General features: G+C 69.0%; 55 protein-coding genes (2 of these 55 running past the window's edge). 25 read left to right on the top strand and 30 right to left on the bottom strand.

The window, feature by feature from the left end; all coding sequences use genetic code 11:
* The 10 genes from ACQ5SP_RS07185 to ACQ5SP_RS07140 form a co-directional block, all read right to left on the bottom strand.
* Window positions 1–463: the 5' portion of a c-type cytochrome gene (locus ACQ5SP_RS07185; protein ID WP_430937670.1), read on the bottom strand. It extends 242 nt beyond the left edge of the window; 463 of the gene's 705 nt are visible here — the first part of the coding sequence; it begins with the start codon at window positions 461–463; the stop codon falls past the left edge of the window.
* 172 nt (window positions 464–635) lie between these two features.
* Window positions 636–1,703 (bottom strand): c-type cytochrome, encoded by a 1,068-nt coding sequence (locus ACQ5SP_RS07180; RefSeq protein WP_430937669.1) that lies wholly within the window; start codon window positions 1,701–1,703, stop codon window positions 636–638.
* A complete protein-coding gene (soxC, locus tag ACQ5SP_RS07175; RefSeq protein WP_430937668.1) occupies window positions 1,687–2,952 on the bottom strand; it encodes a sulfite dehydrogenase in 1,266 nt (421 codons plus the stop codon). Before soxC ends, ACQ5SP_RS07180 begins: the two co-directional genes overlap by 17 nt.
* 75 nt (window positions 2,953–3,027) lie before the next feature.
* Entirely contained in the window at window positions 3,028–4,722 is a 1,695-nt protein-coding gene (gene soxB / locus ACQ5SP_RS07170; RefSeq protein WP_430937667.1) for a thiosulfohydrolase SoxB, read from the bottom strand.
* Window positions 4,723–4,862: 140 nt separating this feature from the next.
* Window positions 4,863–5,723 (bottom strand): sulfur oxidation c-type cytochrome SoxA, encoded by an 861-nt coding sequence (gene soxA, locus ACQ5SP_RS07165; RefSeq protein ID WP_430937666.1) that lies wholly within the window; start codon window positions 5,721–5,723, stop codon window positions 4,863–4,865.
* Between the two features lie 48 nt (window positions 5,724–5,771).
* The gene (soxZ, locus tag ACQ5SP_RS07160; protein ID WP_430937665.1) at window positions 5,772–6,101 is read right to left on the bottom strand and encodes a thiosulfate oxidation carrier complex protein SoxZ; all 330 of its coding nucleotides are present in this window, start codon (window positions 6,099–6,101) and stop codon (window positions 5,772–5,774) included.
* A 19-nt stretch (window positions 6,102–6,120) separates the two neighbouring features.
* Entirely contained in the window at window positions 6,121–6,537 is a 417-nt protein-coding gene (gene soxY / locus ACQ5SP_RS07155) for a thiosulfate oxidation carrier protein SoxY (RefSeq protein WP_430937664.1), read from the bottom strand.
* 35 nt (window positions 6,538–6,572) lie between these two features.
* The gene (gene soxX, locus ACQ5SP_RS07150; protein ID WP_430937663.1) at window positions 6,573–7,055 is read right to left on the bottom strand and encodes a sulfur oxidation c-type cytochrome SoxX; all 483 of its coding nucleotides are present in this window, start codon (window positions 7,053–7,055) and stop codon (window positions 6,573–6,575) included.
* 109 nt (window positions 7,056–7,164) lie between these two features.
* A complete protein-coding gene (locus ACQ5SP_RS07145) occupies window positions 7,165–7,734 on the bottom strand; it encodes a SoxW family protein (protein ID WP_430937662.1) in 570 nt (189 codons plus the stop codon).
* Window positions 7,735–7,745: 11 nt separating this feature from the next.
* A complete protein-coding gene (locus ACQ5SP_RS07140) occupies window positions 7,746–8,483 on the bottom strand; it encodes a cytochrome c biogenesis CcdA family protein (RefSeq protein ID WP_430937661.1) in 738 nt (245 codons plus the stop codon).
* 79 nt (window positions 8,484–8,562) lie between these two features.
* Here ACQ5SP_RS07140 and ACQ5SP_RS07135 point away from each other — a divergent pair, with 79 nt between their 5' ends.
* From ACQ5SP_RS07135 to ACQ5SP_RS07120, 4 genes are read left to right on the top strand one after another with little or no spacing between them, the layout of a single operon-like run.
* Window positions 8,563–8,949, top strand: a complete 387-nt coding sequence (locus tag ACQ5SP_RS07135; RefSeq protein ID WP_430937660.1) for a hypothetical protein — start codon at window positions 8,563–8,565, stop codon at window positions 8,947–8,949.
* Window positions 8,946–9,452 (top strand): GlcG/HbpS family heme-binding protein, encoded by a 507-nt coding sequence (locus ACQ5SP_RS07130; protein ID WP_430937659.1) that lies wholly within the window; start codon window positions 8,946–8,948, stop codon window positions 9,450–9,452. The genes ACQ5SP_RS07135 and ACQ5SP_RS07130 overlap by 4 nt, the downstream gene beginning before the upstream one ends.
* Before the next feature lie 22 nt (window positions 9,453–9,474).
* Window positions 9,475–9,852 carry an ArsR/SmtB family transcription factor gene (locus ACQ5SP_RS07125; RefSeq protein WP_430937658.1) on the top strand — a complete coding sequence of 126 codons (378 nt, stop codon included), beginning with the start codon at window positions 9,475–9,477 and terminating at the stop codon, window positions 9,850–9,852.
* A gap of 34 nt (window positions 9,853–9,886) precedes the next feature.
* The gene (locus ACQ5SP_RS07120; protein WP_430937657.1) at window positions 9,887–10,933 is read left to right on the top strand and encodes a YeeE/YedE family protein; all 1,047 of its coding nucleotides are present in this window, start codon (window positions 9,887–9,889) and stop codon (window positions 10,931–10,933) included.
* Window positions 10,934–10,953: 20 nt separating this feature from the next.
* On the opposite strand, the gene ACQ5SP_RS07115 is transcribed toward ACQ5SP_RS07120, so the two are convergent.
* On the bottom strand, window positions 10,954–11,598 hold the full coding sequence (locus tag ACQ5SP_RS07115) for a phosphoribosyltransferase (protein WP_430937656.1): 645 nt from the start codon (window positions 11,596–11,598) through the stop codon (window positions 10,954–10,956).
* A gap of 146 nt (window positions 11,599–11,744) precedes the next feature.
* On the opposite strand from ACQ5SP_RS07115, the gene ACQ5SP_RS07110 reads away from it, so the two are divergent.
* The 4 genes from ACQ5SP_RS07110 to ACQ5SP_RS07095 all read left to right on the top strand — a co-directional run bounded on the left by ACQ5SP_RS07110 (window position 11,745) and on the right by ACQ5SP_RS07095 (window position 17,069).
* On the top strand, window positions 11,745–12,923 hold the full coding sequence (locus ACQ5SP_RS07110; RefSeq protein ID WP_430937655.1) for an aminotransferase: 1,179 nt from the start codon (window positions 11,745–11,747) through the stop codon (window positions 12,921–12,923).
* A gap of 79 nt (window positions 12,924–13,002) precedes the next feature.
* On the top strand, window positions 13,003–14,856 hold the full coding sequence (locus tag ACQ5SP_RS07105) for a SurA N-terminal domain-containing protein (protein WP_430937654.1): 1,854 nt from the start codon (window positions 13,003–13,005) through the stop codon (window positions 14,854–14,856).
* A 10-nt stretch (window positions 14,857–14,866) separates the two neighbouring features.
* On the top strand, window positions 14,867–16,381 hold the full coding sequence (trpE, locus tag ACQ5SP_RS07100) for an anthranilate synthase component I (RefSeq protein WP_430937777.1): 1,515 nt from the start codon (window positions 14,867–14,869) through the stop codon (window positions 16,379–16,381).
* A gap of 55 nt (window positions 16,382–16,436) precedes the next feature.
* Window positions 16,437–17,069, top strand: a complete 633-nt coding sequence (locus ACQ5SP_RS07095) for a class I SAM-dependent methyltransferase (RefSeq protein WP_430937653.1) — start codon at window positions 16,437–16,439, stop codon at window positions 17,067–17,069.
* Here the strand turns inward: ACQ5SP_RS07095 and ACQ5SP_RS07090 are convergent.
* The gene (locus ACQ5SP_RS07090; RefSeq protein ID WP_430937652.1) at window positions 17,066–18,571 is read right to left on the bottom strand and encodes a divergent polysaccharide deacetylase family protein; all 1,506 of its coding nucleotides are present in this window, start codon (window positions 18,569–18,571) and stop codon (window positions 17,066–17,068) included. The two genes, ACQ5SP_RS07095 and ACQ5SP_RS07090, sit on opposite strands and share 4 nt — an antisense overlap.
* Before the next feature lie 110 nt (window positions 18,572–18,681).
* On the opposite strand from ACQ5SP_RS07090, the gene ACQ5SP_RS07085 reads away from it, so the two are divergent.
* From ACQ5SP_RS07085 to lexA, 6 genes are all read left to right on the top strand, one after another.
* Window positions 18,682–19,263 carry an anthranilate synthase component II gene (locus tag ACQ5SP_RS07085; protein WP_430937651.1) on the top strand — a complete coding sequence of 194 codons (582 nt, stop codon included), beginning with the start codon at window positions 18,682–18,684 and terminating at the stop codon, window positions 19,261–19,263.
* The gene (gene trpD / locus ACQ5SP_RS07080; RefSeq protein WP_430937650.1) at window positions 19,260–20,279 is read left to right on the top strand and encodes an anthranilate phosphoribosyltransferase; all 1,020 of its coding nucleotides are present in this window, start codon (window positions 19,260–19,262) and stop codon (window positions 20,277–20,279) included. The genes ACQ5SP_RS07085 and trpD overlap by 4 nt, the downstream gene beginning before the upstream one ends.
* Entirely contained in the window at window positions 20,276–21,085 is an 810-nt protein-coding gene (trpC, locus tag ACQ5SP_RS07075; protein WP_430937649.1) for an indole-3-glycerol phosphate synthase TrpC, read from the top strand. The genes trpD and trpC overlap by 4 nt, the downstream gene beginning before the upstream one ends.
* Window positions 21,086–21,087: 2 nt before the next feature.
* Complete coding sequence (gene moaC, locus ACQ5SP_RS07070; RefSeq protein ID WP_430937648.1) at window positions 21,088–21,567, top strand: cyclic pyranopterin monophosphate synthase MoaC; 480 nt, start codon at window positions 21,088–21,090, stop codon at window positions 21,565–21,567.
* On the top strand, window positions 21,564–22,748 hold the full coding sequence (locus ACQ5SP_RS07065) for a molybdopterin molybdotransferase MoeA (RefSeq protein ID WP_430937647.1): 1,185 nt from the start codon (window positions 21,564–21,566) through the stop codon (window positions 22,746–22,748). Before moaC ends, ACQ5SP_RS07065 begins: the two co-directional genes overlap by 4 nt.
* A 96-nt stretch (window positions 22,749–22,844) precedes the next feature.
* The gene (gene lexA / locus ACQ5SP_RS07060; protein WP_430937646.1) at window positions 22,845–23,537 is read left to right on the top strand and encodes a transcriptional repressor LexA; all 693 of its coding nucleotides are present in this window, start codon (window positions 22,845–22,847) and stop codon (window positions 23,535–23,537) included.
* Window positions 23,538–23,540: 3 nt separating this feature from the next.
* On the opposite strand, the gene ACQ5SP_RS07055 is transcribed toward lexA, so the two are convergent.
* Window positions 23,541–25,580 (bottom strand): ComEC/Rec2 family competence protein, encoded by a 2,040-nt coding sequence (locus tag ACQ5SP_RS07055; protein WP_430937645.1) that lies wholly within the window; start codon window positions 25,578–25,580, stop codon window positions 23,541–23,543.
* 66 nt (window positions 25,581–25,646) lie between these two features.
* Between ACQ5SP_RS07055 and gltX the strand changes: the two genes are divergently transcribed.
* Window positions 25,647–27,053: a glutamate--tRNA ligase gene (gltX, locus tag ACQ5SP_RS07050; protein ID WP_430937644.1), complete on the top strand. Its 1,407-nt coding sequence runs from the start codon at window positions 25,647–25,649 to the stop codon at window positions 27,051–27,053.
* Between the two features lie 113 nt (window positions 27,054–27,166).
* The gene (gene gltA, locus ACQ5SP_RS07045; protein ID WP_430937643.1) at window positions 27,167–28,462 is read left to right on the top strand and encodes a citrate synthase; all 1,296 of its coding nucleotides are present in this window, start codon (window positions 27,167–27,169) and stop codon (window positions 28,460–28,462) included.
* 51 nt (window positions 28,463–28,513) lie between these two features.
* On the opposite strand, the gene ACQ5SP_RS07040 is transcribed toward gltA, so the two are convergent.
* Window positions 28,514–28,792, bottom strand: coding sequence for a hypothetical protein (locus ACQ5SP_RS07040; RefSeq protein WP_430937642.1), 279 nt, complete (start codon window positions 28,790–28,792; stop codon window positions 28,514–28,516).
* The gene (locus ACQ5SP_RS07035) at window positions 28,789–31,611 is read right to left on the bottom strand and encodes a glutamine-synthetase adenylyltransferase (protein WP_430937641.1); all 2,823 of its coding nucleotides are present in this window, start codon (window positions 31,609–31,611) and stop codon (window positions 28,789–28,791) included. The genes ACQ5SP_RS07040 and ACQ5SP_RS07035 overlap by 4 nt, the downstream gene beginning before the upstream one ends.
* A gap of 100 nt (window positions 31,612–31,711) precedes the next feature.
* Here ACQ5SP_RS07035 and ACQ5SP_RS07030 point away from each other — a divergent pair, with 100 nt between their 5' ends.
* Complete coding sequence (locus ACQ5SP_RS07030; RefSeq protein WP_430937640.1) at window positions 31,712–32,182, top strand: YbaK/EbsC family protein; 471 nt, start codon at window positions 31,712–31,714, stop codon at window positions 32,180–32,182.
* Here ACQ5SP_RS07030 and lpxB read toward each other — a convergent pair.
* From lpxB to pyrH, 13 genes are all read right to left on the bottom strand, one after another.
* The gene (gene lpxB, locus ACQ5SP_RS07025; protein ID WP_430937639.1) at window positions 32,172–33,347 is read right to left on the bottom strand and encodes a lipid-A-disaccharide synthase; all 1,176 of its coding nucleotides are present in this window, start codon (window positions 33,345–33,347) and stop codon (window positions 32,172–32,174) included. The genes ACQ5SP_RS07030 and lpxB overlap by 11 nt on opposite strands.
* Window positions 33,347–34,186: an LpxI family protein gene (locus ACQ5SP_RS07020; protein ID WP_430937638.1), complete on the bottom strand. Its 840-nt coding sequence runs from the start codon at window positions 34,184–34,186 to the stop codon at window positions 33,347–33,349. Before ACQ5SP_RS07020 ends, lpxB begins: the two co-directional genes overlap by 1 nt.
* Before the next feature lie 3 nt (window positions 34,187–34,189).
* Window positions 34,190–34,990 carry an acyl-ACP--UDP-N-acetylglucosamine O-acyltransferase gene (lpxA, locus tag ACQ5SP_RS07015; protein ID WP_430937637.1) on the bottom strand — a complete coding sequence of 267 codons (801 nt, stop codon included), beginning with the start codon at window positions 34,988–34,990 and terminating at the stop codon, window positions 34,190–34,192.
* 8 nt (window positions 34,991–34,998) lie between these two features.
* A complete protein-coding gene (gene fabZ, locus ACQ5SP_RS07010) occupies window positions 34,999–35,475 on the bottom strand; it encodes a 3-hydroxyacyl-ACP dehydratase FabZ (RefSeq protein ID WP_430937636.1) in 477 nt (158 codons plus the stop codon).
* Between the two features lie 75 nt (window positions 35,476–35,550).
* Window positions 35,551–36,117 carry an OmpH family outer membrane protein gene (locus ACQ5SP_RS07005; protein ID WP_430937635.1) on the bottom strand — a complete coding sequence of 189 codons (567 nt, stop codon included), beginning with the start codon at window positions 36,115–36,117 and terminating at the stop codon, window positions 35,551–35,553.
* 4 nt (window positions 36,118–36,121) lie between these two features.
* Entirely contained in the window at window positions 36,122–38,467 is a 2,346-nt protein-coding gene (gene bamA, locus ACQ5SP_RS07000; RefSeq protein ID WP_430937634.1) for an outer membrane protein assembly factor BamA, read from the bottom strand.
* Between the two features lie 146 nt (window positions 38,468–38,613).
* Window positions 38,614–38,739, bottom strand: a complete 126-nt coding sequence (locus ACQ5SP_RS06995; protein WP_430937633.1) for a hypothetical protein — start codon at window positions 38,737–38,739, stop codon at window positions 38,614–38,616.
* Between the two features lie 68 nt (window positions 38,740–38,807).
* Window positions 38,808–40,148, bottom strand: coding sequence for an RIP metalloprotease RseP (gene rseP, locus ACQ5SP_RS06990; RefSeq protein WP_430937632.1), 1,341 nt, complete (start codon window positions 40,146–40,148; stop codon window positions 38,808–38,810).
* Window positions 40,149–40,156: 8 nt separating this feature from the next.
* A complete protein-coding gene (gene dxr / locus ACQ5SP_RS06985) occupies window positions 40,157–41,338 on the bottom strand; it encodes a 1-deoxy-D-xylulose-5-phosphate reductoisomerase (RefSeq protein ID WP_430937631.1) in 1,182 nt (393 codons plus the stop codon).
* A 3-nt stretch (window positions 41,339–41,341) separates the two neighbouring features.
* Window positions 41,342–42,142 (bottom strand): phosphatidate cytidylyltransferase, encoded by an 801-nt coding sequence (locus ACQ5SP_RS06980; protein ID WP_430937630.1) that lies wholly within the window; start codon window positions 42,140–42,142, stop codon window positions 41,342–41,344.
* On the bottom strand, window positions 42,139–42,867 hold the full coding sequence (gene uppS, locus ACQ5SP_RS06975) for a polyprenyl diphosphate synthase (protein ID WP_430937629.1): 729 nt from the start codon (window positions 42,865–42,867) through the stop codon (window positions 42,139–42,141). The genes ACQ5SP_RS06980 and uppS overlap by 4 nt, the downstream gene beginning before the upstream one ends.
* Before the next feature lie 48 nt (window positions 42,868–42,915).
* Window positions 42,916–43,482, bottom strand: a complete 567-nt coding sequence (gene frr, locus ACQ5SP_RS06970; protein ID WP_430937628.1) for a ribosome recycling factor — start codon at window positions 43,480–43,482, stop codon at window positions 42,916–42,918.
* Between the two features lie 41 nt (window positions 43,483–43,523).
* Window positions 43,524–44,258 (bottom strand): UMP kinase, encoded by a 735-nt coding sequence (gene pyrH, locus ACQ5SP_RS06965; RefSeq protein ID WP_430937627.1) that lies wholly within the window; start codon window positions 44,256–44,258, stop codon window positions 43,524–43,526.
* A 97-nt stretch (window positions 44,259–44,355) separates the two neighbouring features.
* On the opposite strand from pyrH, the gene miaA reads away from it, so the two are divergent.
* The 6 genes from miaA to ACQ5SP_RS06935 all read left to right on the top strand — a co-directional run bounded on the left by miaA (window position 44,356) and on the right by ACQ5SP_RS06935 (window position 52,802).
* Window positions 44,356–45,264 carry a tRNA (adenosine(37)-N6)-dimethylallyltransferase MiaA gene (miaA, locus tag ACQ5SP_RS06960; RefSeq protein ID WP_430937626.1) on the top strand — a complete coding sequence of 303 codons (909 nt, stop codon included), beginning with the start codon at window positions 44,356–44,358 and terminating at the stop codon, window positions 45,262–45,264.
* Entirely contained in the window at window positions 45,228–46,220 is a 993-nt protein-coding gene (locus ACQ5SP_RS06955) for a helix-turn-helix domain-containing protein (protein ID WP_430937625.1), read from the top strand. The genes miaA and ACQ5SP_RS06955 overlap by 37 nt, the downstream gene beginning before the upstream one ends.
* A gap of 226 nt (window positions 46,221–46,446) precedes the next feature.
* Window positions 46,447–48,093, top strand: coding sequence for an ABC transporter substrate-binding protein (locus tag ACQ5SP_RS06950; protein WP_430937624.1), 1,647 nt, complete (start codon window positions 46,447–46,449; stop codon window positions 48,091–48,093).
* Between the two features lie 124 nt (window positions 48,094–48,217).
* Window positions 48,218–49,273: an ABC transporter permease gene (locus ACQ5SP_RS06945; RefSeq protein WP_430937623.1), complete on the top strand. Its 1,056-nt coding sequence runs from the start codon at window positions 48,218–48,220 to the stop codon at window positions 49,271–49,273.
* Window positions 49,274–49,286: 13 nt separating this feature from the next.
* Window positions 49,287–50,708, top strand: a complete 1,422-nt coding sequence (locus tag ACQ5SP_RS06940) for an ABC transporter permease (RefSeq protein ID WP_430937622.1) — start codon at window positions 49,287–49,289, stop codon at window positions 50,706–50,708.
* A 12-nt stretch (window positions 50,709–50,720) separates the two neighbouring features.
* Window positions 50,721–52,802, top strand: coding sequence for a dipeptide ABC transporter ATP-binding protein (locus tag ACQ5SP_RS06935; protein WP_430937621.1), 2,082 nt, complete (start codon window positions 50,721–50,723; stop codon window positions 52,800–52,802).
* Between the two features lie 36 nt (window positions 52,803–52,838).
* On the opposite strand, the gene ACQ5SP_RS06930 is transcribed toward ACQ5SP_RS06935, so the two are convergent.
* The gene (locus ACQ5SP_RS06930) at window positions 52,839–53,414 is read right to left on the bottom strand and encodes a lytic transglycosylase domain-containing protein (protein WP_430937620.1); all 576 of its coding nucleotides are present in this window, start codon (window positions 53,412–53,414) and stop codon (window positions 52,839–52,841) included.
* Window positions 53,415–53,622: 208 nt separating this feature from the next.
* Between ACQ5SP_RS06930 and ssb the strand changes: the two genes are divergently transcribed.
* Window positions 53,623–54,108, top strand: coding sequence for a single-stranded DNA-binding protein (ssb, locus tag ACQ5SP_RS06925; protein ID WP_430937619.1), 486 nt, complete (start codon window positions 53,623–53,625; stop codon window positions 54,106–54,108).
* A gap of 66 nt (window positions 54,109–54,174) precedes the next feature.
* On the opposite strand, the gene ACQ5SP_RS06920 is transcribed toward ssb, so the two are convergent.
* Window positions 54,175–54,444, bottom strand: coding sequence for an usg protein (locus tag ACQ5SP_RS06920; RefSeq protein WP_430937618.1), 270 nt, complete (start codon window positions 54,442–54,444; stop codon window positions 54,175–54,177).
* Window positions 54,445–54,659: 215 nt separating this feature from the next.
* Here ACQ5SP_RS06920 and gyrA point away from each other — a divergent pair, with 215 nt between their 5' ends.
* On the top strand, window positions 54,660–54,951 hold the start of the coding sequence (gene gyrA / locus ACQ5SP_RS06915; protein WP_430937617.1) for a DNA gyrase subunit A. 2,450 nt of this gene lie beyond the right edge of the window; 292 of the gene's 2,742 nt are visible here — the first part of the coding sequence; the start codon lies at window positions 54,660–54,662; its stop codon lies off the right edge, out of view.

Genomic DNA, 54,951 nt, shown 5'->3' with positions numbered 1-54,951 from the left:
TCGCCAGGATCTCCGGGTCGACGTCATGGTCGGTGGGCATCGCCGTGGGAGCCGCCTCGGGGATGTTGGCCGGATCGTCGGAAAACGCCCGCAGATAGGCCAGCACGTCGGCCCGCTCGCCGGCATCCTCGATTCCGGGGAAGCTCATCCGGGTGCCCGACACCAGGGCGCGCGGCATCTCGATATAGGCGTCGAGCGTCTCGAGCGTCCAGGTCAGCCCGTCGGCCCCCATGCGCTGCATCGGCTGCGAATAGCGGAAGTCGTCCAATGCGCCGGCGCGGCGTCCGAAAATCCCGTTCAGATGCGGGCCGATCCCGTTCTCGGCGCCCTCTCCGATCTCGTGGCAGCCACTGCACTGTCCCCAGAGGTCCGCACCCCGCTCCGGGTCGCCGAGATCCTGCGCCAAGACGGCCGGCGGCAGGCTGAAAAGGCAGAAACAGGCAAGGAGCGACCGGATACGCATGACGAAACATTGCATCAAAATCCGGAGCTCATCAACAATATTCGAATACGTTCTTGCGGATGTATCGTGCAGCCCGGCACACCCGCCGGCGCAGGCGGCATCGCGGTCCCCGACAGCAGAACGGGCGGCCCCGAGGGACCGCCCGTTTCCAAATGCTTTCAAGGCGATAGCCTTACTCGGACGCGGCCTGCAGGTAGGCGGTGATCGCCGCGAGTTCCTCGTCCTTGCGCAGGCCGGCAAACGACATGCGGTTGCCCTTGATGTAGCCGCGCGGATCCTCGAGATAGGCTTGGACGGTCTCGTCGTTCCAGACCAGCCCGCCCTCGCCGGCCTCCACCATCGCAGGGGAGTAGCGGAAGCCATCGAGCGTGCCCGCGGTGCGGCCCATGATGCCGTTCAGATGCGGCCCGACGCGGTTCTTCGCGCCCTCGCCGATCATGTGGCAGGCCTGGCACTTGCGGAAGACCTTCTCGCCGGCGGCGACCAGCTCGGGATCCGGCGCAGCCGTCTCTTCTGCGGCGGGAGCCTCGGCTTCGGCCGTCTCGGTGGTCGCGGCCTCCGTCGTCTCGGCCTCGGCCAGTTCCTCGGCGGCCGACTCGACGCGTTCACGCGCGGCGGCGTCCTCGGGGGTCACGTCGATGACGGCGGCCCGCTTGGTGATCTCGACCGTGTCCTTGCAGTCCTCCATGCAGGGTTCGCGGACGAAGGCCGCGAACTCGGTCTCTTCACGGTCATCCATGAAGAAGCCGTCCTCGTTCGGCAGCGAGACCTCTGCGAAGTTGTCCCGGGACAGCTCGAAGTCGAGATCCTCGAGGAAATTGAGATAGAGGATATAGGCCGTCAGCGCGTAGGTCTCGTCGGCGGTCAGCGACTGCGCCTCGCCGAAGGGCATGGCGCGGTGCACGTAGTCGTAGACCGTCGAGAGGTACGGCCAGTAGGAGCCCACCGTCTTGACCGGATCCTCGCTGTCGAGCGAGTCCTCGCCGCCGGCCAGCACCGGCCAGCGGCCGCGCGCCTCGCCGAAATCGCCGTGACACACGGCGCAGCGTTCCACGTAGATGACCTCGCCTTCCTCGGCGGTGCCGCTGCCCTCGGGCAGGCCCTGACCGTCGGGACGCACATCGATGTCCCAGGCCGCGATTTCCTCGGGCAGGGCCTCGCGGCCGAGCCCGAATTCCTCTGCCGCGACCGGACCGGCCAGCAGCGTGGTTGCCAGGAGCGCCTTAAGAAACTTCGACATTTTCAGCGATCCCTTTCTCGTTGACATACCAGGTCTGGATGCCGTTGTTGTGGTAGATCGAGTTCTCGCCGCGGAACTTGCGCAGCTCGTCCTTGGTCGGCTGCACGTAGCCGGTGGAATCATGCGCGCGGCTCTGCAGCAGCAGCGGCGAGCCGTCCCAGTCGAACTCGTAGTAGAAACGGTGCATCGACTTCGTCAGCGACGGGCCGTCCATGCGCGCCTGGTGCCAGTTCTTGCCGCCGTCGATCGTGACGTCGACCCGCGGGATGGTGCCGCGGCCGGACCAGGCGACGCCTGTCAGCACCGTGTGGCCCTTGCCGTGCAGGATCGGCGCCTGCGGGCTCGGGTTGGTGATGACGGACTTGGCGTCCATCTCCCAGGTGAAACGCCGCGCGTCGCCGTTTTCCAGCAGGTCGGTGTATTTCGACGTCTCCTCGCGGTGATGCCAGGGCTTGTCGCCCACCTCGATCCGGCGAAGCCACTTGACCCACATGTTGCCTTCCCAGCCCGGCACGACCAGCCGCAGCGGGTAGCCCTGCTCGGGGCGCAGCATCTCGCCGTTCATCTTGAAGGCCACGAGGCAGTCGTCCAGCGCCTTCTCCATCGGGACCGACCGGGTCATGCCGGAGGCATCGGCGCCCTCGGGCAGGATCCACTTGGCGTTGGTCTTGAGACCGGCCTCTTCCAGGATCAGCTTCAGCGGGATGCCCGTGTACATGACGTTGTGGATCATGCCATGGGTGAACTGGCAGCCGTTCAGCTGCGCGCCGCGCCATTCCATGCCGGTATTCGCCGCGCATTCGAGGAAGTAGACGTGGTTTTCCCGCGGGAAGCGCATCAGGTCCTGCATGGTGAAGACCAGCGGCTTGTCCACGAGGCCGTTGATCATCAGCCGGTGCTGGGCCGGGTCGATCTCGGCGATGCCGCCGTGGTGGCGCTCGAAGCAGAGCCCGTTCGGGGTGATGATCCCGTCGAGCTCGTGCAGCGGGGTGAAGTTGACCGACGACACGGTGTCGGCGGTCAGCCATTCGACGTTGCGCCGCTTGACGTGGGACTCGAACTCGCTGGGATAGCCGTAGGGCCGGGCATCCACCCCGTCGCCCAGGTATTGCATCCACGGTTGCAGTTCGGTGATCGCCGGGTCGCCGGCGGCATAGGCCGCGCCGCCCGAGGCAACAGCCCCGCCCGCGGCCAGACCGGCTTTCAAAAAGCCGCGGCGCGTGGTCGAAGGACCAGACTTCTCGGTCATGTGACTCTCCTCCGCATTGTCCTGTATGCCTTTGTATTCGATTTTTTGAATTTGTCTATATGAACGATCGGGACATTATGCCCCGATCACCTTTACCGTGTCGTTGGGCTCGATCTGGATGCGCTCCTTGCGGGCGATGTAGTTTTCCACCACCTCCCAGATCGGCGGGCCCTCGGTGCCCTCGTTCACGCTGGCCCAGCCGGCGACGACATAGGACTTTTCGGGATCGATCAGTTCGCCCGTCTTCAGCAGCGTCATGTTGGTGATGCGCTCGCCCTGCGGCTTGGTCACGTCGATCTGGTAACCCATGCCGCCGACACGCACCATGTCGCCGCCCTGCTGGTAATAGGGGTCCGGGTTGAACAGGTTGTCGGCGACGTCCTCCATGATGACGTGCAGCATCTCGCCGGTCATCTCGGAGCGGTAGGCCTCGGGATAGGTCATCGCGGTGGCGTTGAAGATATCCTCGCGCGTGATCGCGTCGCCCGGGATCAGGCTCGGCCCCCAGCGGAAGCCGGGGCTGAGCGCGATGTCGGCCTCGCGTTCGTCGATGAGCGCGTTGCAGATCAGGTCGTCCCACGTCCCGTTGAAGTTGCCGCGGCGGTAGAGCAGGCTGTCGGTGTGCCCGATCACCTCCGAGAGCTCGGCCTCGAAGGGCGCGCGCTGTTCGTCGATCACCGCCGCCACCTGCGCGTCCGGTGCGATCACGTCCGAGAAGATCGGGATCAGCTTGTGGCGGAAGCCCTTCATCTCGCCGTCGCGGACGTCGAGATCCAGGCGGCTGACGAACTTGCCGTTGGAGCCCGACGCGATCAGCAGCGTGTTGCCCACGCGCACGGGTTCGGGCAGCGCGTCATGGGTGTGGCCCGTCAGGATCACGTCGATGCCCTCGATCTGGCCGGCCATCTTGCGGTCCACGTCGAAGCCGTTGTGGCTGAGCACCACGACGAGATCGGCGCCCTGCTCCTCGCGGACTTCCCGGACCAGCGACGCCATGCGTTCGTCGCGGATGCCGAAGGAGAGGTCCGGGAACATCCAGCCGGGGTTGGCGATCGGCATGTAGGGGAAGGCCTGGCCGATCACGGCGATCTTCGCGCCGCCGCGCTCGAAGATCTCGTAGGGCTGGTAGGCCGGCTCGTCCCACATCGCGTCGAAGATGTTGGCGCCCAGGAAGGGGAACGGCAGGCCTTCGACGATCTCGTTCACCCGGTCGATGCCGAGGGTGAATTCCCAGTGGCTGGTCATCGCGTCGGGTTTCAGCGCGTTCATGACGTTGACCATGTCCTGCGCCTCGGTCTTCAGCGTGGTGTAGGAGCCGTGCCAGGTGTCGCCACCGTCCAGCAGCAGCGCGTCCGGACGCTCGGCCCGGATCGAATTGATCACGGTCGCCACGCGGTCGAGCCCGCCCATGCGGCCGTAGCCCTTGGCGAGCGAGACGAAATCCACATAGGTCAGCGCATAGGCCTCGGGGGTGCCGGGCGCGATCCCGTAGAGATCGAGGAAGTCGCGGCCGGTGACATGCGGCGGCAGCCCGTCGACGGCCCCGACGCCGATGTTGATTTCCGGCTCGCGGAAGTAGACCGGCTTCATCTGGCCGTGGATGTCGGTGACGTGGATGAGCGTGACATTGCCCATCGTGTCGAAGTCGAGCAGCTGATCCTGGGTCAGCGCCTGCTGCGCGGCGAGCCTCGCCCAGTTGCCGATGCCCGATGCACCATAGACGGCCGAAGCCGCCACCGTCGCCTGAAGGAAATCTCTGCGGGAGATCATTGCGCTCTACTCCTGACTTCGCGTGACCGCGTTACGAGCTGTCCGTTCGGCGCACGCCCCGGCGTGTCCGTCGCAACGCGCGTTTCAAGAAAAAGGATCAAACGAATGGGCCCGCGCCGGTGCGGCGCGGGCCCTCTGTCTTAGTTCCGCACGGCGGGGGCCTCGACCGAGAGGCCGTTGCCGCGCGAGGCAACGTAGAGCTGCAGCGCCACGAAATCATCCGACCCGGGGCTGAAGGTTTCGGCGCGGGTGTCGCGCACGCACCCCTTGAACCGCCCGTGGATCGAGTTCAGCCGCGCGTTCTTGAGCCGGTAGGTCGGGAAGCCGTTGATCTGGCCCTGGCTCAGGTGGTCGGCGCGGATGAAGTTGTCGTGGTTGTCCTCGTGGCAGTTCGCGCAGGAAAGCTCCAGCTGGCCCGTCCGGGTGTAGTAGAGCTCCTTGCCCCGCTCCCAGGTCTCGCGCGCCGGGCCGTCGATGGCGACGTTGACCGGCATGCCACGCGACGGCACCGAGATGAGCGCGGTCATGTTGCGCATCGGGGTGGAGGTCCAGCCCCAGGCATCCGCGCCCATGCGGTTCTCGCGGCAGTCGTTGACGTACTTCTCGAGGGTCCAGACTTCGCCGGCCTCCTCGTTCCACTTCGGCATCACCGCGCGCAGGCCCTTCATGCTTTCCTCCGGCGTGCCGTGACACGACGCGCAGGACTTGCCTTCGGAGCCTTCGGCGGTGTTCCAGGACGCCCGCGCCTCGTCGACGAAGATCATCGCCGGGTTGTCGAAGTCGTCCATCTGGAATTGCTGGGTCTCGTCGGAACGATAGGTCCAGCCGGACCGGATCGTACTCAGATACTCGACATGTTCCGGAGCCTCCGTCTGCGTGACCATCTCGATCTCGCCATTGACGACCAGATTGTCGTCGGCGTCGGCGAGCGCGGCCCCGCACCCCATGGCGAGGGCCGCTGCCGAGAGACCGAGCGTCTTGCGAAGCGACGATGTTTTCATTCTGTACGTTCCTCCCTGATTATCGTTGTCGACGGTCCGTTCCGACGCTCAGCCGACCGAGATCGACTTCGCTTCCTCGTAGACGGAGCCGTCGTCGTCGTACCAGGTGAACTTGAACTCGCCCCCTTCCGGCACCATCGCCTGGAACTCGAAATAGGGGTTCGTCGAGATCGCCGGCTCCATCGTCACGTCGATCACGTTCTCGCCGTTGAAGTCACAGACGAAGCGGTTGATGATCGAGCGCGGGATGACGTTGCCGTCGCTGTCCTTGCGCTGGCCGGATTCCATCGGGTGGCTGATGAGCGTCTTGATGGTGATGACGTCACCGGCCGAAGCGGAACCCGGAACCTTAACGCGGGGTCTGACACCTTTAGCCATTGTCTTCTACTCCTCTAGATCAGCCGCCGCAGCCGCCGATGGTGACTTTGACCTCGTTCGAGGCGCGCACGAAGCTGCCGTCGCTCATCTTGGCGATGGCGACCACGTCCTGCGTGCCGGCGAGGCGGATACGGGTGGATGCCGACTGCGCCCCGGCCATCGGGCCGAAGTTGAAGGTGCAGACATCCGGGCTCGGGTTGCCGGCGGCCAGCAGCATCACGGCCTCGGCGCCGGGCGCGTCCACGCTGACCGGCACGGTGTTGCCGTTCTCGGCGATTTCCGGGGTGGTCAGGGTCAGACCGCCCTCGCCCAGCTCGGCCCCGCCGGTGAACGCCGCGACGGCGTCATCGACGCTGGCGAAGGCGAAGGACGGAAGGACAGACGCCGCGACTGCGCCGGCACCGACCGCCAGGGCTCCACGTCTCGTAAATTCCATAGCTCTCTCCTATGTGCTCTCGCGACCCCGGGGGATCACATCTCTTTCAGGGTCTTCAGATAGGCGACCACATCCTCGATCTGCTGCGCCGTCAGAAGCGGTGGCAGCGGTTCCTCGGCGGCCTTGCCCGTGAAGCCGTCGCCCGGGCGGATGTAGCCCTCGGTCTTGTAGAAGGACGGCATCATCGATTCCGGGAAGGTCATCTTGGCGTTCGCCACGATGCCGCGAAGCTCGGCCTCCGACCAGCGGGCGCCGGTTCCGTCGAGGGTCGGGCCCACCTCTCCGTGGAAGGGAATGTCGCTCATGTCGCTCACGGCATGGCAGGAGACGCAGTTGCCGAGGCTCTTGGTCGCCATGATTTCCCTGCCGCGTTCGGCATCGCCGGGCGCACCGGTCAGCGATTGCTCGACGGCGCCGTACTCGCCATACGCGACGTCTCCGGGCTTGATCTCGGCGGCGGTGGCCGCCGTCGCGGCGGCAGCGATGGCCCCCGCCACAAGAAACGCGCTGCGCGTCATCCAAATTCCTCCCTTGATTCCGTTTCGTGTTTGACCGCTACCCTAGCCGAGGCACACAATTGCATGCAACAATGAATTCGATTTTCTGCATATGTTGCAGTGCAGCACATCAGTTTTGCTGGGATTCCATAAGCTTGCGGGCGTGATACTTCTGGAAATGCTCCTCGCCCTCGTAGCCTTTTTCGAGCACCCAGGTCAGCAGATTCTTCGTCGTGCCCTTGGCGAAGGCCCCCGGCATGGTCACGACCGCGGCCTCCGACGCCTTCGGCGTGCCCTCCACCGTTTCGGGGAAGAACATCATCGTCGGGGTGAAGACCACGCCCCAGCGCCGCGCCATCGCCTTTTCGGACATCGCGGTGCCGTCGAAGTCGACCACCTCGACATCGCCGAAAAGATTCATCTGCACGACGAAGTAGTTTTCCTCGATCAGCGCATCGATCTCGGGAACGGGAAACACCTCCTCGTGCATCTGTTTGCAGTAGATGCAGCCGCGCTGCTCCCAGATCACCATCAGCCGCTTGCCCTCGGCGGTGGCCTCCTCGAGATCCATGGCCATGTCCTTGAAGGTCTCGCGCAGCCAGTCGGGCTTGTGCAGCCCGTCGTCGCCCATGGGCGCCGCCCCTGCCGCCGGGGCCGCCAGCGCCAGTGCCGCGGCGGCGATCAGTGTCGTCAGTCGCATCCGTTTCCTCCCTAGCCGATCTTCCCGAAGCTCGGGAAGGTTTCAATCATCCATTGCGCGATATACGCGATCGAATTGGTGGCGATCAGCACCGCGAAGACGATCAGCAATAGCCCCATCGCCTTCTCGACATAGCCGAGATACTTGCGGTTGCGTTGCATCCAGCCCAGGAACGGGCGCGCGAAGAAGGCCGCCACCACGAAGGGAAAGGTCATCCCCAGCCCGTAGACCAGCAGCAGCGACCCGCCCTGCCAGAGGCTCTGCTGCATCGAGGCGACCATCAGGATCGCGGCCAGCGCAGGGCCCACGCAGGGCGTCCAGCCGAACCCGAAGGCGAGCCCCATGACGTAGGCCCCCGCGATGGTCGCGGGATTGGCCTGCGCCTCCACCCGCGCCTCCCGGTAGAGGAAGGGAATCCGCATCACGCCCAGGAAATGCAGCCCGAAGACAAGCAGGATCGCGGCCGCGACATAGGAGAGCGGCTCCTTCCACTCGCGGAACACCTGCCCCGCCGCCGTGGCGCCGAGCCCGAGCAGCACGAAGATCGTCGTCACGCCGAGCGCGAAGAAGATCGCCGAGACCACGAGCCGCCGCTGCGCGCCCGGCGCCAGCGTGTTGTCCGACCGCAGCTCGGACATCGAGATCCCGGCCATGTAGGTGAAGTAGAACGGGACGATCGGCAGGATGCAGGGCGACAGGAAGGACAACAGCCCCGCGAGGAGAGCGCCGCCATAGGAAATGTCGAGCATCGCTGCATCCTTGAGTCGAATGTGAAAACAAATTAGAATTTTTGTATATAATGGTATGCCACGTCAACGGAGTTGCTGAATGTACCGGTTGATCGCCCCCTTCCTGCTGGCCCTCGCGGCCCTGGCGCCCCCCGCCGCGGCGGAGATGCGGCTCCTGATGTTCGAGCAGGCGGGCTGCCACTGGTGCGAGCGCTGGCACGAGGAAATCGGGCCGATCTACCCCAAGACCGCCGAGGGCGCGGCCGCCCCGCTGAAGCGGCTGAACATCGCCGGCCCCTATCCCGAGGGGCTCGACCTGGCCAGCCGGCCGCAATTCACGCCGACATTCGTGCTGGTGCGCGACGGCCGGGAACTCGGCCGGATCGAGGGCTACCCGGGCGAAGACTTCTTCTGGGGGCTCGTCGCGGACCTCATCGAAAGCCACGCAGAAACACCGGACACCGAAAGGGAGGACCCACAATCATGATCCGCACAGCCATCGCCGCCGCGACCGCGCTCGCCGTTTCCGCGGGCGCCGCCGCTGCCCAGGACGACGACGCCTTCGTGGAATTCGAGGTTCTGAAACCTTCCGTCGCGACCAAGCTCGCCGTCGCCACGATGGAAGCCTGCCGCGCCGCCGGCTACCAGGTGGGCGTCGCGGTCGTGGACCGCTTCGGCGTCACGCAGGTCTTCGTGCGCGACCGCTTTGCCGGCGCCCATGTCGAGGAAACGGCGACGCGCAAGGCCTGGACCGCGGCAAGCTTCCGCACCGACACGCTGGAACTCGACCGCGTCACCCGGCCCGGCGAGCTGTCCGCCGGGATCCGCAACATCTCCCGCGCTCTTCCGCTGGGCGGCGGGATCGTGATAGAAGCCAAGGGATCGGTGATCGGCGGGCTCGGCGTCTCGGGCGCGCCCGGACCCGATCTGGATGATGAGTGTGCGCGTGAAGGTCTGACGGCGATCGAGGACGAGCTTCTCGGCTTCTGACCCGACATAACAAGAGGAGTGCATGGCGCTGACGGCACTCGACAATACAGGTGAGGAAGACCCCGTCGCAACCATCGACGGGCTGGAGATCGACCGGATGGCGGAACACTCCCAGAGCGCGGCCGACTTCATGAAGGCCATGGCGCATGAGGGACGCCTGATGATCCTGTGCCATCTCGTCACCGGCGAGAAATCGGTCACCGAACTCGAAGGCCTCCTGTCGTCGCGGCAGGCCGCGGTCAGCCAGCAGCTGGCCCGGCTGCGGCTGGAGGGGCTCGTCGCCCATCGGCGCGAGGGCAAAACCATCTACTATTCACTCAAGGACGGGCGGGCCAAGCAGGTCATAGAACTGCTCTACGAGATGTTCTGCGGGCCGGACTGCCCGGCGCGACAAAGCTAGGGGCGCCGTCGATGCTGGCGGCGGGGAGGACGTGATGGATGCACTGCCGGCCGGCCTGTTGGCCGCGCTCGTTGGACTGATCGGGGGCCTGATGCTGGGCCTCGCGGCACGGCTGGGAGAGTTTTGCACGCTCGGCGCGATCGAGTCCGCCGCCTATGGCCAGGACCAGCGCCGCCTGCGCATGTGGGGCGTCACCCTCTGCGTTGCGATCATCGGCACCTTCGCGCTGTCGGCGCTCGGGGCCATCGACCTGTCGCTGACGATCTATCACGGCGTCGCCTGGAACCCGGCCGCCAGCGTCGTCGGCGGGCTGCTTTTCGGCTATGGCATGGCCTATGCGGGCAATTGCGGCTTCGGCGCGCTGACCCGTTTCGGCGGCGGCGACCTGCGCGCGCTGGTGGTCGTGGTGGTCATGGCGATCTTCGGTTTCATCACGCTGAACGGCCCGCTCGCGCCGCTGCGCGACGCGATCTTCCCGCAGAGCGCCGCCGACGGCATGCAGGGCGTCGCCCACACCTTCGGGGCGGTGACGGGGCTGCCGCCCTTCGCCATCGCGGTCGTGGTGGGGCTGGGCTTCCTCGCCTGGGCGCTGGCCTACGCGCCGCTCCGGGGCGAGCCGCGCATGATCTTCTGGGCCGTGGTCGCCGGGCTGGCCATCGTCTCCGGGTTCTGGGGCACAAGCGCGCTCTACCATGCCTCCTTCGCCGCCGTGCCCGTCGAGGGCCATACCTACACCGCGCCGCTCGGACGAACCCTGCTCTATCTCATGACCTCGACCGCCGGCGGCCTGTCCTTCCCGGTCGGATCGGTGATCGGCGTGTTGGCCGGCGCCTTTCTCGGCAGCTTCATCCGCGGCCGGTTCCGCTGGGAGGCCTGCGAGGATCCGCGCGAACTGGGCCGGCAGGTGGCCGGCGCGGCGCTGATGGGCATCGGCGGCGTGATCGCGCTCGGCTGCTCGGTCGGCCAGGGACTCTCGGCCTTTGCCACGCTGGCCTGGTCCGCCCCCGTCACGCTGGCGGCGATCGTCGTCGGCGGGCTCGTGGGGCTGCGCCACCTGCTCAGCGGCTTCCAGCCGGAGTGACCGGGACCCGGTGACCGGGGTCAGCCCGCCGACGCGCCCATGAGGCGCACCACCTCGTCGTCGGAGACCTGCTCGAAGCGGTGATAGGCCTGGCCCACCGCCCAGAAGGCCTGCGGCACGGTCAGGCAGACGAGGTCATCCACCGCGCCCTCGAGCCGGGCGACAGTGTCGGGCGGGGCCACCGGCACGGCGAGCACCACGCGCGCGGCCTTGCGCCGGGTCACCGCCTTGAGCGCGGCACGCACCGTGGCGCCCGTGGCGATCCCGTCATCGACCACCACGGCCGTGCGGCCCGCGACCGGCAGGGGCGCGCGCCCGGCGAGGTAAAGCACCCGCCGCCGCCGGATCTCGTCCAGCTGGGTCTCGGCCAGGCGATCGATCTCGGCCCGGTCGAGATGGGCCATCGCCATCACGCTCTCGTTCACGACGATCTCGGGCGCGGCCCCGTTGACCACCGCCGCGGCGGCCAGTTCCGGGTTGCCCGGCACGCCGATCTTGCGCACCATCACCAGGTCGAGCGGCGCACCCAGCCGATCGGCCACGACGCGGCCGATGGGCACGCCGCCCCGCGGCAGGGCCAGGATCACGGGATCCTGCAGATCCATCTGCGCCAGGCGGTCGGCCAGGGCCTCGGCCGCATCGGCGCGGTCGACAAATCGGGTCATGGGCTCCTCCTCTTCGGGGCAAGACTGCCCGAAACCGCCGATGCCATCCTTGATCGAAATCAGCCACGGCGCGGCGCGGCGGCGCCTCTGGCCTTGCCCCCGGACCGGGGGGTGATACGGTCCCGCCAACACGGAGGATCCGGACCATGGCCGCACCGATCAACCCTGCCCTCGCCGGCACCGTCGCCCCCCCTGTCATGGAGGCCCGGCGCTGGATCGAGGAAACCGCGTTTCCGCCGGACAGGCCGCTGCTCAACGTCAGCCAGGCCGCCCCGCTCGACCCGCCGCCCGAACCGCTTCGCCGGGCCATCGCCGAGGCCGCGATGGACGACGCGGGCGCCCATCTCTACGGCCCGGTGCTGGGCCTGCCGGCGCTGCGCGCCGAGGTGGCCGGCCAGTGGTCGCTGGCCTATGGCGGGACGGTCGCGCCGGACCAGGTGGCGATCACCTCGGGCTGCAACCAGGCCTTCTGCGCCGCCGTCGCGACGCTGGCCGGCGCCGGCGACGCGGTGATCCTGCCCACGCCCTGGTATTTCAATCACAAGATGTGGCTCGACATGATGGGGATCGAGGCCCGCGCCCTGCCCTGCGGCGACGACCTCCTGCCGGATCCCGCCGCCGCAGAGGCGCTGATCGGCCCCGGGGTGAAGGCCATCGCGCTGGTCACGCCCAACAACCCGGGCGGCGTCGAGTACCCCGCGGACCTGGTCCATGCCTTCGCCGCGCTGGCCCGGCGCCACGGGCTCGCCCTGATCCTCGACGAGACCTATCGCGACTTCGACTCGCGCCCGGGCGCGCCGCACGACCTGTTCGCGGACCCGGACTGGGACGAGGTGCTGATCCATCTCTACTCCTTCTCCAAGGCCTACCGGCTGACGGGCCACCGCGTCGGCGCGATGATCGCCGGCCGGGCGCGGCTGGCCGAGGCCGAGAAGTTCCTCGACACGGTCACCATCTGCCCCAACCAGCTCGGCCAGCGCGCCGCGCTCTGGGGCCTGCGGAACCTGCGCCAGTGGCTGGCCGGCGAGCGCGCCGAGATCCTGGACCGACGGGCCGCCATGGAAGCCGCCATCGCGGGCCTGCCGGGCTGGCGGCTGCTGGGCTGCGGCGCCTATTTCGCCTATGTCGCGCACCCTTTCGGCACGGGCGGGCCGGCGCTGGCCCGGCGGCTGGTGCAGGAGGCCGGCGTTCTGATGCTGCCCGGCACCATGTTCGCCCCCGACGACGACGCCGCTGCCGCGGGACAGATGCGCATCGCCTTCGCCAATGTCGACCGGGCCGGGATCGGCGCGCTGTCCGACCGGCTCGCCGGCTTTTCCGGCTGACCGCGGGCCGGGGCGCTTGCCCCGGTCGGGCGCAGCCTTTAAGACCGGCTGCGGAACGCGTGATAGGAAAGGCCGCGATATGGCGAAAGCCCTGATTAGCAAAGGCTCCAAAGTCTTCGTCTGGATCCTGCTCGGGCTCCTGATCGTCGGGCTCGCCGGCTTTGGCATCGGTAATTTCGGCGGCTCGGTGCGCAGTGTCGGATCGGTGGGCGACGAGGAAATCACCGTCGACGAATACGCCCGCGCGATCCAGAACGAGCTACGCAACATCCAGGCACGCACCGGCCAGAGCCTCAGCTTCTCCGACGCGCAAGGCTTCGGGCTGGACCGCCAGATCCTGCAGCGCCTCGTGACCACGGCCGCGCTGGATCACGAAATGGCCCGCATCGGGCTGTCGGTGGGCGACGACGCGGTGCGCGCGGAGCTGACCCAGGTGCCGGCCTTCCAGGGCATGGACGGCAACTTCGACCCCGAATCCTACCGCTTCGCGCTGGAACAGGCGAACCTGACCGTGGCCGAGTTCGAACGATCGCTGCGCGAGGACGCCGCGCGCGAGCTTCTGCGCGGCGGGATCAGCGGCGCCGTGGCCCCGGGCGACGCCTATGCCGAACGTGTCGCCGCCTGGCTCGGCGAAGGGCGCAGCTTCCGCTGGGCGCGGGTCGGGTCCGAATTGCTGGTTACCGAAACGCGCCAGCCGACCGAGGCCGAGATCCAGACCCATTACGACGAGAACCCCGGCGCGTTCACCGCGCCCGAGACCCGCAGGATCACCTATGCCTGGCTGACCCCAGACATGCTGGCCGACACCGTCGAGGTCGACGAGACCGCGCTGCGCGCGCTCTACGAGGAACGCAGCGCCGAGTACAACACCCCCGAGCGCCGCCTGCTCGAACGGCTCGTCTTCCCCGGCGCGGACGCCGCCGCCACCGCCGCCGCCGCCATCGAGGCCGGCGAGACCAGTTTCGACACGCTGGTCGCGGATCGCGGCCTGTCGCTCGAGGACGTGGATCTCGGCGAGGTGTCCGAGGGCGAACTCGGCGACGCGGCCGCGGCGGCGGTGTTCGGACGCGACGATCCCGGCGTCGTCGGCCCCGTCGAGACCCGTCTCGGCCCCGCGCTTTTCCGGATCAACGCCGTCCTCGAGGCGCAGTCGGTCCCCTTCGAGGAGGCCCGCGACGACCTGCGCGGCGAGTTCGCCGCCGACCGCGCGCGCCGCGTGATCGAGGACATCATCCCGCAGGTTCAGGATCTTCTGGCCGGTGGCGCCACGCTCGAGGAGATCGCCGAAGAGACCGAGATGCGGCTGGGCGAGATCGGCTTCACCGACGACAGCGAGGACGGCATCGCCGCCTATGACGCCTTCCGCGAGGAGGCCGGCCTGGCCGAACCGGGCGACTTCCCCGAGGTCCGCGACCTGTCCGACGGCGGCATCTTCGCGCTGCGTGTCGACGAGGTGGTGGCGCCGACGCTCCGTCCGCTCGACACGGTGCGCGACGCGGTCGTGGACGCCTGGCGCGCGGCGCAGACCATGAGCCGGCTCTACGACATGGCAAGCGGGATGCGCGACCAGATCGCCGACGGCGCCCGGATGGAAACCGTCGGGCTGACCGCCCGCGACGAGGAGGCCCTGCGCCGCGACGCCTTCATCGAGGAGGCGCCGCCGGCCCTGCTCGAGGCCGTCTTCGCCGCCGAGGTCGACGACGTCGTGCTGGTCGAGGGCGCCGAGGCCATGTTCCTGGCGCGCCTGACCGAGATCGTGCCTTACGACCCGGCGGATCCGGATATCGCCGCGCTGCGCCAGTCGCTGGAACGCCAGCAGGCCCAGGGCATCGCCGAGGATCTCTACGCGCTCTTCGCCGACGCGGTGCGCGCGCGGGCCGGGATCGAGCTGAACCAGGCGGCGATCGACGCCGTCCACGCCCAGTTCCCCTGACGGAGCGCGCATCGTGGCCCTGACCCCGAGTTACGAGGACTTCGAACGCGGCTACGCGGCCGGACGGAACCAGGTGGTCTATGCCCGCCTCGCCGCCGATCTCGACACGCCGGTCTCGCTGATGCTGAAGCTCACCCAGGGGCGGAAGGACAGCTTCATCCTGGAGTCGGTGACCGGCGGCGAGGTGCGCGGGCGGTATTCCATCATCGGGCTGAAACCCGACCTGATCTGGGAATGCCGGGGCGACAGCTCGCGGGTGAACCGCGAGGCGCGGTTCGACCCGGAGGCCTTCGCACCGGTCGCGGGCGACCCGCTGACCGCGCTGCGGGCGCTCATCGAGGAAAGCCGGATCGACCTGCCCGAAGAGCTGCCGGCGGCCGCGGCCGGGCTTTTCGGATATCTCGGCTACGACATGATCCGCCTGGTCGAGACGCTGGGCGCGCCGAACCCCGACCCGCTGGACCTGCCGGACGCGATGCTGCTGCGCCCCTCGGTGGTGGCGGTGCTCGACGGGGTGAAGGGCGAGGTGACCGTGGTCAGCCCCGCCTGGGCCGGCGCGGGGCTTTCGGCGCGCGCGGCCTATGCACAGGCGGCCGAACGGGTGATGGACGCGGTGCGCGATCTAGAGCGGCTCCCAGCCGGCGAGACCCGCGACCTGGGCGAGACCGCCGAGGTGGCGCCGCCGGTTTCGAACTTCGCCAAGCCCGATTACCTGGCCGCCGTCGACAAGGCCAAGGATTACATCCGTGCCGGCGACATCTTCCAGGTGGTGCCGAGCCAGCGCTGGACGCAGGATTTCCCGCTGCCGCCCTTCGCGCTCTACCGCGCGCTCCGGCGCACCAACCCCTCGCCCTTCATGTTTTATTTCAACTTCGGCGGGTTCCAGGTCGTCGGGGCCAGCCCCGAGATCCTGGTGCGCGTCTTCGGCGGCGAGGTCACGATCCGGCCCATCGCCGGCACCCGCCGCCGCGGCGCCACGCCGGAGGAAGACCGGGCGCTCGAAGCCGAGTTGCTGGCCGATGAAAAGGAACGCGCCGAGCACCTGATGCTGCTCGATCTCGGCCGCAACGATGTCGGCCGGGTGGCCCGGATCGGGACGGTCCGCCCGACGGAGGAATTCGTCGTCGAGCGCTACAGCCACGTCATGCATATCGTGTCGAACGTGGTGGGCGATCTGGCCGACGACCAGGACGCGCTCTCGGCGCTGCTGGCCGGCCTGCCCGCGGGCACCGTCTCGGGCGCGCCCAAGGTTCGCGCGATGGAGATCATCGACGAGCTGGAACCCGAGAAGCGCGGCGTCTACGGCGGCGGCGTCGGCTATTTCAGCGCCGGCGGCGACATGGACATGTGCATCGCGCTTCGCACCGCGGTGGTGAAGGAGCAGAAGCTCTACATCCAGGCCGGTGGCGGCGTCGTCCATGACAGCGACCCGGAGGCCGAGTTCGAGGAAACCGTCAACAAGTCCCGCGCCATCCGACGCGCGGCCGAGGATGCCGGGCTCTTCGTGCGCGGGGGCGGCCAGTAGCGGCGCCGTTGCGCCGACCCAGGCCACTGGCTACCATGATCGGGGGAGGCAGGCGATGGGCGACCGCCAGCATTGGGACAGGGTCTATGACGCGCGCGACGAGACGGCGCTGACCTGGTTCGAGGCCGCGCCGACACTTTCGCACGACCTGGTCCGCCGCCACGTCCGGCCCGGGGACGCGATCCTCGACGTCGGCGGCGGCGCATCCCGGCTGGTCGACGCGCTTCTGGAGGACGGGCTCGGCCCGATCACGGTGCTGGATCTTTCGCCCGGCGCACTTGCGGCAAGCCGCGCGCGGCTCGGCCCCCGCGCCGGGTCCGTGACGTGGATCGCGGCTGACATCACCGGCTGGACGCCGCCTCGGCGCTATGCGCTCTGGCATGACCGGGCCGTGTTCCATTTCCTGACAGCACCCTCCGACCGCGCGGCCTATGTCGCGACGATGGCGGCGGCGCTGACGCCGGGCGGGACCGCGATCATCGCCACCTTCGCCCCCGACGGTCCGGAAACTTGTTCCGGCTTGCCGGTGTGTCGCTACAGCCCCGAGACACTCGCCGCCGAGATCGACACCCACGCCCCGGGACGGTTCGTCCCGCTCGGCGCGGCGCGGCACCTGCACCGCACGCCCGAGGGCGCCACGCAGGCCTTCCAGGTCAGCTGGTTCCGCCGCACGGATGCAAGCGCCTAGCGCATCAGCCGAAGCACCGCCGAGACCGGCGCCAGCTCCACCGTTTCGGCCTCTTCCGACAGGGCCCATTCGAAGAGCGCGCGGACCGTGTCCGGAAGGGTGCGGCCGACCATGATCACCCAGCCATCCTCGCGCGCCTTGTAGGCCGCGCGGTCGAGGTAGCGCTTGATCTTCGGGGTGCGCTCGGCCTCGGCATCGAGCATCCGGAACACCGTCGCCGCCGGGACGCCGGCCCGGGCCGCCTTCTTGCGGGTGGTGTTCAGCCCGTCGTCGAAGGTCAGCAGTCCATGGCCGGTCTCCTCGAAGCGGGCGATCACGGCCTCGGCCACGGGCGCGGTGCGCTGGAAGCCGTCCTTCGGCCGGTCGAGCAGCGCCACGCCCCGGTCGATACGCTCGAAGAAGGCCGTAAGCGCCCGGTCGACATCTTCCGGCCCGGCATGCGCCGGCAGCCCGGCCTGCCCCTCGGGCGTCAGGGCGATCACCTCGAAGCCGGCATCGCGCAGCACCGCGGCCCGCGCCGGCGCATCCGCCCGCGCGGGATCGAGTGCGAAGGTGACCGGGAAGTTGAACGTCTTGAGCACGTCGATATCCAGCCCGTCTTCCGGCGCATCGACGAGAACCAGCGACATCAGCGGGCGACCCTGCGGGTTCTCGAAGGCAACCGCGTGACGGCTGAGCGCCCCGAGCGTCGGGCGCACCGGGTCCGCCGGCGCCGCCGTATCTGTCTCGGGCGCGGGAGCCTCGGGCGCCTGCGCCTCTGGCGCGGGGGGCGCGGCTTCGCTGGCCGCGGTCTCGGCGGCCGGCTCGGCGTCTGGCGCCGCCTCCGTCTGCGCCGCGTCTTCCGCGGGTTGCCCGGCGGGGGCGGCAGGCGACGGCGCGGGCGCCTCCGGCGTCGCGTCGGGCGCGGGTTGCGGCGCGGGTTCTGCCGTTTCCGCCTCCGCCGTTTCCACCTCTTCCCCGGTGACGCCGGCGCCCGCGGTCTCGGCCGGGGCCTCGGGGGCCGCGTCCTCGTCGGGGGCGGGCGGTTGCGGGACGTCGGGCAACGCGGCCGGGCTGTCATCGCCCGACGGCATCGGGATCTCGACATCCGGAACCGGAACGCCGAGCGCGCCTTCCGGGATCGCGGGGCCGCTTTCCTCGGCGCGCGGGGCGATCGGGGCAGGTTCGACCGGCCCCGGCGCCGGCGCCTGGGGCTCGACGCTCTGGACGACGTCGGGCGGGGAGGCCGGCGCGGTATCGGTCACCGGCGGCGCCCCGATCTCGTCGTCGGGAGCGGCGGGCTGCGCGGCCTCGCCATCGACCGGCAGATCGGGCACGGGCAGCACCGGGTCGGTGTCCGGCTTTTCGCGGTTGAAGGCCGAGCCGGCCGGCATTTCCATCCGGTCCTGGGCCGGCGCGCCCGACCGTTCCACCGGCGGCGGCGCGAAAAGCGACGCCACGCCGAGGACCAGGATCGAAACGACCGCGCCCCAGATGAATCCCGATAGCAGGCCCCTGCCCATGTCATACCTCCTATATGCCCGCAGGTCGCCCTTGACCACCGCCTGCGGCTCTGAGCATTTATAGCCCGACACACCGCCGGGTTCACCCCTAATTAGGCGAAAGGGCCGCGATGCTGCTTCTGATCGACAACTACGACAGTTTCACCTGGAACCTCGTCCATTACCTGGGCGAGCTCGGGGCCGACGTCGTGGTGCGCCGCAACGACACGCTGACCGCGTCGGAGGCTCTGGCGATGAACCCTGCCGGCATCGTGCTCTCGCCCGGACCCTGCGACCCGGACCAGGCCGGGATCTGCCTCGAGCTGACCGCCGCGGCGGCCGAGTCTGCGGTGCCGCTGCTGGGCGTCTGCCTCGGCCACCAGACCATCGGCCAGGCCTTCGGCGGTCGCGTGGTGCGCGCCGGAGAGATCGTGCATGGAAAGCTCGGCACCATCCGCCACGCCGGGCGCGGCGTCTTCGCCGGGCTGCCCTCGCCGTTGCTGGCGACGCGCTACCACTCGCTGATCGTGGACCGCGACAGCCTGCCCGAAACGCTGGAGATCACCGCCGAGCTGGACGACGGCACGATCATGGGTCTGCGCCACCGCACCCTGCCGATCGAGGGCGTTCAGTTCCACCCGGAAAGCATCCGGTCGGAACATGGCCACGCGATGCTGCGGAATTTCCTGGACATGGTGAAGGTGCCCGCATGACAGAGCGGCTGAAACCGCTGATCGCCGCCGCGGTCGAGCGCCCGCTGTCGCGCGCCGAAGCCGAGGACGCCTTCGCGATCCTGTTCGAGGGTGACGCGACGCCGAGCCAGATGGGCGGCTTCCTGATGACGCTGCGCACCCGCGGCGAGACGGTCGAGGAATACGCCGCCGCCGCCAGCGTGATGCGCGCCAAGTGCAACGCCGTCCGCGCCCCCGAGGGCGCGATGGACATCGTCGGAACCGGCGGCGACGGCAAGGGCACGCTCAACATTTCCACCGCGACGGCCTTCGTGGTCGCCGGTGCGGGCGTCGTCGTCGCCAAGCACGGCAACCGCAACCTGAGCTCCAAGTCGGGGGCCGCCGACGCGCTGGCGCAGCTGGGCATCGAGGTGATGGTCGGCCCCGACATCGTCGAGAAGGCGCTCGCCGGGGTCGGGATCGGGTTCATGATGGCGCCGATGCATCACCCGGCGATCCGGTTCGTCATGCCCACCCGGCAGGAACTCGGCACGCGCACGATCTTCAACATTCTCGGTCCGCTGACCAACCCGGCGGGTGTCAAGCGCCAGCTTACCGGGGCCTTCTCGCGCGAGATGCTGCGCCCGATGGCCGAGACGCTGGCCGCGCTCGGCGCCGAGGCCGCCTGGCTCGTGCATGGCGCGGACGGCACCGACGAGATCTCGATCGCGGGCGAGACCCATGTGGTGGCGCTGGCCGACGGCAAGATCACGGAGTTCACCGTCACCCCCGAGGAGGCCGGCCTGCCGCGCCATTCCTTCGACGCGATCCTTGGCGGCACGCCCGCGGAAAACGGCGCGGCCTTCCGCGCGCTGCTCGACGGGACGGCCTCGGCCTATCGTGACGCGGTTCTCCTGAACGCGGCCGCGGCCCTCCTCGTGGCCGGCAGAGTGAATGCCCTTGTCGAAGGTGTTGAACTGGCGCGGGAAAGCATCGACAGTGGTGCGGCGCGGGCGAAGGTGCGCGCGCTGGCGGAACTGACACAGGCGGCGCAATGACCAGCAGCATTCTCGAGAAGATCCGGGCCTACAAGCTCGAAGACGTGGCCGCGCGCAAGGCGGCGCGCCCGCTCGACAGCGTCGAGGCCGACGCGCGGCAGGCCGACGCGCCGCGCGGCTTCGCGGCGGCGCTGACGGCCGCGAGCACCGCCGGCTACGGGCTGATCGCCGAGATCAAGAAGGCCAGCCCGTCCAAGGGGCTCATCCGGGCCGATTTCGACCCGCCGGCGCTGGCCCGCGCCTATGCCGAGGGCGGCGCGGCCTGCCTGTCGGTGCTGACCGACGGGCCGTCCTTTCAGGGGGCCGATGACTACCTCGTGGCCGCGCGGGCGGCGGTCGACCTGCCCGTTCTGCGCAAGGATTTCCTCTACGATCCCTACCAGGTGGTCGAGTCCCGCGCGCTTGGCGCGGACTGCATCCTGATCATCATGGCCTCGGTCTCCGACGCCCAGGCGGGCGAGCTCGAGGCCGCGGCGATCGCCTGGGGCATGGACGTGCTGATCGAGGTGCATGACCGCGCGGAACTGGAACGCGCCGAGGCGTTGAAATCAAGTCTTATCGGGATAAATAATCGCGATCTCAACACATTCGAGACCAATCTTGATACGACTCGCACGCTGGCGCGGCTGGTGCCCGAGGATCGCATGATCGTGGCCGAGTCCGGCCTCTACGGGCCCGGGGATCTCGCGGATCTCGCCCGCTACGGCGCCCGCTGCTTTCTCGTCGGCGAGAGCCTGATGCGCGAGGACGACGTCGCCGCGGCGACCCGGCAGCTGCTGGCGGAGCCGGCCGGCGCGGGGCACTGAGCATGCCGAAACTGACCCATTTCGACGAGAGCGGCGCCGCACACATGGTAGACGTCTCGGGAAAGCCCGTGACCGATCGCACCGCCGTGGCCGAAGGTCACATCAGGATGGAGCCGGAAACCCTTGATCTCATTGTCGAAGGCCGCGCGAAAAAGGGCGACGTCCTGGCCGTCGCCCGGCTGGCCGGCATCATGGGCGCCAAGAAGACCGCGGAGCTGATCCCGCTCTGTCATCCGCTGCCCATGACCAAGGTCGCGCTCGACCTGGTGCCGGATGCCGCGCTGCCGGGCGTGCAGATCACCGCCACGGTCAAGACATCCGGCCAGACCGGGGTCGAGATGGAGGCGCTGACGGCGGTCTCCACCGCGGCGCTGACCGTCTATGACATGGTCAAGGCGGCCGACAAGGCCATGGTGATCGGAGAGATCCGCCTGACCCTGAAAGAGGGCGGAAAATCAGGCCGTTACGAGGCGTCGCGATGATCCCCACGGCGACGGCGCTGGCGCATGTGCTGGATCTTTGCGCCCCCGTCGGAACCGAAACGGTGGCGCTGGCCGACGCGGCCGGGCGCGTCCTGGCGACCCCCCGCCAGGCCCGCCGCACCCAGCCGCCCTTCCCGGCCGCCGCGATGGACGGCTACGCCCTCGCTGGTGCCGCGGCCAAGCCGGGCGCATGCTTTACCGTGATCGGGGAATCCGCGGCGGGGCATGGCTTCGCTGGGCGGGTGGGCGCTGGCGAGGCGGTCCGCATCTTTACCGGCGCGCCGGTACCCGAGGGGGCCGACCGGGTCGTGATCCAGGAAGACACCGGCCGCGACGGCGACCAGATCACGCTGCGCGAAGGGCTGGATGCCAAAAGCCATATCCGCCCGGCCGGCGACGATTTCGCCGAGGGCGCCGCGCTGGCGGCGCCGCGGCGCCTGACGCCCGCCGACATCGCCCTGCTCGCCGCGATGAATCACGCCGAACTGCCGGTTCGGCGCCGCCCGGAAATCGCCCTGATCGCCACCGGCGACGAGCTGGTGATGCCCGGCGAGTCCCCCGGTCCCGACCAGATCATCGCCTCGAACAGTTTCGGGCTGAAGGCGCTGCTGGAAGCCCAGGGCGCCGCGGTGCGGCTTCTGCCGATCGCGCGCGACCGGGTGGACTCGCTGCACACCGTCTTCGATCTCGCGGCCGGGGCCGACATGATCGTGACGATCGGCGGCGCGTCGGTGGGCGAGCATGACCTGGTGCAGGCCGCCGCGGGCGACAAGGGGCTGGCGCTGGATTTCTACAAGGTCGCGATGCGCCCCGGCAAGCCGCTGATGGCCGGTCGGCTGGCCGGAACGCCCATGGTGGGCCTGCCGGGTAACCCCGTTTCCGCAATGGTTTGTGGTCATATCTTCATGCGGCCTGCCATCGACGCCCTGCTGGGTCTGCCCGCCGGCGCCCTGCCGCGCGAGACCCTGCCGCTGGCCTGCGACCTCGGCCCGAACGGCCCGCGCGAGCACTACATGCGCGGCCGGATCGAACCCGGCCCCGGCGGCGAAACGGTGCGGCCGTTCGACCGCCAGGACAGCGGGCTTCTGTCGGTCCTGGCCGCGGCCGACGTGTTGGCGGTCCGCCCGCCGGGCGACGGCGCGCGCGGCGCGGGCGAAGAGATCGAGATCATCCGTCTCTGACCGGAACGCCTTGACACAAAACGAGAACACAAGTAGAACCCCGGGCCAAGGAAGGTCGGGGCGCCGGGCCCCGCACCAGGGCGGAGGATCGGTTTCATGCTGACGAAAAAGCAGCGCGAACTCCTTGAATTCATTCACAAGCGGCTTCAGAAAGACGGTGTGCCGCCATCTTTCGACGAGATGAAGGAGGCGCTGGACCTGCGCTCCAAATCCGGGATCCACCGGCTGATCACCGCGCTCGAGGAACGGGGCTTCATCAACCGCCTCGCCCACCGGGCTCGCGCGATCGAGATCGTCAAGCTGCCCGACGCGATGGAGCCCCAGGGCTTCGCGCCCCGCGTGATCGAGGGCGATGGCGGCGTGGCCAACCGCCCCGAAGCCGCGATGACGGTCGACCCTGTGCACGCGCTGGACCTGCCCGTAATGGGGCGCATCGCCGCCGGCACGCCGATCGAGGCGATCAGCCATGCCTCGCACCACGTGGCGGTGCCGGGCGCGATGCTGGGGAGTTCCGGCCACCACTACGCGCTGGAGGTCAAGGGCGACTCGATGATCGAGGCCGGGATCAACGACGGCGACATCGTGGTGATCCGCGAACAGGACAGCGCCGAGAACGGCGAGATCGTCGTGGCGCTGGTCGAGGGTGAGGAGGCGACGCTCAAGCGGCTCCGCCGCAAGGGCGACATGATCGCGCTCGAGGCCGAGAACCCGGCCTACGAGACCCGCGTCTACCGCGCCGACCAGGTGGCGGTGCAGGGCCGGCTGGTCGGGCTGATCCGCAGCTACTGACGCCTACCGCGTCCAGAGCCGCGCGCCGGTCACCTGGCGGGCGCCGGTGATGCGCGGGCCGTCCGGCCCCGGTCGGATCGCGACCGCGCCCAGGCGACGCAGGGTCTCCCGGTCGATGACCTGGCAGGCCGCGGCCCCGGCATCGGCCTCGGGGGCGATCACGAGGGCATGCGCGCGGCACGCCGCGTCGACCGCGCCGGCCTCCGCCCGGCCGGTGACGAAGCCGATCCCGCGCAGCTCAGGCCGGGTCCGCGCCGCGGCCACGGCCTGCAGCGCCGGATCGCCGTCATTCTCGAGCCAGCTGAGCGCGACGAACCCGGCGCCCCGCTCGCGGTTCAGCGCCCGGCCCTGCGTGCCCATCACGCCGACAAGCCGCCCGTCATCCGAGACCAGCACGAGCGGGCGCTCCGCCCCGATCCAGAGCGCCGCCGCGGCCAGGATCGCAGCCCCCCCCGTGATCCGCGCCGGCCCGCGCCAGAGCGTCAGGACCAGTGCCCCCCCGGCCAGCAGGGGCAGCACCGCGCCGGGCGGCGTCACCACCTGGCGCACCGCGCCCTCGAACCCGGCGACGTGATGCGCGACACCGAGGATCCAGTCGATCCCGGCCGCCATCGCCGCGAAGGCCGGGCCGGCCAGGCCGAGCGGCCAGAGCAACAGCCCCGCGACCGCCGCCGGCATGACCAGCGCCCCCATCACCGGCACCGAGGCGAGGTTCGCGATCAGCCCGTAATGCGACATCTGGTTGAAGTGAAACGCGCCCACCGGCGCCGTCGCCGCCCCGGCCACCGCCGAGGAGATCAGCACCCCGACCGGCCAGCGCGCCCAGCGTGGCAGGCGGGCCGGGCGCCCCGCACGCCGCCGCGCCTGCGTCGCGTCGCGGATCGCGCCGAAGACCATCACCAGCGCGGTCGTCGCGGCGAAGGACATCTGGAAGCCCGGGCCGACGAGGCTCTCGGGCCTGAGGCAGAGCACGATCACCGCCGCGACCGCGACCGCGCGCAGCGTCAGCGCCCGCCGGTCCAAGAGGACCGCGCCGAGCACCACCGCCGCCATGACGAAGGCGCGTTCCGTCGCGACGCTCGCCCCCGAGAGCACCAGATAGGCCAGCCCCGCGGGCAGCGCGGCTGCCGCCGCCAGCTTCTTGCCCGAAACCCGCAGCGCCAGCCGCGGCACCAGCGCCACGCCGGCCCGCACCGCGCCGAAGACCAGCCCGGTCAGCAGCCCCATGTGCAACCCCGAGATCGCCAGCAGATGCGCGAGGTTCGAGGCCCGCAGATCCTCGAGCACCGCGCGGCTCACGCCTGACCGGTCACCCACCAGGATCGCCGCGGCGATCGCCCCCGCCTGCCCCGGCATCTCGGCCCGGAGCGCGGCCGCCAGCCGCATCCGGAGGGCAAGGATCGCCTGCGCCGGCCCGCCCGCGGCCGGGGCGATGGCCAGCATCGGCGTGCGCGCATAGCCCACCGCGCCGAGGCCGGCGAACCAGGCGTTGCGCTGGAAATCGAAACCGCCGGGCTCCACCGGGCCCGCGGGCGGCGAGAGATGCGCGGTGACCATGACCCGCAGCCCCGGACCGGGCGGATCCTCGGCGGCGGCGCCGTGCAGCGCGACCCGAACCCGGCCCGGCAGCTCCGCCGTTTCGACACGGCTGAGCACCACCCGGTCGAGCGTCACCCGCGGCGCGTCCGAGACCGACCGGTCGAGCGCGACGACACGCCCTTCCACCGGCCCGTAATAGCGGAAATCGAGCACCGGCGCGGCAACGATGTGCGCCCGCGCCCCGGCCAGGCAGATCCCTGCCAGAACCAGCGCCGCCGCGCCGGGCAGCGGCGCCCAGGCGCCCCCCCGGCGCCAGGCGACAAGGCCCAGCACCGCGGCGGCCCCGGCCGCGGCGGCGAAATGCGCGAGCCCCGGCTCCCAGCGCAGCTGGAAATAGATCCCGATCCCCGCGGCCAGCATGACCGGCACCCACAGGAACAGCCGCCCGCGCTGCGCCAGCAGGGCGGCCGCGACAAGGCGGAAAGGCGCGAGGCTTGTGTCCATGCCGGTGATTGCCTAAACAGCGCCAGACGCTATCTCCCGCATGGTTTCCAGAAGGTTAACGCCCGCATGTCCGAGCGCAACGTCGTCACCCGCTTCGCCCCCTCGCCCACCGGCTTCCTGCATATCGGAGGCGCGCGCACGGCGCTCTTCAACTGGCTCTACGCGCGCGGGCGCGGCGGGCGGTTCCTGCTGCGCATCGAGGATACCGACCGCGAACGCTCCACGCCCGAGGCGACGGCGGCGATTTACGCCGGACTGCGCTGGCTCGGCCTCGACTGGGACGGCGAGGCCGTGAGCCAGGCCGCCCGCGCCGACCGCCACGCCGAAGTGGCCCGGACGATGCTGGCCAGCGGCCATGCCTACAAGTGCTTTGCCAGCGCCGAAGAGATCGCGGCCTTCCGCGAGGCCGCCCGCGCCGCGGGCCGCTCGACCAATTTCAAGAGTCCCTGGCGCGATGCCGACCCGGCCGATCACCCGGCCGACACCCCCCATGTCGTGCGCCTGAAAGCGCCGCTTGAGGGCGAGACGGTGATCGCGGACGCGGTGCAGGGCCGGGTGACCTGGCAAAACGACACGCTCGACGACATGGTTCTTTTACGATCCGATGGTAGCCCCACCTACATGCTGGCCGTTGTCGTCGACGATCACGACATGGGCGTGACCCATATCATCCGGGGCGACGATCACCTGTCGAACGCCGCCCGGCAAAGCTTCGTCTATGCCGCGATGGGCTGGGAGATCCCGGTTTTCGCGCATATCCCGCTGATCCACGGGCCGGACGGCAAGAAGCTGTCGAAACGTCACGGCGCGCTCGGGGTGGAGGAATACCGCCGCATGGGCTACCTGCCCGAGGCGATGCGCAACTACCTTGCCCGTCTCGGCTGGAGCCATGGCGACGACGAGTTCTTCACCACCGGCCAGGCGCTCGACTGGTTCGACATTTCCGGCATCAAGAAGGCACCGGCGCGGTTCGATTTCAAGAAGCTCGAAAACCTCTCAGGGCAGCATATTGCAGCTGCAGAAGATTCCGAGATTCTGGACGCCGTGGCGGATTATCTGGCCGCGAATGGGCGCGAAAAATTGACCCAAGCCCAGCGTGACGCACTGTCGCGCGCGATGTACTGCCTGAAAGACCGCGCGAAGACGATCCCTGAATTGCTTGAAAAAGCGCATTTTATTCTTACCGATCGCCCGATCGCGCCGGATGAGAAGTCGGCGAAGGCCCTCGATCCTGTATCCCGTGGTATACTGGGAGAATTGACGCCGCACCTGCAAAATGCTAGCTGGGAACGCGATACGCTCGAAGCCACCGTGCAGGGCTTTGCCGAGGCGAAAGAGATGAAGCTAGGCAAGATTGCACAGCCTCTCCGCGCAGCACTGGCCGGCCGCACGGTTTCTCCGAGCGTTTTCGACATGATGTGTCTCATCGGACGGGAGGAGACCATCGCGCGGATCACGGATGCGGCGGCCTGAGCCTGCGCCCCGTCCGTGCCGGCGAAGAAAGAGCACCGGGCGCCGCGGCGGCCGGCAGCGTGTATCCCTCCGGCCCCTGTCCCGGGCGCCGGCACAGCATGAGAGGACATAAGATGGCCGACATGACGAAGACCGCGACGCTCAGCTTCGGGGATACGTCGCTGGAACTGCCCGTGCATTCGCCGACGGCCGGGCCGGACGTGATCGACATCCGCAAGCTCTATGCGCAGGGCGGTGTCTTCACCTACGATCCCGGCTTCACCTCCACGGCGTCCTGCGACTCCACCATCACCTATATCGACGGCGACAAGGGCGAGTTGCTGCACCGCGGCTACCCGATCGACCAGCTGGCCGAGAAATCGCATTACCTCGAGGTCTGCTACCTGCTTCTCTATGGCGAACTGCCCTCGGCCGAGCAGCTCGAGGATTTCGAGTGTCGCGTGACCAACCACACCATGCTGCACGAGCAGATGCAGAACTTCTTCCGCGGGTTCCGCCGGGACGCGCATCCGATGGCGATCATGGTGGGCGTGGTCGGCGCGATGTCGGCCTTCTATCACGACTCGACCGACATCACCGATCCCTGGCACCGCGAGGTCGCCTCGATCCGGCTGATCGCCAAGATGCCCACCATCGCGGCCTGGGCCTACAAGTATTCCATCGGCCAGCCGATGGTCTATCCGCGCAACGACCTCGACTACGCGTCGAACTTCCTGCGCATGTGCTTCGCCGTGCCGGCCGAGGACTACGTCGTCAACCCGATCTTCGCCCGCGCGATGGACCGGATCTTCACCCTGCACGCCGATCACGAGCAGAACGCCTCCACCTCGACGGTGCGGCTGGCGGCCTCGTCCGGCGCCAATCCCTTCGCCTGCATCGCCGCCGGCATCGCCTGTCTCTGGGGGCCGGCCCATGGCGGCGCCAACCAGGCCTGCCTCGAGATGCTGCGCGAGATCGGCACGGTCGACCAGATCCCCGAATACATCGAGCGCGCCAAGGACAAGGACGATCCGTTCCGCCTGATGGGCTTCGGCCACCGGGTCTACAAGAATTTCGACCCGCGCGCGAAGGTGATGAAGCAATCCGCAGACGAGGTGCTCGAACTGCTGGGCGTCGAGGATAACCCGACCCTGCAGGTCGCCAAGGAACTGGAGCGCATCGCGCTCGAGGACCCGTATTTCGTCGACAAGAAGCTCTACCCGAACGTGGATTTCTATTCCGGCATCATCCTCGACGCGCTCGGATTCCCGACCGCGATGTTCACCCCGATCTTCGCGCTGTCGCGCACGGTGGGCTGGATCTCGCAGTGGAAGGAAATGATCGCCGACCCGCAGATGAAGATCGGCCGGCCGCGCCAGCTCTACATGGGCGAGACGCGCCGCGACTACGTGGACGTCGAAAACCGCTGATCCGCGGATATGGCGGCACGTCGGGCGGCCGTCCTTCGGGGCGGCCGTTTCCTATTGCCGCCGGGCGCGTCCCGCGCGGCCGCCGCGCCGGCCCGAATGCACGGCCCGGTCGAGCCCGGCGCGCAGCACCTGCGTCATCGGATGATCCGGGGCGGCGGCCCCGTGACGCTCGAGCAGGGCCGCGATATGGGCGCGCGTATCGGCCTCCCCGGACAGGCCGAGCGCCCAGTCCAGGAAGATCGACCGGCAATCGGCCTCGGTGATGCCCTCGATCCGGTAGGCCTCGTGGATAAGCCCCCGCGGGTCGGCCCAGAACCTGTCGCGTGTCATGCCTCTGCCTCGTCGCCGTCGCCCCCCGGGGCGGACCGCGCGAGTATTCCGTCGATCATCTCTTCCGTCCGGCACCGATGCGACTCGAGATCGTCGGCAAGCGACTCCACGTCCGCGCCGCCGGTCTCGCGCAGGAGGAAGGTTCGCCCGCCCTCGCCCAGTTCCTCCATGTCGAGCGGCTTTTCCATCAGCAGCCGCCCGCACTGGTTGAGCCGCCGCAGCGCGCGGTGGCGGTCGGTCAGCGCCGCCGCCTCGTCCCCGGTCAGGAACCCGGCCGCGGCCCCGGCGGCCAGCTGCGCATCCGGCGCGCGGTCCGCCGCGCCCGCCACCAGCGCGGCGGCCTGGGAAATCAGTTCGATGTCCTGGATGCGCCCCCGGCCCAGCTTGGCCTCCCAGGGATTGCGCAACCGCGCGGGATCGGCCGCCTTGGCGATCCGCTCGCGCATCGCGCGGGTCTCGCGGGCCGCCGTCGCCGCGTCGCCCGTCTCGGCCAGAAGCGCGCGCCGGAAGCTCTCGATCTCGTCGCCGAGCCCCGGCTCGCCCGCCACGGGCCGCGCCCGCGTCAGCGCCATGTGCTCCCATGTCCAGGCCTCGTCGCGCTGGTATTTCTGAAACCCCGAGAAAGAAACCGCGACCGGCCCCTGCCGGCCCGAGGGACGAAGCCGCATATCGACCTCGTAAAGCTGGCCCTCGGCCATGCGCGCGGTCAGCGCCGTCACCAACGCCTGGGTGAGCCGCGCGTAGTAAGCCGTTACCGAAAGGGGTCTTTTTCCCGTCGACTCCGTTTCACCATTGGCCGAGTAGATCACGATCAAATCGAGGTCGGAGGTGGCCGTCAGCATCTCCGCCCCGAGCGATCCCATGCCCAGCACCGCCGCGCCGCGCCCCGGCGGCGGCCCGTGACGGCGGGCGAAATTCGCGACCACGACCGGCCAGAGCGCGCGCAGCACCGCCCCGGCCAATTCGGAATATTGCCGCGCCGCCTCGTCGGCATCGACCAGGCCGCGCAGGTGATGCACGCCGATGCGGAAATGGCGCTCCTTCATCCAGCGCCGCGCCGCATCGAGCCGGCGTTCGTAATCGTCCTCCTCCGCGGCGAGTGTCTCGGCAAGCGCCCCGACCAGCGCGTCCTCGCCGGGCCAGGGGGCGAAGAAATCACCGCCGATCACCGCGTCCAGCACCTGCGGATTGCGCGAGAGATACCCCGACAGCCCCGGTGCCGTGGCGCAGATATCGGCCAGCAGATCCACCAGTTGAGGGTTGGCGTCGAACAGCGAGAACAGCTGAACGCCAGCCGGCAACCCTTTGAGAAACCCGTCGAATTGCAAAAGCGCCTCTTCGGGGCGCGCGGCGCGGGCAAAGCGCTCCAGCAGGCCGGGCTTGACCCGCTCGAAGATCTCCGCGGCGCGCGAGCTGCGCAGCGCCGGGTAGTCGCGCCAGCGCGCGATGATCTCCTGCGCGGTCTCCGAGAACTCGATTTCCGGTGTCTCGCCGGTCTTTTCGGGCGCGAAGAACCGCTCGATCAGGCCATCGATCTCTTCCAGCCGGTGCCGGATATCCGCGCGATAAGCCTCCGTGTCGTCCCAGCCCGAGAACCGCGCCAGCCGGTCGAAGCCCCCGGCATTGGGCAGCTTGTGGGTCTGCGCGTCGTTCAGCATCTGCAGCCGGTGTTCCACCGTGCGGTGCGCGCGGTAGGCGGTCGCCAGCACCTCGGCGGCCTCTTCGGGAATCCAGCCCTTGTCGGCCAGCACGGCAAGCCCCTCGACCGTGCCGCGCACCCGCAGGTCCGGGTCGCGCCCCCCGGCGATGATCTGCCGGGTCTGGGTGAAGAACTCGATCTCGCGGATCCCGCCACGGCCGAGCTTCATGTCGTGGCCTTCCAGCGTGATCCGCCCGCCGAGCCCCTTGTGACTGCGGATCCTGAGCCGCATGTCGTGGGCGTCCTGGATCGCCGCGAAATCGAGATGCCTGCGGTAGACGAAGGGCGTCAGCCGCGACAGGAACTCGGCGCCGGCCTCCAGGTCGCCCGCGCAGGGCCGCGCCTTGATATAGGCCGCGCGTTCCCAGGTGCGGCCGACGCTTTCGTAGTAGCGCTCGGCGGCCTCCATCGACAGGCAGACCGGGGTCACCGACGGGTCGGGCCGCAGCCGCAGGTCGGTGCGAAAGACGTAGCCCTCGCCGGTGACGTCCGAGAGCAGCGCGCTCATCCGGCGTGTCACGCGGATCAGGGCCGCGCGCACCTCGTGCAGGTCGTCCGGGGCGTAACGGCTTTCGTCGAACAGGCAGATCAGGTCGATATCCGAGGAATAATTGAGTTCCCCGGCGCCCATCTTGCCCATGGCCAGCACGGTCATGCCGGCGGCCGTCGCGATGTCGTCCTCGGTCGCGCCGGGGATCTTGCCGCGCCGGATCTCGGCCGCGACCAGCGCCTTGAGCGCCCGGTCGGTGGCACAATCGGCAAAGCGCGTCAGCGCGCCGGTGACCTCGTGCAGCGCCCAGGCCCCGCCCAGGTCCGCCAGCGCCGTCAGGAGCGCCACGCGGCGCTTGGCGACCCGCAGCGCGGTCTTGAGCTGCGCCGGGTCCCCGGGCAGATCGGCCTCCACCGCGGCGAGCGCGTCGTGGGGCTCCTGCTCCCAGGCGTCGCGCAGCCAGTCGGCCTCGCGGCGCAGCAGCGTGTTCAGGTACTGGCTGCATCCGGCCGTGCCGCGGATCAGCTCCAGCATTTCGGGCGGCGCACCGTCATAGAGCGCCGCGGTCTCCGCGGCGATCTCGGTCTCGAAGGGGATCGGGGCGGCGTTGAGGCGGCGGATCAGGGACATGGGCGGCAGAATGGGGCCAGCCGCGCGGGGGGTCAACTGCGGTTGCGTCCCCCCGGCCCCGTGGCGATAACAGGTCGCAGCAGGAGAGGAGAGCAGCCCGATGAGCAAGAGCGTGAAACGGGTGCGGGCCGCGCTGGAGGCCGCGGGACTCGACGTCGAGATCGTCCGAACCCCCGATCAGACCCGCACCGCGCAGCAAGCGGCCGACGCCGTGGGCTGCGAGATCGACCAGATCGTGAAATCCATCATTTTCCGGGGCGAGACCAGCGGCGCGGCCATCCTCTTCCTGACCGCCGGCGGCAACCGCGTGGACGACGCGAAGGCGGCGGCGCTGACCGGCGAGCCGCTCGGCCGCGCCGACGCGGCGCTGGTGCGCGCGCAGACGGGCTTCGCGATCGGCGGCGTGGCACCGATCGGGCACCTCAGCCCGATCCGCGCCTTTCTCGACCCGCGGCTGACGGCGTTCGAGACCGTCTGGGCCGCCGGCGGGACACCGCATCACGTCTTCCCGATTGCGCCGCGCGACCTCGAACGCCTGACGGGCGCCAGGGTCGCCGGCTTCACGGAATAGCGCCCAGCACCGCCCGCGCGGCGCGCAGACCCGGATCCTCGGCGTCGCGCCCGAGAAGGCGCATGGTCTCCTCGGCGGCCGCGAGCTGCGCCGCCCGCGCCCGACCGTCGCCCAGAAGCTCCAGCATGGCCGCCGCGATCGGCTTGGGCCGGCAGGCGTCGCCCAGGAATTCCGGCACCACCTTGCGGCCGGTGACGATGTTGACCAGCGTCACGGTATCGATCCGCATCATCCGCCGGATGATCTGGCGCGACATCCAGGTCATGTCGTAGGCGATCACCATCGGCGTCGCCATCGCCGCCAGTTCCAGCGACACCGTGCCCGATGCCGCCAGTGCCGCGTCGGACGCCGCGAAAGCCCGGTATTTCTCTTGCACCGCCGCATCCGTGGCCTGGCCGCGCGGGTCGAGCACCACGGGATCGCCGGGCCAACCGGCGGTCAGCTGCGCGACGAGATCGGCCACGCCCGCCGCCGCGGGGATCACCACGCGGGCATCCGGCCGCTCGGCCAGAACCTCGCGCAGCGCGGCCCCGAAGATCGGCGCCAGCCGCGTGACCTCGCCACGGCGCGATCCCGGCAGCGCACAGAGCAGCGGCGCCGCTTCCGCGATCCCGTGACGGTCACGGAATTCCGTTGCTTCCCAGGCACTTGGAACGGGATCCTCGACCACCGGATGTCCCACGAAATCGCACCCCATGCCGGCGGCTTCCATGTAGGGCGGCTCGAAGGGATACAACGCGAGGACATGATCGATATGGGCGGCCATCTTTTCGGCCCGTTGCGGACGCCAGGCCCAGACCGTCGGCGCCACGTAGTGGATCGTCCGGATCTCCGGCGCATGGGCCTTCACGCGGGCCGCGACGCGCAGGCAGAAATCCGGGCTGTCGATCGTGACCAGCGCATCGGGGCGCATCTCCAGCACGGCGGCGGCGGCCTCGTCGCGCCGGCGCAGAAGCTGGCGCAGCCGCGGCAGCACCTCGGCGATACCCATCACCGAGAGATCCTCCATGGGAAAGAGGCTCTCCAGCCCCTCGGCGGCCATCAGCGGGCCGCCCACGCCCGCAAACGCCGTATCCGGCGCGAGCCGCTTCAGCCCGGCCATGAGCCCGGCCCCGAGCCGGTCGCCCGAAGGCTCCCCCGCGATCAGGAAGAGCCGGCGGCCCATCAGATATCGTCCCGCGCCCAGACGAAGAGCCCGGCGGCCTCTGCCGCGGCAAGGGTCTCGTCCCGTTCCAGCACCAGCACGCGGCCGGCGGCGAGAACGATCCCGGCCAGGCCCGCCGCGGCGGCGCCCCGCACGGTTTCGGGGCCGATGGCGGGCATGTCGACCCGCAGATCCTGGCCCGGCTTCGGCATTTTCAGCAGCACGCCGCGCGCACCGTCGGGATTGGGCCGGGCACCGCGGGCGGTTTCGGCCACGAAGCGCAGCATCGCGTCGGTGCCCTGCACCGTCTCGACGCCCAGGCAGAGCCCCTGCGCGACCACGGCCCCCTGCCCGATGTCCAGCGCGCCCAGGCCCTGCACGATCTCCGCCGCGCGGTCCGCATCCGCCCGGTCGGCATGTCCCGGCGCCGTCGCCGTCAGAAAGCCGGGCGCGGCGGTCAGGGCGGGCACGAGGTCATGGGGCGCTTCGACGGTGAAGCCCGCCTCCTCGAACACCGCGATGACCACGCGCAGCAACCCGTCATCGCCGCCCTGCATCGCCGCCATGAGCCGCGGCGCCACCGCCAGGAAGGTGTCGTCGAAACCGGCCGGGTCGAGCGCCGGGCGGCGCATGCCCCCGGCCATCACGACATGGGTGACGCCGGCCGCGCGCAGGTCGGCAAACAGCGCGCCCAGCTTCTCGATCCGGGCCGCGATGACGGGAAAGCCGGCGGCCTCGACCGTCGTGCCGGCAAAGGCCACCAGCGTCACCGGCCGCCCCGCCGCCTCGGCTGCGGCCGCGATCTGGCCCGGCAGCGCACCGCCGCCCGCGAGGATCGCCAGCTTGCCCGCCTCCGCCATCGCTCAGCCCGGGGTCAGGAAGGAACGGTCGGATGCGCCCAGCACGAACTCGACCACGTCGCGGACATAGGCGCTGTCGGTGTCTTCCTCGGCCAGGCGGCGGGCGCGTTCCTGGAAGGCGCCTTCGCCCTGGGCGAGTTCCTGGTAGGCCGCGCGCAGCGCCGAGATGTCCTCCTTGGCGACGCCGCCGCGCTTGAGCCCGACGAGGTTCAGCCCGTCGAGCCGCCCGCGCGGCCCCTGCACGAGGCCATAGGGGATCACGTCGTTGGTCACCATGGTCACCGCGCCGATGATCGCGCCGCGCCCGATGCGCACGAACTGGTGGATGCCCGAGAGGCCGCCGATGATGACGTTGTCGCCGATGATGCAGTGCCCGGCAAGGGCCGAGTCGTTGGCCATGATGACGCGGTCGCCCACCTGCGCGTCATGGCCCACATGGGCGCCGGTCATGAAGAGGCAGTCATCGCCCACGCGCGTGATGCCGCCGCCGCCCTCGGTGCCGGTGTTCAGCGTCGCGCCCTCGCGGATGCGGTTGCGCCTGCCGATGACGAGCCGGGTGCGCTCGCCCGCGAATTTGAGATCCTGGGGCACCTCGCCGACGCTGGCGAAGGGAAAGACCTGGGTTTCGTCACCGATCTCGGTCCAGCCCGTGACCACGGCGTGCGACTTCACCTCGACCCCGGCACCGAGCGTGACCTCGGGCCCGATCACGGAAAACGGCCCGACGCGGCAGCCGGCGCCGATGACCGCCCCCGCCTCGACGATGGCCGAGGGGTGGATCTCTGCCGTGGGATCGATGGCCATGGGGCGCCTTACTTGTTGTCGCCGGGCAGCGCGATCATCGCCGAGAACTCGGCCTCGGCGGCCTTCTCGTCGCCGACCATCGCGACGCCCTCGAACTTCCAGATCTTGCCGCGCCCGCGCTGCACGGTCACGTGCAGTTCCAGCACGTCGCCGGGGCCCACCTGGCGGCGGAACCGCGTCTTGTCGAGGGTCATGAAATAGACCAGCGGGTTCTTGTCCACGAGATCCAGCGTCCAGCCCACCAGCACCCCCGCCGTCTGCGCCATCGCCTCGACGATGGTGACGCCCGGCATCACCGGTTTCTGCGGGAAATGTCCCTGGAAATGCGGCTCGTTGAAGGTCACGTTCTTGATGCCGACCGCCCCTTCCCCGGCGCGGATGTCCCGGACGCGGTCGATCAGCAGGAACGGGTAACGATGGGGAATGATCCGCTGGATCAGGGAGATATCCGCTTCCGGGAGCGGCGCTTCTGACGCATCCATCATGCTCGGTGACCTCTGTGACAGCGTCCTGACCGGACCCCGGACCTGACTAGCAAGCGGGTCCGGCGGTGACAAGCGTCACTCCGCCCCGCCCGCGGCCTCGCGGCCATCGCCGAGCTGCGCGTTGACCCGCCGGATCGCGCGATCGGTGATCTCGATCCGGTCGGCCGAGAGGATAATCGCGCGATCCTCCAGCAGCGCCACCGCGCCGGCCTCGCGGATGATTTCCAGCAGGATCGGCAGCGCCGCATCGAAGAAGCGCTGGCGCTCTGCCTCGGCGCGGGCATCGAGATCACGCGCCTTCTGGTCCTGGCGCTGGCGGATCTCGACGACCTTGCGGTCGAAGGCGTCGGCCAGCTCGCGGAACTCTTCGGGATCCATGTCCGGCCGCCGCTCGGTCAGGTCGCGTTCCTCGGCGCTGAGTTCCGACTCGATGCGGCGGTTCTCGGCGGCGAGCGCGCTGGCGGCCTCTTCCAGCTCGCGCCGGACGCGTTGGCCGAACGCCGACTCGGCGAAGAACCGCTCCTGGTCGAGCGTCAGCACCGGGCTGCGCGGCAGCCCGTCCGCCGACCCGTCCTGCCCGGCCGCCGGGACGGCGGCCAGCCAGAGCGTCAGGAATACCGCTGCGAGTCGCGGCAGGGACATGGGATCAGAACCGGGTCTGGATCGTCAGGTCGAAATTGCGCTCGCGGTCGTAGTCTTCCTTCTGCAGCGCCTTCGAGAAGTTGAAGCGCAGCGGGCCGATGGCGGTGTCCCAGAAGACCGAGAACCCGATCGCCGAGCGGATGGCGAACTCGTCGTCGAACTGTGTCGTTCCGCTGAAACCGCTCGCGTAGTCCAGGCCCCACACCGAGCCCATATCCGCGAAGACCCCGCCGGAAATCCCGTATTCCTCGGGCAGGCCCAGCGGGAAGGCCGCCTCGATCCGGGCAACGGTGTAGTAATTGCCGCCGAGCGCATCGTCTTCGTAGGCAGCGTCGCGTTCCCGCGGCCCCAGCCCGAGATACTCGAAGCCGCGCATCTGCCGCGAGCTGAGGAAGAAGCGGTCGGACACGCGGGACTCGCCCGAGAGCATGGTCAGCGCCCCGCCCTCGATCTCGGCGCGCAACGTCACCTCCTCGTTGAGGATCTTGCGCTCGACCCCGGCCAGCGCCGTGGTCTTGATGTATTCCTGGTCGCCGCCCAGCCCGGCGAAGTCCTGGCTGAAGCGCAGCACCACGCCCCGCGTCGGGTCGAGCCCGCGGCCACGGGTGTCGAAGCTGTAGGTGTAGCCGATGCCGCTGCTGATCGCGGAGCCCTCGTCGGCCGCGATCACCGGCGACAGGTTACCGCTCACGTTGCTGATCTCGTCCTCGGCCACGAAGTAGCGGACGCCCAGGCGGCCGTATTCGCTGACCGGAAACTCGAGGCTCGGCGAGAAGCGGATGCGCTTGGTGTCGTAGCTCGCGAATTCGTCGTCGGTCGTGGTCCGGTAGGACAGGCTCAGGCCAAGCTCGAGGTCGCGGTCGAGGAAGGCCGGCTCGATGAAGGTCAGCTCGGAGTCCTGGCTCGAGGTGCCGCTCTCGATCGAGAACCGCAGCGTCTGCCCCCGCCCGAGGAAATTGGTCTCGCTGAAATTGACCGAGGCGCCGACACCCTGGTCGGTGCCGTAGCTGAGCCCGAAGCCGAGAGAGCCCGTCGGCTGTTCCTCGACATCGACGTCGACGATTACGCTTTGCGGCCGGGTGCCCTCGCGCGTTTCGACATCGGCGCGGCCGAAGAAGCCGAGCGCGCGGATGCGTTCGGCGGACTGCCGGATCGCGCGGGGATTGAACGGGTCGCCCTCCACCGTGTTGAACTGCCGCCGGATGACGCGGTCGAGCGTGGTCGTGTTGCCCTCGATGTCGATGCGCTCGACGAAGACGCGTTCGCCCTGCACGATCTGGAAGTCGACGTCCAGCGTGCGGGTCTCGGGGTTGCGGGTGATCTGCGGATCCACCCGGATGAAGTTGAGCCCCTGCTGGATCGCGTAGCGTTCCATCCGCGCGATCGCCCGGTCGAGCAGCGTCGGCGAATAGGTGACGCCGGGCCGTATCGTGAGCAGGGCGCGGTATTCCGCGGGGTCGATCTCGGGCAGATCGGAGCTCGCGGTCAGCTGGCCGAAGTCGAAGGACTGCCCTTCCTCGATGCGGAAGGTCAGGAAGAAGGCGTTGCGCTCGCGCGAGAACTCGGAGGTGACGGAGAGGATGCGGAAATCCACGTAGCCGCGCGAGGCATAGAAATCGCGCAGCACCTGCTTGTCGAACTCGATCCGCTCCTCGACGAAGGTATCGCGCTGGATCAGGCGGCGCAGCAGGCCGGCCTGCTTGGTTTCGAGCACGCGGCGCAGGCGCCGGTCGGAAAAGTCGCGGTTGCCCACGAAACTCAGCCGCTCGATCTCGATCACGCGGCCCTCGCGGATCTCGAAGACGAGATCGACGCGGTTGTCGGACCGCTCGATGATGACCGGGTTGACCGCGGCCGAGAACCGGCCGGACTGGCGGTAGGCCTCGGCGATGGCGGCGGCGTCGGCCTCGGCCTGGGACGGGCTGTAGACGCGGCGCGGCTGGGAGTCGACGACCCCGGCGAGGGTCTCGTCATTGATGCGGCGGTTGCCTTCGAAATTGATGACGTTGATCGTGGGGAATTCCTCGACACGGATCACCAGGCGGTTGCCTGAGGGAACGAGCTCGACCGATTCGAAGAGGCCGGAATTGATCAGGCTCTGGTAGGCGTCGTTCAGCTGGCCGGCGGTGACGGCCTCGCCGCGCGCGATATCCACGTATCTCAGGATCGTCGGCGTCTCGATGCGCTGGTTGCCCTCAATCGCGATGCTCGAGAAGCTGTAGTTTTCGCTCTGTGCCTGGGCCTGCGGCGCCACCGCGCCGAACAGCACCAGACCCATGGCGAGCAGGACCCCGCGAACCGTGTCCGCCCCGCTGATACGCCTGCCGACACCGCCCCTGTACTGCCTCATCCCGTACGCCCCGCTTGGTAGAAAATGCCCGAGTCTGCATAGAGAGTAAGGGGTGGGTTGTCAAAAGCGCAAAGCAAAACGGCCCGGGCGTTGCCGGGCCGTCCATCCGTTGCGCAAAATCAGCGTTTCGCGGCTGCGCCGCCGTCTCAGATCGAGGCCAGCCAGGCGATCGAGCCGAGCACCGTCCAGATCGCGACGACCCACATGAGCCAGTCCGCGTTCAGGTCCACCAGGACGGCCAGTCCGGATTGCTTGTCTTCGGCGCTATGCATGATCCTCGCCTCCGTTTTTCTGCTTCCGGACATGGCTACCCCGAGATTGTGACGGGATTTGGGCCAAGTTACGGACAGAAAAGGTCATTTGTGAGGGCAAAGACCATCAGCGTCAGGATCAGCGCGAGCCCGATCGCCATCATGATGCGCAGGGCCTTGTCGCTCGGCGGGCGGCCGGTGACGGCCTCGTAGCCGAAGAAGACCAGGTGCCCGCCATCGAGCACCGGCACGGGGAAGAGGTTGAGCAGCCCCACCGCGGTCGAGAGCACGGCGATGAACCAGACGAAGCTCTCGAGACCCTGGCGCGCGGCGGCGCCCGAGGTCTCGGCGATGCCGATGGGGCCTTGCAGGTTACAGGCGCTGATCGCGCCGGTGACCATGTGCCAGAGCCCGCTCAGGCTGCCGTTGACGACCGCCCAGGTCCTGTCGACCCCGAGTCCCAGCGCCTCGACCGGGCCGGGCGTGTAGGTGCGCGGCTCGAAGAAGGTGCCGCCCGAGATGCCGATCATCGTGCGCTGTTCCCAGCCGCCCTCGCCATTGGGCAGGTCGACGAGCTTCGGGATCAGCTTGAACTCCAGCTCCTCGCCCGCGCGCCAGACGGTCAGCCCTAGCGGCGCGCCGTCCGAGGCCGCCACGATTTCCTGGAGCTGGTGGAAGGCCCAGATCGGCTGCCCGTCGACCGCCCGGATCAGGTCGCCCGCCTGCAGCCCGGCCGAGAGCGCGGCCGATTGCGGCTGCACGGTCTCGATCAGGGGCGGCAGCGGGAACGGGCCCGGCACGGTCGTCTCGGTTCCGGCGCGGGCGACGGTGTAGTCCTTTTGCGGCGTCGGCGCGGCCTCGCGGGCATATTCGTAGAAGGCGGTGTAATCGGGTGTCTGGACCCCGTCGATGGCGGCGATGCGGTCGCCGGGCTCCAGCCCGACGGCGATCTCCGCCGGCATCGGTTTCACATCGCCGACGGCGGGCTCCTCGGTGGCGACGCCGGTGGCCATCACCACGCCCCCGAAGACAAGGATCGACAGGATGAAATTCGCCACGGGTCCCGCGGCCACCGTGGCCGTGCGCGCCCAGAGCGGCGCGCCATGCATAGTGTGGCGCCGCTCGTCGCTGGAGAGATCCTCGATGCCCTCGGCGTCCTTGCCGCTGGCCGCGTCCGAGTCCCCGAGGAACTTCACGTAGCCGCCGAAGGGCAGCGCCGCGATCTGCCAGCGCGTGCCGCGCTTGTCGGTCCAGGCCGCCAGCACCGGCCCGAAACCGAGCGAGAAGATCTCTGCCTTGATGCCGGACCAGCGCCCGACGATGTAGTGACCGTATTCATGGACGAAAACGATGACGCTGAGCGCGACGATGAAGGCCAGCACCGTCATCGCGAAGCCGCCAACGGAAGGGAGAAAGCTAACGAAATCCAAAACTGTCCTCAGTTCTTGCCTGTTTTCCGGGCGGCCTCGGCTGTCTTCAATCGAGCCAAATGGTCCACCGCCTGCACTTTATCAAGGTCGATTGTGGCAGAAGTCAGGTTCCCCGCGGCATCGAGCTGCCCCAATACCGCCTCAACGCAGCCCGCCATGTCGGGAAAGCGGATCTCCGCGGCGAGGAACGCGTCGAGCGCGGCCTCCTTGGCGGCGTTGAAGGCCGCGCCGGCCAGCCCGCCTCGCGCCATCACCTCGCGCGCGAGCCGCACCGCCGGGAAGCGCATCTCGTCGGGCGCGCGGAACTCCAGCTGCCCGATCCGTGCAAGGTCCAGCCGTTCCACCGGCAGCGCGGCACGGTCGGGCCAGCTCAGCGCGTAGCCGATGGCGTGGCGCATGTCGGCCGGGCCCAGATGCGCCATCAGCCCGCCATCCGCGAACCCCACCAGCGCGTGGACGATGGATTGCGGATGCACCAGCACCTCGATCTGCTCGGGCGCGAAGCCGAAGAACTCGCGCGCCTCGATCATCTCGAGCGCCTTGTTGAACAGGCTCGCGCTGTCGATCGAAATGCGCTGGCCCATGACCCAGTTGGGATGCGCCGCCGCCTGTTCCGGCGTGGCCGCGGCCAGCTGCGCGGCCGTCCAGTCGCGGAAGGGTCCGCCCGAGGCGGTGATGATCACCCGCTCGGCACGGGCGCGATCCTCGCCTTGCAGCGCCTGGAAGATCGCCGAATGCTCGCTGTCGACCGGCAGGATGCGCGCGCCGTGGCGCACGGCCTCGGCCATCATGAGCGCGCCCGCGCAGACCAGGCTTTCCTTGTTGGCCAGCGCCAGCGTGCCGCCGTGGCGCAGCGACCGCAGCCCGGGCACCAGCCCGGCCGCGCCCACGATGGCCGACATCGTCCAGTCGACCGGCCGATCCGCGGCCTCGGCCAGCGCCTCGGGGCCGGCGGCGGCCTCGGTCCGGCTGCCCGCAAGCGCCTCGCGAAGCGCGCCCAGGCACTCGGGATAGGCCGTCACCGCGATGTCGGCATCGAGTTCGCGGGCAAGTTCCGCCAGGCGGGTCACGTTCCGCCCGCCGGTCAGGGCCACGGTGCGGAACGCCTCCGGCCCGCCCTGCCGGCGCACGAGGTCGATCGTGTTCTCCCCGATGGAGCCGGTCGCCCCGAAGATCGAGATGCGCCGCACGTCTCAGCCTCCCGCTGCCGGCGGGAAGGCCGCCAGCTGCTGATACAGGAACAGGAACAGCGCCGCGCCCGTCAGCCCGTCGAAGCGATCCATCAGGCCGCCATGGCCGGGCAGGATCGCCGAGGCGTCCTTGACCGACATGCGACGCTTGACCCAGCTCTCGGCGATGTCGCCCGCCTGCGCCGCCATCGCGGCGATCACCGACAGCGCCACCAGCATGCCCCCTGCCCCGAGCGGCTGCATGAAGGCCGCGCCCACGGCGGCCGCGCCGAGCCAACCCGCGACCGTGCCCGACCAGGTCTTCTTGGGGCTGATGCGCGGCCAGAACTTCGGCCCGCCGAAGAACCGCCCCGCGAAATATCCCGCCACGTCGGAGGCCACGACGACGAGCGCCAGCCAGAACATCCAGTACGGCCCGTGGCCCGCGCGCAGCAGAACCATGCTGACCGAGGCCAGCACGATCCCGAGGCTCACCAGCGCGAAGACCCGGCGCTGCCCGGCCGGCAGCACCAGGGCAAACGCCGCGATCAGCACCACGTCGAGCACGTCCCAGGGCGGCGGCAGGTTGAGCGCCGCGGCCACCGCGACGCCGGCGACGCCGGCCAGCAGCACGGCGATCCGGCGCCGCCCGTCGGGGTCGAGCATCCGGGCCAGTTCCCACACCATCAGCGCCGCGATGGCCGCGGCCAGCGCCAGGAAGACGATGCCACCCACCCAGATCGCCCCGAGCCCAAGCGCGGCGATCAGGACGCCGGAAGTCGTGCGAAGCGCGAGATCGGGAAAGCTGCCCCCGGCTCCCGTCATCCGGCCACCGCACCGAAACGGCGGTCGCGCTTGGAAAACCGCGACAGGCAGCGCGCGAAATCCTCGGGCGTGAAGTCGGGCCAGAGCGTGTCGACGAAGTCGTATTCGGCATAGGCCGACTGCCAGAGCAGGAAGTTCGAGATCCGCGCCTCGCCGCTGGTGCGGATCACGAGATCGGGATCGGGCAGAACATGGGTGTCGAGGAACCCCGCCAGGGTCTCGGCATCGACGGCGTCGGGGGCGAGCCGCCCGGCGGCGACCTCGCGGGCCAGCCGCTGGGTGGCGCGCGCGACCTCGTCGCGGCCGCCGTAGTTGAGCGCGATGGTCAAGTGCACTGTGTCGTTGCCGGAGGTCATCGCCTCCAGCTCGTCCATCATCTCGACCAGCTTGGGATCCAGCCGCACCCGGTCGCCGATGAACCGCACGCGCACGCCCTTGCGCAGGAGCCGCGCGGCCTCGTTCCGGATGTAGCGGCGGAAGAGGCTCATCAGCCCCGAGACCTCGGTCTGGGTGCGTTTCCAGTTCTCGGTCGAGAAGGCGAAGATGGTCAGGTAGCGCACGCCCAGGTCCGGGCAGGCCTCGACGATGTCGCGCACCCGGCGGGCGCCGGCCTGGTGGCCGAAGAGCCGCGGCCGCCCGCGGCGCTGCGCCCAGCGGCCGTTGCCGTCCATGATGATCGCCACGTGCATGTCGCCCGCCGCTGCCGGAACCGTGCCATCGGCCATGCTACGGATCCCCTTTCACGTTGTCCCCGCGAGGCCCGCGCCGTCCCGTCATACCTGCATGATTTCCTGTTGCTTGTGCTCGAGCGCGTCGTCCACGGCCTTGATGTAGTCGTCGGTCAGCTCCTGGATCTCGTCGTGCCAGATCTTCTGGTCGTCCTCGGACATGCCGGCGGCCTTGGCCTTCTTGATCTGGTCCATGCCGTCCTTGCGAAGGTTGCGGACCGCGACGCGGGCCTGCTCGGCGTATTGCGCAGCGACGCGGGTCAGCTCGCGCCGGCGTTCCTCGTTCAGCTCGGGAATCGGCAGGCGGATGATGGTGCCGTCCACCACCGGGTTGATGCCGAGCCCGGAATTCCGGATCGCCTTGTCGACCGCGCCCACGAGGCTCTTGTCCCAGACATTGACGGTGATCATCCGCGGCTCGGGCACGTTGACCGTGCCGCACTGGTTGATCGGCATGGTCGAGCCGTAGGCCTCCACCATCACCGGTTCCAGCATGGAGGCCGAGGCCCGTCCCGTCCGCAGGCTCGCGAACTCGGAGCGCAGGGCGGACATCGCCCCGTCCATGCGGCGTTTCAGGTCGTCGATGTCGATATCCAGGTCGTCGTCTGCCATGCCTGTCTCGCTTTCTTCTTTCCGGGTCAGCTATACCCGGTTCACTCCACGATTGTATAGGTGCCTTCACCGCGAAGGATGCCCTCGAACCCGCCCGGCTCGTCGAGCGAGAAGACGATGATCGGCAGGCGGTTGTCGCGCGCCAGCGCGATCGCCGAGGCATCCATCACCTTGAGGTTCTTCTGCAGCACCTCGTCATAGCTGACGCGGTCGTAGCGCACCGCGTCCGGGTTCGTCTCGGGATCGCTGTCATAGACCCCGTCGACCTTGGTGCCCTTGAAGATGGCCTGGCACTGCATTTCGTTGGCGCGCAGCGTCGCGGCCGTGTCGGTCGTGAAATACGGGTTGCCGGTGCCGGCGGCGAAGATGCACACGCGCTGCTTTTCCAGGTGGCGCACCGCGCGGCGTCGGATATAGGGCTCGCAGATCTGATCCATCGGGATCGCGCTGATCACCCGGGTGTAGACCCCCAGCGCCTCCAGCGCGGCCTGCATCGCCAGCGCGTTCATGACCGTGGCCAGCATTCCCATGTAATCGGCGGTCGTGCGTTCCATGCCCTGGGCCGAACCCTGCAGGCCGCGAAAGACGTTGCCGCCGCCGATCACCATGCAGACCTCGACGCCGAGATCGTGCACCTTCTTGACCTCGCGCGCGACGCGCTCGACGGTGGGCGGGTGCAGGCCGTAGCCCTGGTCGCCCATCAGCGCCTCGCCCGAGATTTTCAGCATCACCCTCTTGTATCTGGTGGTCTTGTCTGAAGATGATGCCTCGGTCATCCGCGTCGTCTCCTCGTCCCGCTTGGCGCCCCGGGCAAAATGTCGGAAAAGCGCCCGGTGTTCAACGCCAATAACCGCGATCGTCCCTGGAGCCCGCATGTTCGACCCCGCGACCCTCACCCCCGGCACCCCGGTGCTGATCGCCGGACCGACCGCTTCGGGCAAATCGGCGATGGCGGCGGTCATCGCGCGCCGGCTCGGCGGCATGGTTGTCAATGCCGACGCGCTGCAGGTCTATGATTGCTGGCGCGTGCTGACCGCCCGCCCCACGCCGGCCGAGGAATCGGCGCTGCCGCACCGGCTATACGGCCATGTATCCTGCGACACCGCCTATTCCGTGGGCGACTGGCTGCGCGAGCTGGGCACGCTGCTCGACCGGGAACCGGACCGGACCCCGGTCATCGTCGGGGGCACCGGGCTGTATTTCACGGCGCTGACCGAGGGGCTGGCCGAGATCCCCCCGGTGCCCGCCGAGATCCGCGCCCGCGCCGAGGCGCGGATCGCCGCGGCGGGCATCGCATCCCTGCGGGCGGAGCTGGCAACGCGCGATCCGGCGACCCATGACCGCATCGACCGGCAGAACCCGGTCCGCGTCCAGCGCGCCTGGGAAGTGCTGGAGGCGACCGGCCGCGGCCTCGCGGCCTGGCAGGACGGGACCGGCCCGCCGCTGCTGCCGCTGTCCCGGTGCCGGGCCTTCGTTCTGGACGCGCCCAAGGACTGGCTCACGCCCCGGATCGCGGCGCGCTTCGGCCAGATGATCGCCGGCGGCGCACTGGAGGAGGCCCGCGCCCGCCGACCGCGCTGGGACCCGGCGCAGCCCTCGGCGCGCGCGATCGGTGCACCGGAACTGATGGCCTATCTCGACGGCGAAATGCGCCTCGAGGAGGCCGAGGCGGCGGCCGTCGTCGCCACGCGGCAATACGCCAAGCGCCAGCGCAGCTGGTTCCGCGCAAAGATGAAAGACTGGACATGGCTGCCCGCCCAGGAGGCAGCCGCGCTGCGCTGACCGAGGTCCCGGCGGGAATTTGCCGGGGCCCGGGGGTTTCCCTTTCGTGGCGCGCCGGCGCGCTGCTAGGCTGGCGCCCCGATCCGATCCGCCCGCCCGTTGCCTGCCAGCACCCCGAGGTCACGACGACGATGAACATCCGCGCGCATCCCCTCTCCGCCGCCGGCGACATCCGGATCGCGTCCCTGCAGGGCATGGTGCAGGGCGGGCACTGGGACGTCGAAGCCTCGCGAAGCCTGTCCTCGGACCTTGTGCTTTGGATCACCAAGGGCCAGGGGCGCAGCATGATCGACGGCCACACCCGCGGCTACGGCCCGCATACGGCGATCTTCGTGCCCGCGGGCACGCTGCACGGGGTGGAAATCGGCCCGCGCGTCCAGGGCTACGCGCTGTTCGTGCCCGGCGGGCTTGGCGCCGGTCTGCCGGACGGGGTGGCGCAGATCCGTGCCGGTGACGTTTTCGAGCAGGGCGAGATGACCCGCCATGTCGAGGCGGTGCAGGCCGAGCTGGGCACGCGCGGCGCCGGGCACGACCGCGCGGTCGCGGCCCATGTGGCGCTGATCGCGGTCTGGTTCGAACGCCGCATGGATCGCAACGAGCGGGCCGGCCCGCCGAAAAGCAGCGCCGCCCAGCGGCTGGTGCGCGACTTCACCCGGCTGATCGGCGAGGAGGTCGACGCGGGCAAATCGGTCTCGGATTTCGCGGCCGCGCTGTCGGTGACGCCCACGCATCTGTCGCGGGTCTGCCGCGACAGCTTCGGCAAGCCGGCCTCCGAGGTGCTGCAGGACCGGCTGATCCTCGAGGCCCGGCGCCTGCTGGGCGACCCGGAGCTGAAGGTGCGCGACGTCTCCGACCGGCTGGGTTTTTCCTCGCCGGCTTACTTCACGCGGCTCTTCACCCAGCGCACGGGTGCCTCCCCGACCGCGTTCCGCAGCCGGGGCGCGCGCCGCGGCTGATCGCTGCGCGGCGCGGCCGTCACCCCGGCCGGAATGTCGTTTTTTGAAAAGTCGGATGTCGCAAATTTTTCATTCGATGCCGAAAGCAGGCGTTGACGCACGCAAAAAACTGTTGCGGAATGGGCCCGCAACGGCGGTGCGCGCGGTCGGGGGGATCGTTTGTGGCCTGGCAGCGCCCCGTCCGCGATACCGGAGAACGACCGTTCTACAGGGAGTAAGGAACGATATGACTCATCCGACAAGCAATGGAAAGCCGCTGCACCCGGCAGTGACGATGTACGCCGACGAGTGCAAGCGCGGCGAGCTTTCGCGGCGCGAATTTCTCGGCCGTGCCACGGCCCTCGGCGCGACCTCGGTCGCGGCCTACGCGATGCTCGGCCTCGATGCCCCCGCCCGCGCGCAGACCCCCCAGCAGGGCGGAACGCTGCGCATCCAGATGAACTGCCGCGAGTTGAAGGATCCCCGGACCTACGACTGGTCCGAGATCGCGAACGAGACCCGCGGGATCATCGAGTACCTGGTCGAGGTCCAGCGCGACGGCGCGTTGCGCCCGATGCTGCTGGAAAGCTGGTCGGCCAATGACGACGCCACGGAATACACGCTGAACGTTCGCCAGGGCGTGAAGTGGAACAACGGCGACGACTTCACCGCCGAGGACGTGGCCGCCAACATCATCGGCTGGTGCGACGAGTCGGTCGAGGGCAACTCGATGGCGGCCCGTATGGCGTCGCTGATCACCGACGGCAAGGCCGCCGAGGGCGCGGTCGAGGTGGTGGACAGCCACACCGTCGTGGTGCGCCCGAACACCCCCGACGGCACGCTGATGTTCGGCATGGCCGACTATCCGGCCGCGATCATGCATCGCGACCTGATCGGCACCTCGGTGGGCGATCACGGGGTCGGCACCGGCGCCTACATGTACGAGGAGTTCAAGGTCGGCGAACGCGTGGTACTGGTGAAGAACCCCGATCACGAGTACTGGGGCGAGGCGCATCTCGACCGGGTCGAGTTCCTCGACTACGGCACCGACCCCTCGGCCTGGCTGGCCGGCGCCGATGCCGACGAGTTCGACATGACCTACGAGACCGTGTCGGATTTCATCGACATCTTCACCTCGATCGGCTGGATCGAGAGCGAGGTCGGCACCGCGTCCACCGTGGTGATCCGGCCCAACCAGGAAGCCGAGGTCGACGGCATGCGCCCCTATGAGGACGCGCGCGTGCGCCGGGCGCTGCAGCTGGCGATCGACAACTCGGTGCCGCTGGAACTGGGCATCTCGGGCCGCGGCGTGGTGTCGAACAACAACTACCACGTGGCCCAGGGCGTCCACCCGGACCATGCCGACACGCCGACCCACGAGAAGAACGTCGAGGAAGCCCGCCGCCTGATGGAGGAGGCCGGCATGATGGATTACGAGCACGAGCTCATCTCCATCGACGACGACTACCGCAAGAACACCACCGACGCGATATCCGCGCAGCTGCGCGACGCGGGCTTCAACGTCAAGCGCACGGTGATGCCGGGCTCGACCTTCTGGAACGACTGGACGAAGTATCCCTTCTCCTCGACCAACTGGAACCACCGCGAGACCGGCGTGCAGCTTCTGAACCTCGCCTACCGGTCGACGGCGGCCTGGAACGAGTGCGGCTACCGCTCGGAGGAGTTCGACGCGATGCTCGACGCGGCGACCGCGATCGCCGACAGCGAGGGGCGCAAGGAAGTCATGGCCCAGCTTCAGCAGAAGATGGTCGATGACGGTGTCGCGATGATCCCCTACTGGAGATCGCTCTACCGCCACTACAAGGACGGCGTGGTGAACGCCGAGATGCATCCCAAGTTCGAGATCAACATTCACCATCTCGGCTGGGCCTGACGGGTCCTGTCGCAGGGACAGCGGGGGCGGCACATGCCGCCCCCGGCTTCACCGGCGCTGAACGCCGGCAAGAACCGACAAGCCCCGCCCCGCCCCAGGGCGCGGGACGAAAACAGGGGGTCCCATGTTCCTATTCATCCTCCGGCGGGCCGGGGTCATGGCGCTGACGGCGCTCTGCATGACCTTCATCGTCTTCCTGCTGACCAACCTGCAACCCAATCTCGAGAAGCTGGCCAAGACCCAGGCCGGATCCCGGATCACCGATGCCGAGGTCCAGAGCTGGCTCGAACGGAACGGATACGCCGAGCCGATCCTGTCGCGCTACGGCCAGTGGCTGGGCGTGCTGCCCGGCGCGCTGACCCTGGCCGAGGACGGCACGCCCGAGAGCGGGCGCTGCATTCGCGGCACGACGGTGGACAGCGTCGACGAGGTGCCCCGGTTCTGCGGGGTGCTGCAGGGTGACTGGGGCTACTCGACGAAATTCAAGGTGCCCGTGTCCGAGATCATCGGCGAACGGCTTGCCCGGACGGGCCTGCTGATGTTCTGGGCCTTCGCCACCATGGTGCCGCTCGCGCTCATCATCGGGGTGCTGGCCGGCATGCGCGAGGGCTCGGCCACAGACCGCACGCTCTCGACCTTTTCCATCGCCTCGACATCGACGCCGGAATACGTCTCGGGCGTCATCTTCGTGGTGGTCTTCGCCTCGTCCATGGTGGGGCTGCGCTGGTTCACCGGCTCGGCGAAATCGGCGGTGGACGGCATCACCTTCGAGAACTTCACCCTGCCGGTGGCGACCATCGCGCTCTACGGCATGGGCTACATCGCCCGGATGACCCGGGCGAGCATGGCCGAGGTGATGACCGCGCAATACATCCGCACGGCACGCCTGAAGGGCGTGAGTTTCCGCAACATCGTGCTGCGCCACGCACTGCGGAACGCGCTGATCGCCCCCTTCACCGTCATCATGCTGCAGTTCCCGTGGCTCCTGACCGGCGTGGTCATCGTCGAGGCGCTCTTCGTCTACCCGGGCTTCGGCAACGCGCTCGTGGAGGGCGCCCAGAACAACGACATCGACCTCCTGCTCGCCGTCTCGGTGGTGGCGGTGGTCGTGGTGCTCATCACGCAGCTGATCTCGGATATCGGCTACGCCTTCCTCAACCCGCGCATCCGCGTCACGTAACGGGAGCAGACCCATGGAATCCCTGACCTGGACGGGCGCTCTCGGCCCCTGGCTCAACCCCGCGATCCAGATCGCCGCGCTGGCGCTGGTGATCTCGGCGATCGCGAATATCCTCGTCTCCGTCTTCACCGCCGACGACCGGGTGCATTACGGCCCTGACGGCGCCGTGCTGCAATCCAGCAACGCCACGCGCTACACGCGAACGGCGATGATGCTGTCGCTCGCGGCGCTCATCCTGATCGCGCTCGGCTATCTTGTGGGCGGCATCCTGCTGCCGGCCGAGCAGAAGGGCATCATCGGGCGCATCTCGACCCGCTTCCTGCCGGTCTGGATCGCGCTCGTTCTGGTCTTCGCGATCTCCATCGCCTTCAAGCGCCGGCTCGGGCTCTACGGCCATCTCTTCGACAACGTGATCGGCATGATCGGCTTCGGGCTGGTGGCGTTCTGGGTCTTCTCGGCGATCTTCGCCGACATGATCATCACCTTCGACCCGGTGCAGGACGTGATCTCGGGCATGAAGAACAAGGCGCCCGGCACGCCGCTGCCCTCGCCCGGCGAGGGGCAGTACGGCTACTACCTGCTCGGCGGGGACGCCATCGCGCGCGACGTCTTCTCGCGCATGGTGGCCGGGGCCCGCGTGGTGCTGACCATCGCGCCGGCCGCGACGCTCTTCGCCTTCATGGTGGGCATCGTTCTCGGCGTGCCGGCGGGCTATATCGGCGGCCGCTTCGACACGGTGCTGTCCTTCGTGGCCAACCTGGTGCTGGCCTTCCCGGTGATCCTGCTGTTCTTCCTGCTGGTGACCCCGGAGATCGTGCAGATGGGCGTGCCGACCTACATGGCGGGTATCCTGTTCCTGTTCCCGATCGCCTTCCTGGTGATCCTCTGGAACTCGCGCTTCCACACCCAGCCGATGACGCGCAACCTGCTGGTGGCCGCCACCCTGCTGATCGGCGGCTGGCTCTATCTCGGGCTGGCCTGGGACATGGATCCGTTCGGGCTGATCTCGATCCCGGGCGGTGTGCTGATCGTCTTCGTCTCGGTCGTTTTCGTGAACTCGCCCACGGTGTTCCGGATCGTGCGCGGGCTGACGCTCGACATCCGCACGCGCGACTATGTCGCCGCCGCGCAGACCCGCGGCGAGGGACGCTGGTACATCATGCTCTGGGAAATCCTGCCCAATGCCCGCGGGCCGCTGCTCGTCGATTTCTGCCTGCGCATCGGCTACACGACGATCCTGCTCGGGACGCTGGGCTTCTTCGGGCTGGGCCTGCCGCCCGAGAGCCCGGACTGGGGCACCTCGATCAATGCCGGGCGCGGGCTTCTGCAGTTCTTCCCCTTCCCGCCGTTGGTGCCGGCCGTCGCCATCATGAGCCTCGTGCTGGGGCTGAACCTGCTGGCCGACGGCCTGCGCGAAGAATCGCTCAAGGATTAAGGGAGAGAGATCATGGCAAAACGGGACTATGACGGCCCGATCCTCGAGATCGAGAACCTCTCCATCAGCTTCTTCACGCGGATGCGGGAAATCCCCGCGGTGATGGATTTCTCGACCGTGGTGCAGCCCGGCGAGGCCATGGGCCTCGTGGGCGAATCCGGCTGCGGGAAATCCACCGTCGCGCTCGGCGTGATGCAGGACCTGGGCGTGAACGGTCGGATCGTGGGCGGCTCGATCAAGTTCAAGGGTCGCGACCTCAACGACATGACCCCCGAGGAGCTGCGCGACATCCGCGGCTCCGAGATCGCGATGATCTACCAGGAGCCGATGGCCAGCCTCAATCCCGCGATGCGCGTCGGCCGCCAGCTGATGGAAGTGCCGATGATCCACGAGGGCGTGTCCGAGAAGGAGGCGCAGGCGCGGGCGCGGCAGGTGGTCGAGGACGTCAAGCTGCCCGACCCCGAACGCATCCTGAAGGCCTACCCGCACCAGCTTTCGGGCGGCCAGCAGCAGCGGATCGTCATCGCCATGGCGCTCATGGCCAACCCGTCGCTGCTGATCCTGGACGAACCCACCACCGCGCTCGACGTGACGGTGGAGGCCGCGATCGTCGAGCTGGTCAAGGATCTCGGCAAGAAATACGGCACCTCGATGCTCTTCATCAGCCACAATCTCGGGCTGGTGCTGGAGACATGCGACCGGATCTGCGTGATGTATTCCGGCGAGGCGGTCGAGACCGGCTCGATCGAGGATGTGTTCGACAAGATGCGCCATCCCTACACGCAGGCGCTGTTCCGCTCGATCCCGCTGCCGGGGGCCGACAAGAACAGCCGCCCCCTCAAGGCGATCCCCGGCAACTTCCCCCTGCCCCACGAGCGCCCGCCGGGCTGCAACTTCGGGCCGCGCTGCGACTATTTCCAGGACGGGCGCTGCAACGCGCAGGAGATCCCGATGGTCGGGATCGAGGGCGACGACCGCCACGACACGCGCTGCCTGCGCGTCGCCGAGATCGACTGGGATGCGCCGGTCCAGGCCGAGAAGACCCACGAGAAGGGCGGCTTCGGCAAGACGGTCCTCAAGATGGACGATCTCAAGAAATACTACGAGGTCGCGGCCAACGCGCTCTTCGGCGGCGAGAAGAAGGTGGTGAAGGCCAACGAGGCGATCTCCTTCGAGGCGCGCGAGTCGGAAACCATGGCCATCGTGGGCGAGTCCGGCTGCGGCAAGTCCACCTTCGCCAAGGTGCTGATGGGCCTCGAGACCGCGACCGACGGGCAGATCCTGCTCGACAACAGGGAAATCCAGGACATCGCCATCGAGGATCGCGACACCAAGACCGTCTCCTCGGTGCAGATGGTGTTCCAGAACCCCTTCGATACGCTCAACCCGTCCATGACCGTGGGCCGCCAGATCATGCGGGCGCTGGAAATCTTCGGCATGGGCGCGAGCGAGGCCGAGCGGCGCGACAAGATGCTCGAGCTGCTCGACCTGGTGAAGCTGCCCCGCGCCTTCGCCGACCGCATGCCGCGCCAGCTGTCTGGCGGACAAAAGCAGCGCGTGGGCATTGCCCGGGCCTTCGCGGGGGATGCGCGGATCGTGGTCGCCGACGAGCCCGTCTCGGCGCTGGACGTCTCGGTGCAGGCGGCGGTGACGGACCTGCTGATGGAAATCCAGCGCACGAACAAGACCACGCTGCTCTTCATCAGCCACGACCTGTCGATCGTGCGCTACCTCTCGGACCGGATCGTGGTCATGTATCTCGGCCATATCGTCGAGACCGGCACCACCGACCAGGTCTTCTCGCCGCCCTACCACCCCTATACCGAGGCCCTCCTCTCGGCGGTGCCGATCGCCGACACCCATGTCGAGAAGCGGCGCATCGTGCTGGAAGGCGACATTCCCTCGGCGATGAACCCGCCCTCGGGCTGTCCGTTCCAGACCCGCTGCCGGTGGAAGTCCAAGGTTCCCGGCAACAAGTGCGAGACCGAGCTGCCGCCGATGCGGGATCTGGGTGACGGGCACCGCACGCTCTGCTGGCTGGACGAGGCGCAGATGGACGAGATGGAACCGGTCATCAAGATCGCGGCGGAGTGAGCCGTCCCGCCCGGCCCGCGCGGGCCGGGCCGCCGGTCAGAGCCGGCCCAGGATCACCTTCACGTAGTTCCGGGTTTCGGCATAGGGCGGGATCCCGCCATGACGTTCCACCGCCTCGGGGCCGGCGTTGTAAGCCGCCAGCGCCAGCCGCCACGACCGGAACCGCTCGAATTGCTGGCGCAGGTAGCGGGCGCCGCCCTCGAGATTGGCGGCCGGATCGTCGGCATCCACGCCGAGCACGGCCGCGGTCTGCGGCATGAGCTGCGCGAGCCCCCGCGCCCCCTTGTGCGACACCGCCGTCGGGTTCCAGCCCGACTCCTGCTGCACCAGCCGCAGGAACAGATCGGCGGGGATACCATGCCGCGCCGCCGCGGCGCGGGCCATCTGGTAGAAGGGTCCGCGATAGGCGCCGCGATAGGCCGGGATGCCGCCGGACTCGGGCCTGGGCAGCAGCCGGCTGGAGCCCTCGTACTGCCGGGCGAGCCGCCCGTCGAGCAGGCGCGTCTGGGACTGGAAGAGATCCGTCCGGTTCTTGCTGGAGCCGGTCAGTCCCTCTGCCGACGCAGCGGCGGGCAGGGTCGCGGCGAGAATGACGGCAACGAGTGTTCGCATCTGTCCTGTTCCCGGTTTTCGCCGCGCAGATTAGTGCGGAAAGGTTAAGAACTCTAGCCCTCCGAAAGAACGGGCGCGGCCGCCCGGCCGGCCCGCCGGCCGCCCCGCGCCCGCCCCGGCGCCGGGCACGCGGCGATTTTTGCCTTTTCTTAACCCTGCCGGGGTGGTGTAACGAACAAGGTTAACAGCGGATTCGGCGGAGGAACGCATGGCAGGCTCGGTCAACAAGGTCATTCTCATCGGCAATCTCGGCCGCGATCCCGAGGTGCGGACCTTCCAGAACGGCGGCAAGGTCTGCAACCTGCGCATCGCCACGTCGGAGCGCTGGCGCGACCGCAACACCGGCGAGAACCGCGAAAAGACCGAGTGGCACTCGGTCGCGATCTTCTCGGAACCGCTGGTGCGCATCGCCGAGCAATACCTGCGCAAGGGCTCGAAGGTCTATCTCGAGGGCCAGCTCGAGACCCGGAAATGGCAGGACCAGTCCGGCCAGGACCGCTACTCGACCGAGGTGGTGCTGCGCCCCTACAAGGGTGAGCTGACCATGCTGGACGGCCGCGGCGAAGGCGGCGGCGGCGGCGGCGGCAATTTCGGCGGCGGCTACGACCAGGGCGGCGCACCGTCCGGCGGCGGCGACGGCGGCGGCTATGGCTCGGGCCCCGCGGGCGATCTCGACGACGAGATCCCGTTCTGAGGCCGGGGCGCGCCCGCGCAGGGCACGCGCCGCCCCTTTCGGGGCCTGCCCCCGGCGCAGCGCCGTTCAGTGCAGCGTGAACTCGCCCGTGACGTTCTGCCAGGCGCCCGGCGCGACCAGCTTGCGATGGGTGAAACGGACCGAGTGCAGCGGCCCCTCGATCCTGTTCTGCCAGAACTCGATGAAACGGAACAGGCGCGGATAATCGGGCGCAAGGTCGTAATCCTGCCAGGTGAAGCTGTTCAGGACGCGGGTGTAATCGGGCATGCCATAGAAGAATTCGGCCGTCGTCAGGCCGTAGCCCTCGAGCATCAGCTCGGTCTCGGATCTGCCCATGCGGGTACCTCCTTTTCTTGTTATTCGGAAAGCTTGCCAAGCCCCCTGCCCGCGGTCAAGCGTCTGATCCTTCAAAATCGTTCAATATCAGTATGTTGGCACTCACACGGCATGGCTGCCAACAGGGGCGCAAGGCATTGATTGCATCCCCCATTTCGGTTCGGGTATAGTGCCGACAACAAGATATTGATCCCCGGCAAACAGGCGCACCTCACGTGAGCGATACCCCCGAACCTCCTGAAAACACGGACGAAACCCTGCCGGAGCGGCCGGAATACGGTGGGCCCAGCATCTCCATCGAAGAGGAGATGAAATCGGCCTATCTCGATTACGCGATGAGCGTGATCGTCAGCCGCGCGATCCCGGACCTGCGCGACGGCCTGAAGCCGGTCCACCGGCGCATCCTCTACGCGATGCACGAGACCGGCAACACCCATGACAAGCCCTACCGCAAGTCCGCCCGGCCCGTGGGCGACGTGATGGGCAAGTATCACCCGCACGGGGACT

It is taken from the genome of Rhodovulum sp. YNF3179 (assembly GCF_050586465.1).
GTDB lineage: Bacteria > Pseudomonadota > Alphaproteobacteria > Rhodobacterales > Rhodobacteraceae > CAJXYS01.
The sequence above is the reverse complement of the archived record's forward strand: the minus strand, read 5'-3'. Positions and strand labels throughout refer to the sequence as shown.

Coding starts and splice junctions, on each gene's coding strand:
- ACQ5SP_RS07180 (WP_430937669.1), bottom strand. CDS start 1,703: ATGTCGAAGTTTCTTAAGGCGCTCCTGGCAACCACGCTGCTGGCCGGT.
- soxC (WP_430937668.1), bottom strand. CDS start 2,952: ATGACCGAGAAGTCTGGTCCTTCGACCACGCGCCGCGGCTTTTTGAAA.
- soxB (WP_430937667.1), bottom strand. CDS start 4,722: ATGATCTCCCGCAGAGATTTCCTTCAGGCGACGGTGGCGGCTTCGGCC.
- soxA (WP_430937666.1), bottom strand. CDS start 5,723: ATGAAAACATCGTCGCTTCGCAAGACGCTCGGTCTCTCGGCAGCGGCC.
- soxZ (WP_430937665.1), bottom strand. CDS start 6,101: ATGGCTAAAGGTGTCAGACCCCGCGTTAAGGTTCCGGGTTCCGCTTCG.
- soxY (WP_430937664.1), bottom strand. CDS start 6,537: ATGGAATTTACGAGACGTGGAGCCCTGGCGGTCGGTGCCGGCGCAGTC.
- soxX (WP_430937663.1), bottom strand. CDS start 7,055: ATGACGCGCAGCGCGTTTCTTGTGGCGGGGGCCATCGCTGCCGCCGCG.
- ACQ5SP_RS07145 (WP_430937662.1), bottom strand. CDS start 7,734: ATGCGACTGACGACACTGATCGCCGCCGCGGCACTGGCGCTGGCGGCC.
- ACQ5SP_RS07140 (WP_430937661.1), bottom strand. CDS start 8,483: ATGCTCGACATTTCCTATGGCGGCGCTCTCCTCGCGGGGCTGTTGTCC.
- ACQ5SP_RS07135 (WP_430937660.1), top strand. CDS start 8,563: ATGTACCGGTTGATCGCCCCCTTCCTGCTGGCCCTCGCGGCCCTGGCG.
- ACQ5SP_RS07130 (WP_430937659.1), top strand. CDS start 8,946: ATGATCCGCACAGCCATCGCCGCCGCGACCGCGCTCGCCGTTTCCGCG.
- ACQ5SP_RS07125 (WP_430937658.1), top strand. CDS start 9,475: ATGGCGCTGACGGCACTCGACAATACAGGTGAGGAAGACCCCGTCGCA.
- ACQ5SP_RS07120 (WP_430937657.1), top strand. CDS start 9,887: ATGGATGCACTGCCGGCCGGCCTGTTGGCCGCGCTCGTTGGACTGATC.
- ACQ5SP_RS07115 (WP_430937656.1), bottom strand. CDS start 11,598: ATGACCCGATTTGTCGACCGCGCCGATGCGGCCGAGGCCCTGGCCGAC.
- ACQ5SP_RS07110 (WP_430937655.1), top strand. CDS start 11,745: ATGGCCGCACCGATCAACCCTGCCCTCGCCGGCACCGTCGCCCCCCCT.
- ACQ5SP_RS07105 (WP_430937654.1), top strand. CDS start 13,003: ATGGCGAAAGCCCTGATTAGCAAAGGCTCCAAAGTCTTCGTCTGGATC.
- ACQ5SP_RS07095 (WP_430937653.1), top strand. CDS start 16,437: ATGGGCGACCGCCAGCATTGGGACAGGGTCTATGACGCGCGCGACGAG.
- ACQ5SP_RS07090 (WP_430937652.1), bottom strand. CDS start 18,571: ATGGGCAGGGGCCTGCTATCGGGATTCATCTGGGGCGCGGTCGTTTCG.
- ACQ5SP_RS07085 (WP_430937651.1), top strand. CDS start 18,682: ATGCTGCTTCTGATCGACAACTACGACAGTTTCACCTGGAACCTCGTC.
- trpD (WP_430937650.1), top strand. CDS start 19,260: ATGACAGAGCGGCTGAAACCGCTGATCGCCGCCGCGGTCGAGCGCCCG.
- trpC (WP_430937649.1), top strand. CDS start 20,276: ATGACCAGCAGCATTCTCGAGAAGATCCGGGCCTACAAGCTCGAAGAC.
- moaC (WP_430937648.1), top strand. CDS start 21,088: ATGCCGAAACTGACCCATTTCGACGAGAGCGGCGCCGCACACATGGTA.
- ACQ5SP_RS07065 (WP_430937647.1), top strand. CDS start 21,564: ATGATCCCCACGGCGACGGCGCTGGCGCATGTGCTGGATCTTTGCGCC.
- lexA (WP_430937646.1), top strand. CDS start 22,845: ATGCTGACGAAAAAGCAGCGCGAACTCCTTGAATTCATTCACAAGCGG.
- ACQ5SP_RS07055 (WP_430937645.1), bottom strand. CDS start 25,580: ATGGACACAAGCCTCGCGCCTTTCCGCCTTGTCGCGGCCGCCCTGCTG.
- gltX (WP_430937644.1), top strand. CDS start 25,647: ATGTCCGAGCGCAACGTCGTCACCCGCTTCGCCCCCTCGCCCACCGGC.
- gltA (WP_430937643.1), top strand. CDS start 27,167: ATGGCCGACATGACGAAGACCGCGACGCTCAGCTTCGGGGATACGTCG.
- ACQ5SP_RS07040 (WP_430937642.1), bottom strand. CDS start 28,792: ATGACACGCGACAGGTTCTGGGCCGACCCGCGGGGGCTTATCCACGAG.
- ACQ5SP_RS07035 (WP_430937641.1), bottom strand. CDS start 31,611: ATGTCCCTGATCCGCCGCCTCAACGCCGCCCCGATCCCCTTCGAGACC.
- ACQ5SP_RS07030 (WP_430937640.1), top strand. CDS start 31,712: ATGAGCAAGAGCGTGAAACGGGTGCGGGCCGCGCTGGAGGCCGCGGGA.
- lpxB (WP_430937639.1), bottom strand. CDS start 33,347: ATGGGCCGCCGGCTCTTCCTGATCGCGGGGGAGCCTTCGGGCGACCGG.
- ACQ5SP_RS07020 (WP_430937638.1), bottom strand. CDS start 34,186: ATGGCGGAGGCGGGCAAGCTGGCGATCCTCGCGGGCGGCGGTGCGCTG.
- lpxA (WP_430937637.1), bottom strand. CDS start 34,990: ATGGCCATCGATCCCACGGCAGAGATCCACCCCTCGGCCATCGTCGAG.
- fabZ (WP_430937636.1), bottom strand. CDS start 35,475: ATGATGGATGCGTCAGAAGCGCCGCTCCCGGAAGCGGATATCTCCCTG.
- ACQ5SP_RS07005 (WP_430937635.1), bottom strand. CDS start 36,117: ATGTCCCTGCCGCGACTCGCAGCGGTATTCCTGACGCTCTGGCTGGCC.
- bamA (WP_430937634.1), bottom strand. CDS start 38,467: ATGAGGCAGTACAGGGGCGGTGTCGGCAGGCGTATCAGCGGGGCGGAC.
- ACQ5SP_RS06995 (WP_430937633.1), bottom strand. CDS start 38,739: ATGCATAGCGCCGAAGACAAGCAATCCGGACTGGCCGTCCTGGTGGAC.
- ACQ5SP_RS06980 (WP_430937630.1), bottom strand. CDS start 42,142: ATGACGGGAGCCGGGGGCAGCTTTCCCGATCTCGCGCTTCGCACGACT.
- uppS (WP_430937629.1), bottom strand. CDS start 42,867: ATGGCCGATGGCACGGTTCCGGCAGCGGCGGGCGACATGCACGTGGCG.
- frr (WP_430937628.1), bottom strand. CDS start 43,482: ATGGCAGACGACGACCTGGATATCGACATCGACGACCTGAAACGCCGC.
- pyrH (WP_430937627.1), bottom strand. CDS start 44,258: ATGACCGAGGCATCATCTTCAGACAAGACCACCAGATACAAGAGGGTG.
- miaA (WP_430937626.1), top strand. CDS start 44,356: ATGTTCGACCCCGCGACCCTCACCCCCGGCACCCCGGTGCTGATCGCC.
- ACQ5SP_RS06955 (WP_430937625.1), top strand. CDS start 45,228: ATGGCTGCCCGCCCAGGAGGCAGCCGCGCTGCGCTGACCGAGGTCCCG.
- ACQ5SP_RS06950 (WP_430937624.1), top strand. CDS start 46,447: ATGACTCATCCGACAAGCAATGGAAAGCCGCTGCACCCGGCAGTGACG.
- ACQ5SP_RS06945 (WP_430937623.1), top strand. CDS start 48,218: ATGTTCCTATTCATCCTCCGGCGGGCCGGGGTCATGGCGCTGACGGCG.
- ACQ5SP_RS06940 (WP_430937622.1), top strand. CDS start 49,287: ATGGAATCCCTGACCTGGACGGGCGCTCTCGGCCCCTGGCTCAACCCC.
- ACQ5SP_RS06935 (WP_430937621.1), top strand. CDS start 50,721: ATGGCAAAACGGGACTATGACGGCCCGATCCTCGAGATCGAGAACCTC.
- ACQ5SP_RS06930 (WP_430937620.1), bottom strand. CDS start 53,414: ATGCGAACACTCGTTGCCGTCATTCTCGCCGCGACCCTGCCCGCCGCT.
- ssb (WP_430937619.1), top strand. CDS start 53,623: ATGGCAGGCTCGGTCAACAAGGTCATTCTCATCGGCAATCTCGGCCGC.
- ACQ5SP_RS06920 (WP_430937618.1), bottom strand. CDS start 54,444: ATGGGCAGATCCGAGACCGAGCTGATGCTCGAGGGCTACGGCCTGACG.